The sequence below is a fragment of the Pseudomonas sp. FG-3G genome (genome assembly GCF_901007645.1).
In the GTDB taxonomy this organism is placed as follows: domain Bacteria; phylum Pseudomonadota; class Gammaproteobacteria; order Pseudomonadales; family Pseudomonadaceae; genus Aquipseudomonas; species Aquipseudomonas rhizophila.
The window spans coordinates 1-54,964 of the sequence record NZ_CAAKGZ010000002.1; the positions used below are offsets into that span (position 1 = coordinate 1).

Here is a 54,964-nt window from a genome sequence, read left to right on the forward strand (position 1 = left end):
CGCAGGTAGGGGTTTTGTTTTGCCCGCAGGAAAGACCATTTGTGTTTCTATGCAACGGTCTTGCGCATCGCTATCATGCGGGCCTCATTATCAGGTGCAGTTTGCATGCTCACGTTGCTTAAACTTCTGAAAGATGGCCGCTTCCACTCGGGGCAGGCGCTGGGTACTGCGCTGGGTATCAGTCGTAGTGCTGTATGGAAGCAGTTGCAGCACCTGGAGGCGGAGTTAGGGTTATCTGTTCATAAGGTTCGAGGTAGGGGTTATCAGCTGGCTAAGCCGCTGCTGCTTTTGGACTCGGCTGAGATTAGCGCCAAAGAGTCCTGTGAGTGGCCCATCCATATATTTGACTCCATTGATTCGACCAACGCTGAAGCGCTTCGCGCCATAGAGCGTGGAATGGGCGCGCCATTTATGATTTTGGCCGAGCGACAGACAGCCGGTCGTGGTCGTCGTGGTCGCAAGTGGGTGAGTCCGTTTGCCGACAATCTTTACCACAGTCTGGTGCTGCGAATTGATGGTGGCATGCGCCAAATTGAGGGGCTCAGCCTGGTTGTGGGGCTTGCGGTTATGCATGCCTTGCATGATATGGGGATCGCGGGGGCTGGGCTGAAGTGGCCTAACGATGTCCTGGTAGGTGATAAGAAAATCGCGGGCATCTTGCTTGAATTGGTGGGGGATCCAGCAGACGTTTGCCACGTTGTCCTCGGCGTAGGGATTAATGTGAATATGCGGTCGACCGATGAGGTCGATCAGCAATGGACGTCCATGTGCCTTGAGGCGGGCAGGGATTTTGATCGAAACGAGCTGGTTGGACGGTTGGCCGCGAAGTTTCAACATTACCTCAGGCTCCACCAGGTGTCGGGTTTCTCCGCGATCCAAGAGGAATGGGAGCGATACCATCTGTGGCAGGGGCGGAATGTTTCCCTTATTGCCGGTATCAACCAGGTTGACGGGGTTGTGATGGGCATTGATCGTCAGGGCGCGCTGCGTTTGAAGGTAGATGGCGTGGAAAAAATCTTTAGCGGTGGTGAGCTCAGTTTGAGGTTGCGTGATGATTCTTGAGCTCGATTGCGGCAATAGCTTTATCAAGTGGCGTGTCCTTGACTTCGATGGCGTAACGCCGGTCGAAGGAGGGGTGGTTGGTACCGATAGTGCCCTGCTGGCAAGCTTGAGTGACACCGATAAATTTCAGCTCAAGAAATGCCGTCTCGTTAGCGTGAGGACTCCGCAAGAGACGGATTCGCTGGTTGCTCTGCTAATTGATGTTTTTGGAGTGTCTGTCTCACGCGCTGTGCCTGTTCGGGAGTTGGCCGGTGTTAAGAACGGTTACAACGATTACGAGCGGCTAGGGCTCGATCGATGGTTGGCTTTGCTTGGGGGCTTCCATCTTGCCTCGGGAGCCTGCCTGGTGCTCGATTTCGGTACGGCCGTTACAGCGGATTTCGTGGCCGCGGATGGTGAGCATTTGGGGGGGTTCATTTGTCCTGGTATGCCTTTGATGCGTAATCAGTTGCGCACTCATACCCGACGGATTCGCTATGACGATACGGCTGCCGAGCGGGCTCACGAGAGCCTCGCCCCTGGTCGCGAGACTGTAGAGGCGGTGGAGCGCGGTTGCATGCTCATGCTCAGAGGATTTGTCCTGACTCAGCTTGAACTGGCTAAAGAATATTGGGGGAAAGACTTCGTAGTATTTCTCACGGGAGGAGATGCCAATTTGGTATCCGGTGTTGTGCCTGATGCCAAGGTAGTGCCTGATCTGGTTTTTGTTGGTTTGGCGATGGCCTGTCCTTTGTCTTGAGGTTCCTATGCGGTGGCTTTTTCTGCTGTTGGTGGTTTTGAATGTCTTTTATTACGTCTGGCATCAACAGGAGGCTCCGCTTCGGGCAAAAGATGTGACTCCGTTGAGTTTGTACCGGGGGTCGCAGCAGGATATTCATCTCTTGAGCGAAACGGCAGATGCGCTTGTAAGGCGGGATTCAGGCAAATCTGCTGGCCGAGGCGCATGTGTTTATCTTGGTGGCTTCATCCGGATTGAAATGGCGCGCCAGCTGGAGCAGCGACTCGCGGCATCCGGGATCGCGGCTCGCTCCATTGCGCAGGGCTCACCGAATCTGCCTGAGGGCGAAGGATTTTGGGTTCTGATTTCGCCAGATAGCGCGATGAAGGTGAATGAAATGCTGCTTCAAAACCTTTCTAAAGAATTCAATGAGTTAAAACATAAAATAATGCCCTGTGAGGGGGTTGCACCCGCAGGGTAGTTTGCATAGAATGGCGCCCGCTTCGCAGCGAAGGCCTTTAATGGCTAGCGCCACGAAGCGGCGTCAACGCAGCTAACCTCAGGTTTTTTATGAGAAAATGCTTGACAGAAGGCTGGCATGATATAGAATGCCGGCTCGCTTAGGAGGGGTTCCCGAGCGGCCAAAGGGATCAGACTGTAAATCTGACGTCTACGACTTCGAAGGTTCGAATCCTTCCCCCTCCACCAGTTTTAGCGTGAGCTGCAAGCTCCGCGGGTATAGTTTAGTGGTAGAACCTCAGCCTTCCAAGCTGATGATGCGGGTTCGATTCCCGCTACCCGCTCCAAGTTTGCAGGTTGTGCATAGTGTTTCGCTCTTGTAGCTCAGTTGGTAGAGCACACCCTTGGTAAGGGTGAGGTCAGCGGTTCAAATCCGCTCAAGAGCTCCATATAACAAGGCAGATATGAAAATATCTGCCTTTGTTTTAATGGTTTGTGTGACTTGCTAAATTCTTCTCCTAGGGGTGATTTCGATGGCTAAGGAAAAGTTCGAACGTAATAAGCCGCACGTCAACGTTGGTACCATCGGTCACGTCGACCACGGTAAAACCACGCTGACCGCTGCTCTGACCCGTGTCTGCTCCGAAGTTTTCGGTTCGGCCAAGGTTGACTTCGACAAGATCGACAGCGCCCCGGAAGAGAAAGCTCGCGGTATCACCATCAACACCGCTCACGTTGAATACGATTCGGCCGTGCGTCACTACGCACACGTTGACTGCCCAGGTCACGCCGACTACGTAAAAAACATGATCACTGGTGCTGCCCAGATGGACGGCGCGATCCTGGTTTGCTCGGCCGCTGATGGTCCGATGCCACAAACCCGTGAGCACATCCTGCTGTCCCGTCAGGTAGGCGTTCCGTACATCGTTGTCTTCCTGAACAAGGCTGACATGGTTGACGACGCTGAGCTGCTGGAACTGGTTGAGATGGAAGTGCGCGATCTGCTGAGCACTTACGACTTCCCGGGTGATGACACTCCAATCATCATCGGTTCGGCTCTGATGGCTCTGAACGGCCAAGACGACAACGAAATGGGTACCACCGCTGTCAAGCGTCTGGTAGAAACTCTGGACAGCTACATCCCAGAGCCAGAGCGTGCTATCGACAAGCCGTTCCTGATGCCAATCGAAGACGTATTCTCGATCTCCGGTCGCGGTACTGTTGTGACTGGTCGTGTTGAGCGTGGCATCGTCCGCATCCAGGAGGAAGTTGAGATCGTCGGTCTGCGCGACACTCAGAAAACTACCTGCACCGGCGTTGAAATGTTCCGCAAGCTGCTCGACGAAGGTCGTGCTGGCGAGAACTGCGGCGTACTGCTGCGCGGCACCAAGCGTGACGACGTTGAGCGTGGCCAGGTTCTGGTCAAGCCAGGCACCGTCAAGCCGCACACCAAGTTCACTGCAGAAGTTTACGTTCTGAGCAAGGAAGAAGGCGGCCGTCATACTCCGTTCTTCAAAGGCTACCGTCCACAGTTCTACTTCCGTACAACTGACGTGACCGGTAACTGCGAGCTGCCAGAAGGCGTTGAAATGGTAATGCCAGGTGACAACATTCAGATGACTGTCACTCTGATCAAGACCATCGCGATGGAAGACGGTCTGCGTTTCGCTATCCGTGAAGGCGGTCGTACCGTCGGCGCTGGTGTCGTAGCCAAAGTCATCGAGTAAACAGTTGTAATGTCTTTTTCGGGCCGGCATAATGGTCGGCCTGATTTTGTTTTAGGTCAGTAGCTCAATTGGCAGAGCGACGGTCTCCAAAACCGTAGGTTGGGGGTTCGATTCCCTCCTGACCTGCCAGATTCACTTGGTGTATCTGGCTTTCTTTTCACAGGATCTTCATAGATGACTCCTAAAGCTGAAGCTCAAGGCTCTCGCTTCGATCTGCTCAAGTGGCTAGTGGTAGTCGCTTTGGTGGTTGTTGGCGTTGTTGGCAATCAGTATTACTCTGCTTCGCCGATCCTGTACCGTGTACTTGCATTGCTTGCCATTGCCGCTGTTGCTGCCTTTGTGGGGCTGCAAACGGCTAAGGGTAAGTCTTTCTTTGTACTCGCTAAGGAAGCTCGCACCGAGATTCGTAAAGTCGTATGGCCGACTCGCCAAGAAACCACGCAGACCACGTTGATCGTTGTGGCTGTTGTTCTGGTAATGGCGTTGCTGTTGTGGGGGCTCGATTCCCTGCTCGGCTGGCTTGTTTCCTTGATTGTTGGCTAAGGGTGTCCCGTGGCTAAGCGTTGGTACGTTGTGCATGCTTACTCGGGTTACGAGAAGCATGTCATGCGCTCGCTGGTAGAGCGCGTAAAGCTGGCTGGCATGGAAGATGGCTTTGGCGAGATTCTGGTCCCCACTGAAGAAGTGGTTGAGATGCGTAATGGCCAGAAGCGCAAAAGTGAACGCAAGTTCTTTCCAGGTTACGTGCTGGTACAGATGGATATGAACGAAGGGACTTGGCACCTGGTCAAGGATACCCCTCGGGTGATGGGCTTCATTGGCGGTACCGCTGACAAGCCTGCACCGATTACAGATAAAGAGGCAGAAGCGATTCTGCGTCGCGTCGCTGATGGTAGCGATAAGCCGAAGCCAAAAACACTGTTTGAGCCAGGTGAAGTTGTTCGGGTCACTGACGGCCCATTCGCTGACTTTAATGGCACGGTTGAAGAAGTTAACTACGAAAAGAGCCGGATCCAAGTGGCAGTGCTCATTTTCGGTCGCTCTACTCCGGTAGAGCTAGAGTTCAGTCAGGTCGAAAAGGTCTGATTGAACAGGCATCCCAACCCCGCAGCCCTAGGCTGTGGGGTTTTGTCGTCACTGGGATAAACGCGCAAGTAACCGGGGAGCCTTTCGAGGCGCTAGAACCCGTAATTGGAGTGCCTCATGGCCAAGAAAATTACCGCTTACATCAAGCTGCAAGTGAAGGCCGCTCAGGCTAACCCAAGCCCACCTGTTGGTCCTGCCCTGGGTCAGCACGGCGTGAACATCATGGAATTCTGCAAGGCCTTCAACGCCCGTACTCAGGGTCTTGAGCCAGGTCTGCCAACTCCAGTGATCATCACTGTCTACAGCGACCGTAGCTTCACCTTCGAAACTAAAAGCACCCCTGCTTCGGTTCTGCTGAAGAAGGCTGCAGGTTTGACCAGCGGTTCCGCTCGTCCAAACACCGTTAAGGTTGGCACCGTTACCCGTGCCCAGCTGGAAGAAATCGCGAAAACCAAAAACGCGGATCTGACTGCAGCTGATATGGATGCAGCCGTGCGTACTATCGCCGGTTCTGCTCGTAGCATGGGCCTTAACGTGGAGGGTGTGTAATGGCTAAGCTGACCAAGCGTCAAAAGGCTATCGCCGGCAAAATCGAAGCAGGCAAGGCCTACAACTTTGTAGACGCCGCCGCTCTGCTGGCCGAGCTGTCGACTGTCAAGTTCAGCGAGTCGTTCGACGTTGCTGTAAACCTGGGTGTTGACCCGCGTAAATCCGACCAGGTCGTTCGTAGCGCTACCGTGCTGCCACACGGCACTGGCAAGACCGTTCGTGTAGCTGTTTTCACCCAGGGCCCAGCAGCTGAAGCTGCTCTGGCTGCTGGTGCTGACCGCGTAGGCATGGACGATCTGGCTGCTGAAATGAAAGGCGGCGACCTGAACTATGACGTAGTTATCGCATCCCCGGATGCCATGCGCGTTGTGGGTCAGTTGGGTCAGATCCTCGGTCCACGTGGTCTGATGCCTAACCCTAAAGTCGGCACCGTAACGCCAGACGTAGCTACCGCGGTTAAAAACGCCAAGGCTGGTCAGGTTCGTTATCGCACCGACAAGAACGGCATCATTCACACCTCCGTTGGCAAGATTGGCTTCGACGCCGTCAAGTTGAAGGAAAACGTAGAAGCCCTGATCGCTGATCTGAAGCGTATCAAGCCAGCTTCTTCGAAAGGCATCTACGTCAAGCGCGTTACCCTGAGCACCACTATGGGCCCAGGTCTGGTCATCGATCAGAGCTCGCTCGAAGCGTAAGACTCAGATTGGCGCAAGCGATTGCGCCAATCGAAAAATTGGGGTCCCTGCCTGGCGGGGGCTGTCCAAGACCGTAGGCGACGCAAGTCTTAAACCACAAGCCTACGCAGATGGTGCTCCCGGTTCCTTACCGAATCAGACACCAAAACGACATTCGGTTTCGACCGAATGAAACGGTAACAAGCAGGAGTTAAACCCGTGGCAATTAATCTCGAAGACAAGAAGGCCATCGTCGCTGAAGTCAACGAGGCTGCCAAAGTCGCTCTGTCCGCTGTCGTGGCTGATGCCCGTGGCGTAACAGTAGGCGCAATGACCGGACTCCGTAAAGAGGCCCGTGAAGCTGGTGTTTACGTACGTGTCGTACGTAACACCCTGCTCAAGCGCGCAGTTGCTGACACTGAATACAGTGTTCTCAACGACGTGTTCACCGGCCCGACCCTGATCGCGTTCTCCAAAGATCATCCAGGCGCTGCTGCCCGTTTGTTCAAGGAATTCGCCAAGGGTCAGGACAAGTTCGAGATCAAGGCAGCTGCGTTCGAGGGCAAGTTCCTCGCAGCTAATCAGATCGATGTACTGGCAACACTGCCGACCCGCGACGAAGCCATTTCGCAGCTGATGAGCGTGATTCAAGGCGCTACCAGCAAGCTGGCTCGTACTCTGGCTGCAGTTCGCGAGCAAAAAGAAGCTGCCGCAGCCTAAGGCTGAGCACTTCCTCTCGCGCTTTTTTGTTTATTTCGATGGCCGCGTAGGCCGTCCCCCAATTCAGGAAATACAGTAATGTCTATCTCCCAAGACGATATCCTCAACGCCGTAGCTGAAATGTCGGTTCTGCAGGTTGTTGAGCTGATCAAAGCTTTCGAAGAGAAATTCGGCGTTTCCGCTGCCGCTGCTTCCGCTGGTCCAGCTGCTGCTGCCGCCGTTGTTGAAGAGCAAACCGAATTCAACGTCATGCTGACCGAAGCTGGCGAGAAGAAAGTAAACGTGATCAAGGCAGTACGTGAACTGACCGGTCTGGGCCTGAAAGAAGCCAAGGCTGTAGTTGACGGCGCTCCTGCCATGGTTCTGGAAGCTGTTGCCAAAGACGCAGCTGACAAAGCCAAGGCCGCTCTGGAAGAAGCAGGCGCTAAAGTCGAGCTGAAGTAAGCATCGACTTTGCGTCTCCAGCCCGAGCGTTAAGCGACAGGCTGATGGCTGGTGGCTTTTGCCACCGGCCTTTTTCCGTTATTGGCAGCCGACTGGGTCGGTGCTTATAGCGCGCTGTATCCACCCGATGTGGTGGCGCAAACCATGGGGTTTGCACGATTTTCTGGCTGCTCCCGTCGGGAGGGGCCAAACAAGCAGGTGACCAAGCTGGGGAACGCTGATGGCTTACTCATATACTGAGAAAAAACGTATCCGCAAGGACTTTAGCAAGTTGCCGGACGTCATGGATGTGCCGTACCTCCTGGCCATCCAGCTGGATTCGTATCGTGAATTCTTGCAAGCGGGAGCGACTAAAGATCAGTTCCGCGACGTGGGCCTGCATGCGGCCTTCAAATCCGTTTTCCCGATCATCAGCTACTCCGGCAATGCTGCGCTGGAGTACGTCGGTTATCGCCTGGGCGAACCGGCATTTGATGTCAAAGAATGCGTATTGCGCGGTGTGACTTACGCCGTACCTTTGCGGGTAAAAGTGCGCCTGATCATTTTCGACAAAGAATCGTCGAACAAAGCGATCAAGGACATCAAAGAGCAAGAAGTCTACATGGGTGAAATCCCCCTGATGACTGAGAACGGTACCTTCGTAATCAACGGTACCGAGCGTGTAATCGTTTCCCAGCTGCACCGTTCTCCGGGCGTGTTCTTCGACCACGACCGTGGCAAGACGCACAGCTCCGGCAAACTGCTTTATTCCGCGCGCATCATTCCTTACCGCGGTTCGTGGCTGGACTTTGAGTTCGACCCGAAAGATTGCGTATTCGTGCGTATCGACCGTCGCCGCAAGCTGCCTGCATCGGTACTGCTGCGCGCGCTCGGCTATACCACTGAGGAAGTGCTGGACGCGTTCTACACCACCAACGTTTTCCATGTGCAGGGTGAGAATCTCAGCCTGGAACTGGTGCCTCAGCGCCTGCGCGGTGAAATCGCTGTCCTCGATATCCAGGATGACAAAGGCAAGGTTATTGTCGAGCAGGGTCGTCGTATCACCGCTCGCCACATCAACCAGCTGGAAAAAGCCGGGATCAAAGAGCTGCAGGTGCCGATCGACTACGTTCTGGGTCGCACCACGGCCAAGGTCATCGTGCATCCAGCTACCGGCGAAATCCTGGCAGAGTGCAACACCGAGCTGAACACCGAAATCCTGGCAAAAATCGCCAAGGCCCAGGTTGTTCGCATTGAAACTCTGTACACCAACGATATCGACTGCGGTCCGTTCATCTCCGACACGCTGAAGATCGACTCCACCGGCAACCAGCTGGAAGCCCTGGTCGAAATCTATCGCATGATGCGTCCTGGCGAGCCGCCAACCAAAGACGCAGCCGAGACCCTGTTCAACAACCTGTTCTTCAGTCCTGAGCGCTATGACCTGTCTGCGGTCGGCCGGATGAAGTTCAACCGTCGTATCGGTCGTACCGAAATCGAAGGTTCGGGCGTGCTGAACAAGGACGACATCGTTGCGGTGCTCAAGACCCTGGTCGACATCCGTAACGGCAAAGGCATCGTCGATGACATCGACCACCTGGGTAACCGTCGTGTCCGCTGCGTAGGCGAGATGGCCGAGAACCAGTTCCGTGTTGGCCTGGTGCGTGTAGAGCGCGCGGTCAAGGAACGTCTGTCGATGGCTGAAAGCGAAGGCCTGATGCCGCAGGATCTGATCAACGCCAAGCCAGTGGCTGCTGCGGTGAAGGAGTTCTTCGGTTCGAGCCAGCTGTCTCAGTTCATGGACCAGAACAACCCGCTGTCGGAGATTACCCACAAGCGTCGTGTATCTGCGCTCGGCCCGGGCGGTCTGACCCGTGAGCGCGCAGGCTTCGAAGTTCGTGACGTACACCCGACTCACTACGGTCGTGTATGCCCGATTGAAACGCCGGAAGGTCCGAACATCGGTCTGATCAACTCGCTGGCAGCCTATGCTCGCACCAACCAGTATGGCTTCCTCGAGAGCCCGTACCGTGTGGTGAAAGAAGGTCTGGTGACCGACGAGATCGTGTTCCTGTCCGCTATCGAAGAAGCCGATCACGTGATCGCTCAGGCTTCGGCGACCATGAACGAAAAAGGTCAGCTGATCGACGAACTGGTAGCTGTTCGTCACCTGAACGAGTTCACCGTCAAGGCGCCAGAAGACGTCACCTTGATGGACGTTTCGCCCAAGCAGGTTGTTTCGGTGGCGGCATCGTTGATTCCGTTCCTCGAGCACGACGACGCCAACCGTGCGTTGATGGGCTCGAACATGCAGCGTCAAGCTGTACCGACCCTGCGTGCCGACAAGCCGCTGGTAGGTACCGGCATGGAACGTAACGTTGCCCGTGACTCCGGCGTTTGCGTCGTGGCTCGTCGTGGTGGCGTGATCGATTCCGTCGATGCCAGCCGTATCGTGGTTCGTGTTGCCGATGACGAAGTTGAAACTGGCGAAGCCGGTGTCGACATCTACAACCTGACCAAATACACCCGCTCCAACCAGAACACCTGCATTAACCAGCGTCCGCTGGTGAGCAAGGGTGATCGGGTTCAGCGTAGCGACATCATGGCTGACGGCCCGTCCACCGATATGGGTGAACTGGCACTGGGCCAGAACATGCGCATCGCGTTCATGGCATGGAACGGCTTCAACTTCGAAGACTCCATCTGCCTGTCCGAGCGTGTTGTTCAGGAAGATCGCTTTACCACGATTCACATTCAGGAACTGACCTGTGTGGCTCGTGACACCAAGCTTGGCCCAGAGGAAATCACTGCGGACATCCCTAACGTGGGTGAAGCCGCACTGAACAAGCTGGACGAGGCCGGTATCGTTTACGTAGGTGCTGAAGTAGGCGCAGGCGACATCCTGGTTGGTAAGGTCACTCCGAAAGGCGAGACTCAACTGACTCCGGAAGAAAAACTGCTGCGTGCCATCTTCGGTGAAAAAGCCAGCGACGTTAAAGACACCTCCCTGCGTGTGCCTACCGGCACCAAGGGTACCGTCATCGACGTACAAGTCTTCACCCGCGACGGTGTAGAGCGTGACGCTCGTGCACTGTCTATCGAGAAGACTCAACTCGACGAGATCCGCAAGGACCTGAACGAAGAGTTCCGTATCGTTGAAGGCGCAACTTTCGAGCGTCTGCGTTCCGCTCTGGTCGGCCACAAAGCCGAAGGCGGCGCCGGCCTGAAGAAAGGTCAGGAAATCACCGACGAAGTTCTCGACGGTCTTGAGCATGGCCAGTGGTTCAAGCTGCGCATGGCTGAAGATGCTCTGAACGAGCAGCTCGAGAAGGCCCAGGCCTATATCGTTGATCGCCGCCGTCTGCTGGACGACAAGTTCGAAGACAAGAAGCGCAAACTGCAGCAAGGCGATGACCTGGCTCCAGGCGTGCTGAAAATCGTCAAGGTTTACCTGGCAATCCGTCGTCGCATCCAGCCGGGCGACAAGATGGCCGGTCGTCACGGTAACAAGGGTGTGGTCTCCGTGATCATGCCGGTTGAAGACATGCCGCACGATGCCAATGGCACCCCGGTCGACGTCGTCCTCAACCCGTTGGGCGTACCTTCGCGTATGAACGTTGGTCAGATCCTTGAAACCCACCTGGGCCTCGCGGCCAAGGGCTTGGGCGAGAAGATCAACCGTATGATCGAAGAGCAGCGCAAGGTTGCTGACCTGCGTAAGTTCCTGCACGAGATCTACAACGAGATCGGCGGACGCAACGAAGAGCTGGATACCTTCTCCGACCAGGAAATCCTGGATCTGGCGAAGAACCTGCGCGGCGGCGTTCCAATGGCAACTCCGGTGTTCGACGGTGCCAAGGAAAGCGAAATCAAGGCCATGCTGAAACTGGCAGACCTGCCGGAAAGCGGCCAGATGCAGCTGTTCGACGGCCGTACCGGCAACAAGTTCGAGCGCCCGGTTACCGTTGGCTACATGTACATGCTGAAGCTGAACCACTTGGTAGACGACAAGATGCACGCTCGTTCTACCGGTTCTTACAGCCTGGTTACCCAGCAGCCGCTGGGTGGTAAGGCGCAGTTCGGTGGTCAGCGTTTCGGGGAGATGGAGGTCTGGGCACTGGAAGCGTACGGTGCCGCATACACTCTGCAAGAAATGCTCACAGTGAAGTCGGACGATGTGAACGGCCGGACCAAGATGTACAAAAACATCGTGGACGGCGATCACCGTATGGAGCCGGGCATGCCCGAGTCTTTCAACGTGTTGATCAAGGAAATTCGTTCCCTCGGCATCGATATCGATCTGGAAACCGAATAACACGTGACGCGAATCGAGAGCGGGGCTGTTTTGCCCGCTCTCTGCTCCGCCAGGAGGAAAGGCCTTGAAAGACCTACTGAATTTGCTGAAAAACCAGGGTCAAGTCGAAGAGTTCGACGCCATCCGTATCGGATTGGCCTCGCCTGAGATGATCCGTTCGTGGTCGTTCGGTGAAGTTAAAAAGCCGGAAACCATCAACTACCGTACGTTCAAACCCGAGCGTGACGGCCTGTTCTGCGCCAAGATCTTTGGCCCGGTAAAGGATTACGAGTGCCTGTGCGGTAAGTACAAGCGCTTGAAGCACCGTGGTGTGATCTGCGAGAAGTGCGGCGTTGAAGTCGCGCTGGCAAAAGTTCGTCGTGAGCGCATGGCGCACATCGAACTGGCCTCGCCGGTTGCCCACATCTGGTTCCTGAAATCGCTGCCGTCCCGTATCGGCTTGCTGATGGACATGACCCTGCGTGATATCGAGCGCGTTCTCTACTTCGAGAGCTATGTCGTTATCGACCCGGGCATGACCACCCTTGAAAAAGGTCAGCTGCTCAACGACGAGCAGTACTTCGAAGCGCTGGAAGAGTTCGGCGACGATTTCGATGCCCGCATGGGTGCCGAAGCTGTCCGTGAGCTGCTGCACGCGATCGACCTGGAGCACGAGATTGGCCGTCTGCGTGAAGAAATTCCGCAAACCAACTCCGAAACCAAGATCAAGAAGCTGTCCAAGCGTCTGAAGTTGATGGAAGCCTTCCAGGGTTCCGGCAACCTGCCAGAGTGGATGGTGCTGACCGTTCTGCCGGTTCTGCCGCCAGACCTGCGTCCACTGGTTCCGCTCGATGGTGGTCGTTTCGCGACTTCCGACCTCAACGATCTGTATCGTCGAGTGATCAACCGTAACAACCGCTTGAAGCGCCTGCTTGATCTGTCCGCTCCGGACATCATCGTGCGCAACGAAAAGCGTATGTTGCAGGAAGCTGTCGACGCATTGCTCGACAACGGCCGTCGTGGTCGCGCTATCACCGGTTCCAACAAGCGTCCTCTGAAATCCCTGGCTGACATGATCAAGGGTAAGCAGGGTCGTTTCCGTCAGAACTTGCTCGGTAAGCGTGTTGACTACTCCGGTCGTTCGGTAATTACCGTAGGCCCGACCCTGCGTCTGCACCAGTGCGGTCTGCCTAAGAAAATGGCTCTGGAGCTGTTCAAGCCGTTCATTTTCGGCAAGCTGGAAATGCGTGGTCTCGCGACCACCATCAAAGCCGCCAAGAAGATGGTCGAGCGCGAGCTGCCAGAGGTTTGGGACGTTCTCGCCGAAGTGATTCGCGAACACCCAGTGCTGCTCAACCGTGCACCGACCCTTCACCGTCTGGGTATCCAGGCGTTTGAACCGGTACTGATCGAAGGTAAGGCCATCCAGCTGCACCCTCTGGTCTGTGCTGCGTACAACGCCGACTTCGACGGCGACCAAATGGCCGTGCATGTACCGCTGACGCTGGAAGCCCAGCTCGAAGCGCGTGCGCTGATGATGTCGACCAACAACATCCTGTCGCCAGCCAACGGTGAGCCAATCATCGTTCCGTCGCAGGACGTTGTATTGGGTCTGTACTACATGACTCGTGAAGCGATCAACGCCAAGGGCGAAGGTCGTGTGTTCGCGGATCTGCAGGAAGTTGACCGTGTGTTCCGTGCCGGCGAAGCCGCACTGCACGCCAAGGTCAAAGTGCGGATCAACGAAACCGTGAACGATCGTGATGGCGGCAGCGTGACCAACACCCGTATCGTCGACACCACCGTCGGCCGTGCGCTGTTGTTCCAGGTTGTGCCAAAAGGTCTGTCCTTCGACGTCGTCAACCTGCCGATGAAGAAAAAGGCGATCTCCAAGCTGATCAACCAGTGCTACCGCGTGGTTGGTCTGAAAGAGACCGTGATCTTCGCTGACCAGTTGATGTACACCGGTTTTGCCTATTCGACCATTTCCGGCGTTTCCATCGGTGTTAACGACTTCGTTATCCCGGACGAAAAAGCCCGCATCATCGGTGCTGCTACCGAAGAAGTGAAAGAGATCGAAAGTCAGTACGCCTCCGGCCTGGTAACCCAGGGCGAGAAGTACAACAAGGTGATCGACCTCTGGTCCAAGGCGAACGACGAAGTATCCAAGGCGATGATGGCCAACCTCTCGAAAGAGAAGGTCATCGACCGTCATGGCAACGAAGTCGACCAAGAGTCCTTCAACTCGATGTACATGATGGCCGACTCGGGCGCACGGGGTTCTGCTGCGCAGATCCGTCAGCTCGCCGGTATGCGTGGCCTGATGGCCAAGCCGGACGGTTCTATCATCGAGACCCCGATTACCGCGAACTTCCGTGAAGGTTTGAGCGTACTCCAGTACTTCATCTCCACTCACGGTGCTCGTAAGGGTCTTGCGGATACCGCGTTGAAAACGGCGAACTCCGGTTACCTGACTCGTCGTCTGGTAGACGTTGCGCAGGATCTGGTCGTGACCGAGATCGATTGCGGCACCGAACACGGCCTGGTAATGACTCCGCACATTGAAGGCGGTGACGTTGTAGAGCCGCTGGGTGAGCGCGTATTGGGTCGTGTCATCGCCCGTGACGTATTCAAGCCGGGTACCGAGGACGTAATCGTTCCTGCCGGCACCCTGGTTGACGAGAAGTGGGTCGAGTTCATCGAACTCAACAGCATCGACGAAGTGATCGTACGTTCGCCGATCAGCTGCGAAACCCGCTACGGCATCTGCGCCAAGTGCTACGGTCGCGACCTGGCTCGTGGTCACCAGGTGAACATCGGTGAAGCGGTCGGCGTTATCGCTGCCCAGTCCATCGGTGAGCCGGGTACCCAGCTGACGATGCGTACGTTCCACATCGGTGGTGCGGCCAGCCGAACCTCCGCAGCTGACAGCGTTCAGGTGAAGAATGGCGGTACTGTCCGTCTGCACAACCTCAAGCACGTAGAGCGCGTGGACGGTCACCTGGTGGCTGTATCCCGTTCCGGTGAGCTGGCGATCGCTGACGACTTCGGTCGCGAGCGCGAGCGCTACAAGCTGCCGTACGGTGCTGTGATTTCGGTCAAGGAAGGTGACAAGGTCGACGCTGGCGCTATCGTGGCCAAGTGGGATCCGCATACCCACCCGATCGTGACCGAAATGAAAGGTACCGTGACCTACGTGGGCATGGAAGAAGGCATCACGATCAAGCGTCAGACTGACGAATTGACCGGTATGACCAACATTGAAGTACTTGACGCGAAAGATCGTCCAGCTGCTGGCAAGGACATCCGTCCGGCCGTGAAGATGGTCGACGACAACGGCAAGGATCTGTTGCTGCCAGGCACTGACGTAATCGCTCAGTATTTCCTGCCAGCCAACGCCCTGGTCGGTGTTGCGGACGGTGCGCGGATCGCGATCGGTGATGTTATCGCTCGTATCCCGCAGGAAACTTCGAAAACCCGCGACATCACCGGTGGTCTGCCGCGTGTTGCCGACTTGTTCGAAGCCCGTCGTCCGAAAGAAGCCTCGATTCTGGCTGAAGTCAGCGGCACCATCGCGTTCGGTAAAGAGACCAAGGGCAAGCGCCGTCTGGTCATCACGCCGAACGACGGTAGCGATCCGTACGAAGAGCTGATTCCGAAGTGGCGTCACCTGAACGTCTTCGAAGGCGAACAGGTAAACCGCGGCGAAGTTATCTCCGACGGCCCGAGCGATCCACACGACATCCTGCGTCTGCTGGGTGTGAGTGCGCTGGCCAAGTACATCGTGAACGAGATCCAGGACGTTTACCGTCTGCAAGGCGTGAAGATCAATGACAAGCACATCGAGACCATCCTGCGTCAGATGCTGCGTAAAGTTGAGATCGCTGAATCCGGCGATTCGAGTTTCATCAAGGGCGACCAGATGGAGCTGACTCACGTACTGGTGGAAAACGAGCGCCTGGCGACGGAAGACAAGTTCGTCTCCAAGTTCACTCGCGTGCTGCTGGGTATCACCAAGGCGTCGTTGTCCACCGAATCGTTCATCTCGGCGGCTTCCTTCCAGGAAACCACCCGTGTACTGACCGAAGCGGCGGTAACCGGCAAGCGCGATTACCTGCGCGGCCTGAAAGAAAACGTGGTCGTGGGTCGTCTGATCCCGGCTGGTACCGGTTTGGCCTATCACAGCGAGCGCAAGCGTCGTCGTGATGCAGACAAGCCGTTGCGCGTAAGCGCCAGTGAAGTGGAAGCTGCACTGACCGAAGCACTGAACTCGAGCGGTAACTGAGTTCTGCGGTAATTAAGTGCCTGGCCCTGGTCATCCCGTTTGCTGGATCGAGACAAAATGTCGAGATCCGGCGGGCGGGGAGGTCGGGGCCTTGCCTTGACTGGGAACAAGATCCTCTTTAGACTCTTGATCCCCTAAATTTGGCGGGAATTCGTTCCTGCCATTTTGCTTTTCTTGTAAGACAATAGCGTCGCAAGACAACAGTGGAGCTAGTAGATGGCAACTATCAACCAGCTGGTACGTCAGCCGCGTAAGCGTATCGTCGAGAAATCCGACGTGCCTGCGCTGCAGAACTGCCCGCAACGTCGTGGCGTATGCACCCGTGTGTATACCACCACGCCGAAAAAACCTAACTCGGCACTGCGTAAAGTATGCCGTGTGCGTCTGACCAACGGTTTCGAGGTTTCCTCGTACATCGGTGGTGAAGGCCACAACCTGCAAGAGCACAGCGTGGTACTGATCCGCGGCGGTCGTGTAAAAGACTTGCCAGGTGTTCGTTACCACACCGTTCGCGGTTCTTTGGATACTTCCGGCGTTAAAGGTCGTAACCAGGGTCGTTCGAAGTACGGTACCAAGCGTCCGAAGTAATCGGCCGTTTTGCAGTTTTTCATTTTATTGAGTCGATAAGAGTAAGGTCGGGCACGCATTAGCTGTCCCGGGCTAACCTGAAGACCGTTTGAGGGCTTATCAATGCCAAGACGTCGCGTAGCAGCCAAACGTGAGATTCTGGACGATCCGAAATACGGAAGCCAGATTCTCGCCAAGTTCATGAACCACGTAATGGAAAGCGGCAAGAAAGCCGTTGCCGAGCGTATTGTTTATGGCGCACTGGACAAAGTTAAGGAACGCAAGAACAGCGATCCCCTGGAAATCTTCGAGAAAGCTCTCGACGCCATCGCTCCGCTGGTCGAAGTGAAGTCGCGCCGTGTAGGCGGTGCTACTTACCAGGTTCCGGTCGAAGTTCGTCCGTCCCGTCGTAACGCCCTGGCAATGCGCTGGTTGGTAGACTTCGCCCGCAAGCGCGGTGAGAAGTCCATGGCTCTGCGTTTGGCTGGCGAACTGTTGGACGCTGCTGAAGGTAAAGGTGCTGCAGTTAAGAAGCGTGAAGACGTGCACCGTATGGCTGAAGCCAACAAGGCTTTCTCGCACTACCGCTTCTAATTCTAGCGTCACTCAATTTGCGAGGGCTTTATGGCTCGTACTACACCGATTAATCGCTACCGTAACATCGGTATCGTTGCCCACGTGGATGCTGGTAAAACCACCACCACTGAGCGCGTCCTTTTTTACACTGGCAAAAGTCACAAGATGGGCGAGGTGCATGATGGCGCCGCGACCACCGACTGGATGGTGCAGGAGCAGGAGCGTGGTATTACCATTACTTCTGCTGCCATTACCGCCTTCTGGAAGGGTTCCGAGAAGCAGTATCCGCATGAGCATCGCTTCAACGTTATCGATACCCCGGGTCACGTGGACTTCACCATTGAAGTTGAGCGTTCCCTGCGTGTACTCGACGGCGCTGTGGTTGTGTTCTGCGGTACCTCGGGTGTTGAGCCTCAGTCGGAAACCGTATGGCGTCAGGCCAACAAATACGGTGTTCCACGTCTTGTTTACGTAAACAAGATGGACCGTGCTGGTGCCAACTTCCTGCGCGTGATCGGTCAGATCAAGCAGCGTCTGGGTCACACTCCGGTGCCGATCCAGCTGGCTATCGGTTCCGAAGACAACTTCCAGGGTCAGATCGATCTGATCAACATGCAAGCTGTCTACTGGAACGATTCTGACAAGGGTATGGTTCCTGTTCGCAAGGACATCCCGGCAGAGTTGCTGGAAGAAGCCGAGAAGTGGCGCGGCAACATGGTTGAGGCTGCGGCCGAAGCCAACGAAGAGCTGATGAACAAGTACCTTGAGGGTGAAGAACTCACCAACGAGGAAATCAAGGCCGCTCTGCGTCAGCGTACCATCGCTGGTGAGATCGTTCTGGCTGTTTGCGGTTCTTCCTTCAAGAACAAGGGTGTTCCCCTGGTTCTCGATGCTGTGATCGACTTCCTGCCTGCTCCAACCGACATTCCTGCTATCAAGGGTTCCAACCCTGATAACGAGGAAGAGGAAATGGAGCGTCATGCAAGCGACGACGAGCCTTTCGCGGCCCTGGCGTTCAAGATCGCTACCGACCCATTCGTGGGCACCTTGACCTTCGTTCGGGTTTACTCGGGCGTGTTGAACTCCGGCGACGGCGTGATCAACTCTGTTAAAGGCAAGAAAGAGCGTGTGGGTCGTATGGTGCAAATGCACGCAAACGCCCGCGAAGAGATCAAGGAAGTGCGCGCTGGCGACATCGCGGCCTTGATCGGCATGAAGGACGTCACCACCGGTGAAACCTTGTGCAACGCTGACAAGCCGATCATCCTGGTTCGCATGGACTTCCCGGAGCCGGTTATTTCGGTTGCCGTTGAGCCAAAAACCAAGGATGACCAGGAAAAAATGGGTATCGCTCTGGGCAAGCTTGCTCAGGAAGATCCATCTTTCCGCGTCAAGACTGATGAAGAGACCGGTCAAACGATCATCTCTGGCATGGGCGAGTTGCACCTGGACATCCTGGTTGACCGGATGCGCCGTGAGTTCAACGTCGAAGCCAACATCGGCAAGCCTCAGGTTTCCTATCGTGAGCGCATCACGAAGAACTGTGAAATCGAAGGCAAGTTCGTTCGCCAGTCCGGTGGTCGTGGCCAGTTCGGTCACTGCTGGATTCGTTTTGCGCCGGCTGACGAAGGTCAGGAAGGTCTGCAATTCGTGAACGAAGTCGTAGGTGGTGTGGTTCCTAAGGAATACATCCCGGCGATCCAGAAGGGTATCGAAGAGCAGATGAAGAACGGCGTTGTTGCCGGCTATCCGCTGATCGGCCTGAAGGCGACTGTGTTCGATGGTTCTTACCACGACGTCGACTCCAACGAGATGGCGTTCAAGGTGGCTGCTTCCATGGCGACCAAGCAACTGGCCCAGAAGGGCGGTGGTGAGTTGCTCGAGCCGATCATGGCGGTAGAGGTTGTTACGCCTGAAGACTACATGGGTGATGTCATGGGCGACCTTAACCGTCGTCGTGGCATGATTCTGGGTATGGAAGATACGGTTTCCGGCAAGGTCATTCGTGCCGAGGTTCCGTTGGGTGAAATGTTCGGTTACGCAACCGACGTTCGTTCCATGTCTCAGGGTCGCGCGAGCTACTCTATGGAATTCAAAAAATACAATACAGCTCCGTCGCATATCGTCGAAACTGTTACCAAAAAGCAAGGCTGATTCAGCCCTTTAAGCTAGGAGTTAATTGTCGTGGCTAAAGAAAAATTTGAACGGAACAAACCGCACGTCAACGTTGGCACCATCGGTCACGTCGACCACGGTAAAACCACGCTGACCGCTGCTCTGACCCGTGTCTGCTCCGAGGTTTTCGGTTCGGCCAAGGTTGACTTCGACAAGATCGACAGCGCCCCGGAAGAGAAAGCTCGCGGTATCACCATCAACACCGCTCACGTTGAATACGATTCGGCCGTGCGTCACTACGCACACGTTGACTGCCCAGGTCACGCCGACTACGTAAAAAACATGATCACTGGTGCTGCCCAGATGGACGGCGCGATCCTGGTTTGCTCGGCCGCTGATGGTCCGATGCCACAAACCCGTGAGCACATCCTGCTGTCCCGTCAGGTAGGCGTTCCGTACATCGTTGTCTTCCTGAACAAGGCTGACATGGTTGACGACGCTGAGCTGCTGGAACTGGTTGAGATGGAAGTGCGCGATCTGCTGAGCACTTACGACTTCCCGGGTGATGACACTCCAATCATCATCGGTTCGGCTCTGATGGCTCTGAACGGCCAAGACGACAACGAAATGGGTACCACCGCTGTCAAGCGTCTGGTAGAAACTCTGGACAGCTACATCCCAGAGCCAGAGCGTGCTATCGACAAGCCGTTCCTGATGCCAATCGAAGACGTATTCTCGATCTCCGGTCGCGGTACTGTTGTGACTGGTCGTGTTGAGCGTGGCATCGTCCGCATCCAGGAGGAAGTTGAGATCGTCGGTCTGCGCGACACTCAGAAAACTACCTGCACCGGCGTTGAAATGTTCCGCAAGCTGCTCGACGAAGGTCGTGCTGGCGAGAACTGCGGCGTACTGCTGCGCGGCACCAAGCGTGACGACGTTGAGCGTGGCCAGGTTCTGGTCAAGCCAGGCACCGTCAAGCCGCACACCAAGTTCACTGCAGAAGTTTACGTTCTGAGCAAGGAAGAAGGCGGCCGTCATACTCCGTTCTTCAAAGGCTACCGTCCACAGTTCTACTTCCGTACAACTGACGTGACCGGTAACTGCGAGCTGCCAGAAGGCGTTGAAATGGTAATGCCAGGTGACAACATCCAGATGACTGTCACTCTGATCAAGACCATCGCGATGGAAGACGGTCTGCGTTTCGCTATCCGTGAAGGCGGTCGTACCGTCGGCGCTGGCGTCGTAGCCAAAGTCATCGAGTAAGTCTCTTGTAGGCTCAGCTCGATGAGTTGAAGAGCCCCCGCCTAGCGGGGGCTTTTTTATTGGGTTGACACCTATCAGGGGCGTCTATAGAATTGCGCCTCCTTTTAACGGGCGTATTGCGCTCGGTGGGAATAGCAGCCGGAGTCTGAAATCCAATGCAAAATCAGCAAATCCGTATCAGGTTGAAGGCTTTTGACCATCGCCTGATCGACCAATCCACCCAGGAAATCGTGGAAACCGCGAAACGTACTGGTGCTCAAGTGCGTGGTCCAATTCCACTGCCTACCCGTAAAGAGCGGTTCACCGTTCTGGTCTCCCCGCACGTCAACAAAGACGCGCGTGACCAGTACGAGATCCGTACTCATAAGCGCGTTCTGGACATCGTCCAGCCAACGGATAAAACCGTTGATGCACTTATGAAGCTTGATCTTGCGGCCGGTGTGGAAGTACAGATCAGCCTCGGCTAAGACTCGGTCTTGGTCGTGTAACGCTCTGAAATGGGCGGCCATAGCGGGTGAAAGCCCCGTACACTCATGAGGTTTACAACATGACTATTGGTGTAGTCGGTCGTAAATGCGGTATGACCCGTATTTTCACCGAAGAAGGTGTCTCCATTCCGGTCACGGTCATTGAGATCGAGCCGAATCGCGTCACCCAGTTCAAAACTGAAGAGACCGATGGCTATCGTGCAGTGCAAGTCACTGTCGGCGAGCGTCGTGCTTCGCGTGTAACAGCTGCTCAAGCTGGCCACTTCGCCAAGGCGAACGTTGCCGCTGGTCGTACCGTAATGGAATTCCGCCTTGAAGAAGGCGAGTACCAGGCCGGCGATCTGATCAACGCTGAAATCTTCGCTGCTGGTCAACTGGTTGATGTAACCGGTCAGTCCAAGGGTAAAGGCTTCCAGGGTACGATCAAGCGTTGGAACTTCCGCGGGCAAGATAACACCCACGGTAACTCCGTATCCCACCGCGTTCCAGGCTCTATCGGCCAGTGCCAGACTCCTGGTCGTGTATTCAAGGGCAAAAAAATGTCCGGTCATATGGGCGCTGAGCGCGTGACCGTGCAGTCCCTCGAAGTAGTGCGCGTGGACGCTGAACGCAATCTGTTGTTGGTCAAGGGCGCTGTTCCTGGCGCTACTGGCGGCAACTTGGTTGTACGTCCAGCAGCCAAGGCTCGCGGTTAAGGGGAAGCTGACATGCAATTAAATGTAAATGACGCTCAAGCGATCGAAGTTTCCGAACTGACATTTGGCGGCGAATTCAACGAGACGCTGGTTCACCAAGCAGTCGTGGCCTACATGGCTGGCGGCCGTCAAGGTAGCAAGCAGCAAAAGACCCGTTCCGACGTTTCTGGTGGCGGTAAGCGCCCATGGCGTCAGAAAGGTACTGGCCGTGCTCGTGCCGGTACTATCCGTAGCCCAATCTGGCGTGGCGGCGGTACCACTTTTGCAGCTCGTCCTCAGGATCACTCCCAGAAGCTGAACAAGAAGATGTATCGCGCAGCAATGCGTTCCATCCTTGCTGAGCTGGTGCGTACTGATCGTCTGGTCGTGGTTCAGGACTTCGCTGTTGAAGCACCGAAAACCAAAGATCTGCTGAACAAGCTGAACGGCATGGGCCTGACTGACGTCCTGATCGTGTCTGACGCTGTTGATCAGAACCTGTACCTGGCTGCTCGCAACCTGCCACACGTTGATGTTCGTGACGTGCAAGGTTCCGATCCGGTCAGTCTGATCGCATACGACAAGGTGTTGATCACCGTGTCGGCCGTGAAGAAATTCGAGGAGCTGCTGGGATGAACCAGGAACGCGTATTTAAAGTTCTGCTTGGCCCGCACGTTTCCGAGAAGGCTACGGTTCTGGCAGACAAGAAAGGCCAGTTCGTTTTCAAGGTTGCTACCGACGCAACCAAGCTGGAAATCAAGAAGGCCGTCGAAAGCCTGTTCAGCGTGAAAGTAGAGCGCGTTACTACCCTGAACGTTCTGGGTAAGAGCAAGCGCACTGCTCGCGGTCTGGGCAAGCGTAATGACTGGAAGAAGGCAGTTATCTCCCTTCAGCCAGGCCAAGATCTCGATTTCAGCAGCAGTGCTGAGTAAGGAAGGGGTGCATCATGGCAATCGTTAAATGCAAACCGACTTCCCCTGGCCGCCGTTTTGTGGTCAAGGTGGTCAACCAGGAGCTGCATAAAGGCGCTCCTCACGCACCGCTGCTCGAGAAAAAATCGAAGTCTGGTGGTCGTAACAACAATGGCCGTATTACCACTCGTCACATCGGTGGTGGTCATAAGCAGCATTATCGTCTGGTCGACTTCCGTCGCAACGACAAGGATGGCATCGCTGCCACCGTCGAGCGTATCGAATACGATCCAAACCGTACTGCTCACATCGCTCTGCTGCTGTACGCAGATGGCGAGCGTCGCTACATCATCGCCCCTAAAGGCGTGAGTGCTGGCGACCAGCTGATCGCAGGTGCTTTGGCACCGATCAAGCCGGGCAACGCTCTGCAACTGCGTAACATTCCAGTTGGTAGCACCGTACACGGCATCGAATTGAAACCAGGTAAAGGCGCACAGATCGCTCGTTCCGCTGGTGCTTCGGCTCAGCTGATCGCTCGTGAAGGTGTCTACGTGACCCTGCGTCTGCGTTCTGGTGAGATGCGTAAAGTACTGGCTGAGTGCCGTGCGACCCTGGGCGAAGTCTCGAACTCCGAGCACAGCCTGCGTTCGTTGGGTAAAGCTGGTGCCAAGCGCTGGCGTGGCGTTCGCCCAACCGTTCGTGGTGTTGCCATGAACCCGGTTGACCACCCACATGGTGGTGGTGAAGGTCGTACCTCTGGTGGTCGTCATCCGGTATCGCCATGGGGCTTCCCGACTAAGGGCGCGAAGACTCGTGGTAATAAGCGTACCGACAAAATGATCGTCCGTCGTCGCAAGTAAATAGAGGGATACGACAGTGCCACGTTCTCTGAAAAAAGGTCCTTTTATTGATCTTCACCTACTGAAGAAGATCGAAGTGGCGGCGGAAAAGAACGATCGCAAACCAGTTAAGACCTGGTCGCGTCGTTCGATGATCCTGCCACAAATGGTCGGTCTGACCATCGCAGTACACAACGGTCGCCAACACGTCCCAGTTCTCGTTAACGAAGACATGGTCGGCCACAAACTGGGCGAGTTTGCCGGTACCCGCACATACCGTGGGCACGTGGCTGACAAGAAAGCCAAGCGTTAAGGGGTAAGGAAATGGAAGTAGCCGCTAAGTTGTCGGGCGCTCGAATCTCCGCCCAGAAAGCCCGCTTGGTCGCCGACCAGATCCGCGGGAAGAAGGTGGGCGAAGCGCTCAACCTGTTGGCTTTCAGCAGTAAGAAAGCCGCCGAGATCATGAAGAAAGTGCTGGAGTCGGCCGTAGCCAACGCCGAGCATAACGAAGGCGCAGATGTTGATGACCTGAAGGTCAGCACCGTTTTCGTCAACGAAGGGCGTTCGCTGAAGCGCATCATGCCACGTGCCAAAGGCCGTGCTGATCGCATCGTCAAGCGGTCTTGCCATATCACTGTCAAGGTTGCTGACAAGTAACGGAGTCGAAGAGATGGGTCAGAAAGTACATCCCATTGGCATTCGCCTGGGAATCGTCAAGGAGCACACCTCCGTCTGGTACGCAGACGGTCGGACTTATGCGGACTACTTGTTCGCTGATCTGAAGGTGCGTGAGTATCTCCAAGACAAACTAAAAAGCGCGTCCGTAAGCCGTATCGATATCCATCGTCCGGCGCAGACTGCACGCATCACCATCCACACTGCTCGTCCAGGTATCGTTATCGGGAAGAAAGGTGAAGATGTTGAGAAGCTGCGTCAGGACCTGACCAAGCAAATGGGTGTGCCTGTGCACATCAATATCGAAGAGATCCGCAAGCCGGAGCTCGACGGTATGCTGGTTGCGCAGAGCGTAGCTCAGCAGCTGGAGCGTCGTGTAATGTTCCGTCGCGCTATGAAGCGCGCTGTACAGAACGCAATGCGCATTGGTGCCAAAGGCATCAAAATCCAAGTGAGCGGTCGTCTCGGCGGTGCTGAAATCGCACGTACTGAATGGTATCGCGAAGGTCGTGTGCCACTGCACACCCTGCGTGCCGACATCGACTATGCCAACTACGAAGCTCACACCACCTACGGTGTGATCGGTGTAAAGGTTTGGATCTTCAAAGGCGAAGTAATTGGTGGTCGCCAAGAAGAGCTGAAGCCACAAGCACCAGCGCCTCGTAAAAAAGCTGCTAAGTAAGGGGTACGCCAAATGTTGCAACCAAAGCGTACGAAGTTCCGCAAGCAGATGACCGGTCACAACCGTGGCCTGGCATTGCGCGGTAGCAAAGTCAGCTTCGGCGAGTTCGCGCTGAAGTCTGTTGCTCGTGGTCGTCTCACCGCTCGTCAGATCGAGTCAGCGCGTCGTGCTCTGACCCGTCACGTAAAACGTGGCGGCAAGATCTGGATCCGTGTATTCCCGGACAAGCCTGTCACCAAGAAGCCACTCGAAGTTCGGATGGGTAAAGGTAAGGGTAACGTGGAGTACTGGGTTGCCCAGATTCAGCCAGGCAAAGTCCTGTATGAAATCGAGGGTGTTTCTGAAGAGCTGGCGCGTGAGGCTTTCGCCCTGGCTGCTGCAAAGCTGCCGCTCGCCACCTCCTTTGTTAAACGGACGGTGATGTGATGAAAGCGAATGAACTTCGTGAAAAATCAGCACAGCAGCTGAACGAGCAACTGCTCGGCCTGCTGCGCGACCAGTTCAATCTGCGTATGCAGAAAGCAACTGGCCAGTTGGGGCAGTCTCATCTGCTCTCGCAAGTTAAGCGTGACATCGCTCGCGTGAAAACTGTGCTCAACCAGCAGGCAGGTAAGTAATCATGGCTGAAGCCGAAAAAACTGTCCGTACGCTGACTGGCCGTGTTGTCAGCGACAAGATGGACAAAACCATCACCGTTCTGATCGAGCGTCGCGTTAAGCACCCGATCTACGGTAAATACGTTAAGCGTTCGACTAAGCTGCACGCGCACGACGAAACCAATCAGTGCCACATCGGCGACAAAGTCACTATTCGTGAAACTCGTCCGATGGCCAAGACCAAGTCTTGGGCGCTGGTTGATGTTCTCGAACGCGCTGTGGAAGTCTAAGGGCTAGGGGTCGGAGAAATTATATGATTCAGACTCAATCCATGCTCGATGTGGCCGATAACAGCGGCGCTCGCCGTGTTATGTGCATCAAGGTGCTGGGTGGCTCCCATCGTCGTTACGCTGGTATTGGTGACATCATCAAAGTTACCGTCAAGGAAGCAATTCCTCGCGGTAAGGTGAAAAAAGGCCAAGTGATGACTGCTGTTGTAGTCCGCACTCGCCACGGTGTTCGTCGCGCTGACGGCTCCATCATCCGCTTTGATGGCAACGCTGCTGTTCTGTTGAACAACAAGCAAGAGCCAATCGGCACCCGTATCTTTGGGCCAGTGACCCGTGAGCTTCGTACTGAGAAGTTCATGAAGATCGTCTCGCTCGCCCCAGAAGTGCTGTAAGGAGATCCGACATGCAAAAGATTCGTCGTGACGACGAGATCATCGTGATCGCCGGCAAGGACAAGGGTAAGCGCGGTAAGGTGCTGAAGGTTCTCGCTGACAACCGTCTGGTTGTTGGTGGCCTGAACCTGGTCAAGCGCCATACCAAGCCTAACCCGATGTCGGGCGTACAGGGCGGTATCGTCGAGAAAGAAGCGCCACTGCACGCTTCCAACGTCGCCATTTTCAACGGCGAAACCAACAAGGCTGACCGCGTTGGTTTCAAAGTAGAAGACGGTAAGAAAATTCGTGTCTTCAAGTCGACCCAAAAAGCGGTTGATGCTTGAACACTGCTAGGTAGAAGACCATGGCACGACTAAAAGAGATTTACCGGAAGGAAATCGCACCGAAGCTTAAGGAAGAACTTAAGCTTTCGAACGTGATGGAAGTTCCGCGCGTTACCAAAATCACCCTGAACATGGGTCTGGGCGAAGCGATCGGCGACAAAAAAGTCATCGAGCACGCTGTTGCTGACCTGGAAAAGATCACCGGTCAGAAAGTCGTTGTGACTTACGCTCGGAAATCCATCGCTGGCTTTAAAGTCCGTGAAGGTTGGCCGATCGGCGTCAAAGTGACCCTGCGCCGTGAGCGTATGTACGAGTTCCTGGATCGTCTGCTGTCGATCTCCCTGCCTCGGGTTCGCGACTTCCGCGGCCTGAATGCCAAGTCCTTCGATGGTCGTGGTAACTACAGCATGGGCGTTAAAGAGCAGATCATTTTCCCGGAAATCGATTACGACAAGATCGACGCTCTCCGCGGTCTGGACATTACCCTGACCACCACTGCTCGGACGGATGACGAAGGTCGCGCACTGCTGCGCGCTTTCAAATTCCCGTTCCGCAACTGATTGGAGTAGGAAAATGGCCAAGAAGAGCATGAAAAACCGTGAGCTGAAGCGTCAGCTCACCGTTGCCAAGTACGCCACCAAGCGTGCAGCGCTGAAAGCTATCATCGTTGATCTGAACGCAAGTCCAGAAGCGCGCTGGGAAGCTACCGTAGCACTGCAGAAGCAGCCACGTGACGCAAGCGCTTCGCGCATGCGTAACCGCTGCCGCCTGACTGGTCGTCCGCACGGCGTGTACCGCAAGTTCGGCCTCGGCCGTAACATGCTGCGTCAAGCTGCAATGCGTGGTGACGTTCCAGGTCTGGTTAAAGCCAGCTGGTAAGCACTGTCAATGTCTCGGTGTTCGGGGTCGCAAGATCCTGACCGCCGGTGACCTTGAACTTGAATCAAGCCCCTTTTGGGGCTTGATTCATTTGTGGGGTGTGTCTAGAATACCCGGCTCGCCTGAGCCCGTGCTTTTATCGCGCGGATGTACTCGGCGACACGTAGTAGCCGAAAGGCTAATTTTTTGTGTATTAGGAGCGTCTAGCCCATGAGTATGCAGGACCCGTTAGCGGACATGCTAACTCGTATCCGTAATGCCCAGATGGCTGAAAAGTCCGTCGTAAGCATGCCATCTTCTACTTTGAAGGTAGCTGTTGCCAAAGTCCTGAAGGACGAAGGTTACATTGCGGGTTATCAGATCAGCAGCGAAATCAAGCCACTGCTGTCCATCGAGCTGAAGTACTTCGAAGGCCGTCCGGTCATCGAGGAAGTGAAGCGCGTTAGCCGTCCAGGCCTGCGTCAGTACAAGTCCGTCGAGGATCTGCCAAAAGTTCGTGGCGGTCTCGGTGTGTCTATCGTCTCCACCAACAAGGGTGTGATGACGGATCGTGCTGCGCGCGCTGCCGGTGTCGGCGGCGAAGTTCTTTGCACTGTGTTCTAAGGGGGGATAAGCATGTCACGCGTCGCTAAGAACCCCGTTAAGCTGCCAGCCGGTGTCGAAGTCAAATTCGCAGGCCAACAGCTTTCGGTGAAGGGTGCCAAGGGCACTCTGCAACTGAACATCCATTCGTCCGTTGAGATTGTTGAAGAAGCTGGTGAGCTGCGTTTCGCTGCTCGCAATGGCGATCAACAGACTCGCGCAATGGCTGGTACCACTCGTGCGTTGGTAAACAACATGGTCCAAGGCGTAAGCCAAGGCTTCGAGCGCAAGCTCCAGCTGGTCGGTGTTGGTTACAAGGCGCAAGCAAAAGGCACAGTGCTGAACCTGGCTCTTGGCTTCTCGCACCCAGTGGATTATGAACTGCCGGAAGGCATCACCGCTGAGACTCCTAGCCAGACCGATATCCTGATCAAGGGCATCGACAAGCAGCTGGTAGGTCAAGTGGCCGCCGAGATCCGCGACTTCCGTCCACCAGAGCCGTACAAAGGCAAAGGTGTGCGCTACGCGGACGAAGTCGTCCGTCGTAAAGAAGCCAAGAAGAAGTAGGGCATAGCAAATGACCGACAAAAAAGTTACTCGACTGCGTCGCGCTCGCAAAGCACGCCTGAAAATGCACGAACTCGAAGTCGTGCGTCTCTGCGTGTTCCGCTCGTCGCAGCACATCTACGCCCAGGTCATTTCGGCCGACGGCAACAAAGTCCTGGCGAGTGCCTCGACTTTGGATAAAGAACTGCGTGATGGCGCCACTGGCAACATCGACGCGGCCACTAAGGTTGGCCAGCTGGTCGCTACGCGTGCTAAAGCCGCTGGCGTCTCGCAGGTGGCTTTCGACCGCTCTGGCTTCAAGTACCACGGCCGCGTCAAGGCGCTGGCTGATGCTGCTCGTGAAGCTGGGCTGGAGTTCTAAGTTATGTCAAATAACGACCAAAAGCGCGACGAAGGCTACATCGAGAAGCTGGTTCAAGTTAACCGCGTAGCCAAAACCGTTAAAGGCGGCCGTATCTTCACTTTCACCGCGTTGACCGTGGTTGGTGATGGTAAAGGGCGTGTTGGCTTCGGCCGTGGCAAGTCGCGTGAAGTGCCTGCTGCGATCCAGAAGGCAATGGAAGCTGCTCGCCGCAACATGATCCAGGTTGATCTGAACGGCACCACTCTGCAGTACGCAATGAAGTCCGCCCATGGCGCTTCGAAGGTGTACATGCAGCCTGCTTCTGAAGGTACCGGTATCATCGCTGGCGGCGCTATGCGTGCTGTCCTCGAGGTTGCTGGCGTTCAGAACGTTCTGGCCAAGTGCTACGGCTCGACTAACCCAGTAAACGTGGTTCACGCCACTTTCAAGGGTTTGAAAGCAATGCAGTCTCCTGAATCCATTGCCGCCAAGCGTGGCAAAAGCGTCAAGGAGATCTTCTGATCATGGCTACCGTAAAAGTTACGCTGATCAAAAGCATGACCGGCCGCATCCCTAACCACAAACTGTGCGTTAAGGGTTTGGGTCTGCGTCGCATCGGTCACACTGTAGAGGTCCTGGATACTCCCGAGAATCGCGGGATGATCAACAAGGCCTACTACATGCTGCGTGTAGAGGGTTAATCGATGAAACTCAATGATCTGAGTCCAGCGCCGGGTTCCCGTCGCGAAAAGCATCGTCCGGGCCGTGGTATCGGTAGTGGTTTGGGCAAGACCGGTGGCCGTGGCCACAAAGGTCAAACCTCCCGCTCCGGTGGCACCATTGCTCCAGGCTTTGAAGGCGGTCAACAGCCGCTGCATCGTCGCCTGCCGAAGTTCGGTTTCGTTTCCCTGAAGGCCATGGATCGCGCAGAAGTGCGTCTGTCCGAGCTGGCTAAAGTGGATGGCGACATCGTCACCGTGCAGTCCCTGAAGGATGCCAACGTGATCAACCAGAACGTACAGCGTGTGAAAATCATGCTGTCGGGCGAAGTTGCTCGCGCTGTCACCATCGGAAAGGGAATCGGCGCCACCAAAGGTGCGCGTGCGGCTATCGAAGCAGCTGGCGGCAAGTTCGAGGAATAAATGGCTAAGCAAGGTGCTCTCTCTGCGCTCGGCAAAGGCGGTATGTCTGAACTCTGGGCTCGTCTGCGTTTTCTGTTCCTGGCGATTATCGTCTACCGAATAGGCGCACACATCCCGGTTCCAGGTATCAACCCGGACCGACTCGCGGACCTGTTTCGACAGAATGAGGGGACCATTCTTAGCTTGTTCAACATGTTTTCCGGCGGTGCGCTGGAACGGATGAGTATCTTTGCTCTGGGGATCATGCCGTACATCTCGGCATCGATCATCATGCAACTGATGACCGCCGTCAGCCCACAGCTGGAACAGTTGAAGAAGGAAGGTGAAGCTGGCCGTCGCAAGATCAGCCAGTACACCCGCTACCTCACCGTCGTCCTTGCTCTTGTCCAGGCTGTTGGCATGTCCATCGGTCTGGCAGGGCAAGGCGTAGCGTTCACTGGTGACTTTGGCTTCCATTTCGTCGCGGTAACCACGTTTGTGGCGGGTGCGATGTTCATGATGTGGCTGGGTGAGCAGATTACTGAGCGCGGTGTTGGCAACGGTATCTCGATGTTGATTTTCGCAGGTATCGTCGCCGGTCTTCCGAGAGCGATCGGGCAGTCTTTCGAGTCTGCGCGTCAGGGTGACATCAACATTTTTGCCCTGGTTGCGATCGGTTTGCTGGCAGTAGCGATTATCGGTTTCGTGGTGTTCATTGAGCGTGGTCAGCGTCGTATTGCTGTTCACTACGCCAAGCGTCAGCAGGGCCGCAAGGTCTTTGCTGCGCAGACTAGCCACTTGCCGCTGAAGGTGAATATGGCCGGTGTTATCCCGGCTATTTTTGCGAGCAGCATTTTGCTGTTCCCGGCTTCGCTGGGTGCCTGGTTTGGTCAGTCTGAAGGTATGGGCTGGCTGCAGGACATCTCGCAGTCGATCGCTCCTGGTCAGCCGTTGAATATTCTGCTGTTTAGTGCAGGGATTATTTTCTTCTGCTTCTTCTATACGGCGTTGATGTTCAATCCGAAAGACGTAGCGGAAAACCTGAAGAAGTCCGGTGCCTTTATTCCGGGTATCCGTCCAGGCGAGCAGTCGGCGCGCTACATTGATGGCGTTTTGACTCGTTTGACCTTGTTCGGTGCTCTCTATATGACGGCCGTCTGCTTGCTTCCCCAGTTCCTGGTGGTTGCGGCAAACGTTCCGTTCTACCTTGGCGGGACCTCGTTGCTGATCGTGGTCGTGGTTGTGATGGACTTCATGTCCCAAGTACAATCGCACCTCGTTTCGCACCAGTACGAATCCCTGATGAAGAAAGCCAACCTGAAGGGCTACGGCAGCGGCATGTTGCGCTGAGTAGCGTCCATAAGGTTCGAGGAGTTGGTGATGAAAGTTCGTGCATCGGTGAAAAAGCTGTGCCGTAACTGCAAGATTATTCGCCGCGAAGGCGTTGTTCGGGTAATTTGCAGCGCGGAACCGCGTCACAAACAGCGCCAAGGCTGAGTGTGATTGTGCTTTAAGCCCGGCAGCTAGTGCGCTGCCGGGTTGATTATTTGTTATTACAGCGATATTATCTCGCGCCCTATTTCTTGGCTTCCGGGGCGTAGGTAGCTGTCAATTGGAGTCCCACTGAATGGCCCGTATTGCAGGCGTTAACATTCCAGATAACAAGCATACTGTTATCTCGCTGACCTACATCTATGGTGTTGGTCGCACTACTGCACAGAAAATTTGTGCAGTGTCTGGGGTAAACCCAGCGGCAAAGATCAAAGATCTGAGCGACGAGCAGATTGAACAGCTGCGTGGCGAAGTGGCGAAGTTCACCACTGAAGGTGACCTGCGTCGCGAAATCAACATGAAAATCAAGCGCTTGATGGACCTCGGTTGCTATCGCGGTCTGCGTCATCGTCGTGGTCTTCCAGTACGCGGTCAGCGTACCAAGACCAACGCGCGTACCCGTAAAGGTCCGCGTAAGCCGATCCGCAAGTAATCGCCCCAGCGAATCGACAGGAATTTAATCATGGCAAAACCTGCTGCTCGTCCTCGTAAAAAAGTTAAAAAGACAGTGGTTGATGGCATCGCCCACATCCATGCTTCTTTTAACAACACCATCGTGACCATTACCGACCGTCAAGGTAACGCTCTTTCCTGGGCAACCTCCGGTGGTTCGGGTTTCCGCGGTTCCCGCAAGTCCACCCCGTTCGCTGCTCAAGTAGCTGCTGAGCGTGCTGGTCAAGCTGCGCTGGAATACGGTCTGAAAAACCTCGACGTTAACGTCAAGGGTCCAGGTCCGGGTCGTGAATCCGCAGTCCGCGCTTTGAACGGCTGTGGCTACAAGATCGCCAGCATCACCGACGTGACGCCAATCCCGCACAACGGGTGCCGTCCGCCGAAGAAGCGCCGCGTGTAATCCAGGAGATTGTAAAGAATGGCTCGTTACATTGGTCCAAAATGCAAACTCGCTCGTCGCGAAGGCACCGATCTCTTTCTGAAGAGCGGCGTGCGCGCGATCGAATCGAAGTGCAACATTGAAGCAGCACCTGGTATCCACGGCCAACGCCGCGGTCGCCAGTCCGATTACGGCACCCAACTGCGTGAAAAGCAGAAGGTCCGTCGTATCTACGGCGTTCTCGAGCGTCAATTCAGCGGCTACTACAAAGAAGCAGCTGGCAAGAAGGGCGCAACCGGCGAAAACCTGTTGCAACTGCTCGAATGCCGTCTGGACAACGTTGTATACCGTATGGGTTTCGGTTCTACTCGTGCCGAATCCCGTCAGCTGGTATCGCACAAGTCGATCAGCGTTAACGGTCAGACCGTAAACGTTCCGTCCTACCAGGTTCGTGCTGGTGACGTGGTTGCTGTTCGCGAGAAAGCAAAGAACCAACTTCGCATTGTCCAAGCTCTCGATCTGTGTGCCCAACGTGGCCGCGTAGAATGGGTAGAAGTAGACACTGAGAAGAAGTCGGGCGTTTTCAAGAACGTTCCTGCTCGCAGTGATCTGTCCGCCGACATCAACGAAAGCCTGATTGTCGAGCTCTACTCCAAGTAAGGGCTAGAAAATAGGTGCATCCATGCAGATTTCGGTAAATGAGTTCCTGACACCCCGCCATATTGATGTGCAGGTTGTCAGTCCAACCCGCGCCAAGATCACACTCGAGCCTCTCGAGCGTGGTTTCGGCCACACCCTGGGCAACGCGCTGCGCCGCATCCTGTTGTCCTCAATGCCCGGCTGTGCAGTAGTCGAGGCCGAGATTGACGGTGTGCTCCATGAGTACAGCGCCATCGAAGGTGTACAGGAAGATGTAATTGAAATCCTGTTGAACCTTAAAGGTCTGGCTATCAAGCTGCACGGTCGTGACGAAGTTACGCTGACCTTGTCGAAGAAGGGTTCGGGGGTGGTTACCGCTGCCGATATTCAGCTGGATCATGATGTCGAGATCGTTAACCCCGATCACGTAATCGCTAACCTGGCGTCTAACGGCGCCCTGAACATGAAGCTCACCGTAGCTCGTGGTCGTGGTTATGAACCGGCAGACTCGCGTCAGAGCGATGAAGACGAAAGCCGCAGCATCGGTCGCTTGCAGCTCGACTCTTCGTTCAGCCCGGTTCGCCGTATCGCATACGTGGTGGAAAACGCCCGTGTCGAACAGCGTACCAACCTGGACAAGCTGGTTATTGATCTGGAAACCAACGGTACCCTGGATCCTGAAGAGGCCATTCGCCGCGCTGCAACCATCCTGCAACAGCAGTTGGCTGCGTTCGTCGACCTCAAGGGTGACAGTGAGCCAGTGGTTGTCGAGCAGGAAGACGAGATCGATCCGATCCTGCTTCGCCCGGTTGACGATCTGGAACTGACTGTACGTTCGGCTAACTGCCTTAAGGCGGAAAACATCTACTACATCGGCGACCTGATTCAGCGCACCGAAGTAGAGCTGTTGAAGACTCCGAACCTTGGCAAGAAATCCTTGACTGAAATCAAGGACGTTCTGGCCTCCCGCGGTCTGTCCCTCGGCATGCGCCTCGACAACTGGCCGCCTGCAAGTCTTAAGAAGGACGACAAGGCGACTGCCTGATCGTCGTAATCACCGAACGTTGTGTTTGGTAAGGAATGAACCATGCGTCATCGTAAAAGTGGTCGTCACCTGAGCCGCACCAGCTCGCACCGCAAGGCCATGTTCCAAAACATGGCGGTGTCGCTGTTCGAGCACGAGCTGATCAAAACTACACTGCCGAAAGCCAAAGAACTGCGCCGCGTTGCTGAGCCGCTGATCACTTTGGCCAAGACAGATAGCTTGGCTAACCGCCGTCTGGCTTTCGACCGTACTCGTTCGAAAGCTATCGTTGGTAAGCTCTTCAACGACCTGGGCAAGCGTTACGCTACCCGTGAGGGTGGCTACCTGCGCATCCTCAAGTGCGGTTTCCGCGCTGGCGACAACGCGCCTATGGCGTACGTCGAGTTGGTTGATCGTGCTACCAGCGGTGAAGCTGTATCCGCTGAGTAAGTCGGCAACATACAAAAAACCGGGCCTTGTGCCCGGTTTTTTGTGCCCGGTCAAAAAGTGGCAGTCACCTCTGTTGGCTGGCTTGCGCTTGGCAATGCGACAGCATTAGATAATGACTATCGATGTCCATGATTTAATGAATTTGGATACTGTCATTAACATGATCAATACTCCTTTCCAGCCGATTAGCCGGCAGTTTGAAGACCGACCTAGGAAGATTGAGCATGAGCCAGACCAAAACGCTTACGACCGCCAGCGGCGCTCCTGTCGCCGATAACCAGAACTCTCGCTCCGCTGGCCCGCGTGGCCCGCTGTTGCTCGACGACTTCCACCTTATCGAGAAGCTCGCTCACTTCAATCGCGAGAACATTCCCGAGCGCCGTGTACACGCTAAGGGATCGGGCGCTTACGGCACATTTACCGTAACCCGGGATATCACCCAGTACACCAGCGCCAAGCTGTTTGAGTCGGTCGGCAAACAGACCCCGACGTTCCTGCGTTTTTCCACCGTGGGTGGCGAGCGTGGCTCTGCCGATACTGAGCGCGATCCACGCGGTTTCGCCCTGAAGTTCTACACCGAGGAAGGGAACTGGGACATCGTGGGTAATAACACCCCTGTGTTCTTCATCCGCGATCCGCTGAAATTCCCCGATTTCATCCATACGCAGAAGCGCCTGCCCCAAAGCAATCTGAAAAGTGCCCAAATGATGTGGGATTTCTGGTCGCATTCGCCCGAGGCTTTGCACCAGGTCACCATTCTGTTCTCTGATCGTGGCATTCCCGATGGCTACCGTCACATGCACGGCTTCGGCAGCCACACCTATAGTCTGATCAGCGCCCAGGGTGAGCGTCACTGGGTGAAATGGCACTACAAGACCAAGCAAGGGATCAAGAACCTGACGCCGGCTGAAGCTGCACGCCTGGCGGGCACCGACCCGGATTACGCTCAGCGTGATCTGTTCAATGCGATCGAGCGTGGCGATTTCCCGAAGTGGAGCGTCTGCATCCAGATCATGACCGAGGCCCAAGCGGCGGCCCATTACGAGAACCCGTTCGACGTGACCAAGACCTGGTCGCAGAAGGAGTTTCCGTTGATCGAGGTCGGCGAGCTGGAACTCAACCGTAACCCGCTGAACTACTTCGCTGAAGTTGAGCAGGCGACGTTCGGGCCGAGCAATATGGTTCCAGGGGTGGGCCTTTCGCCGGACCGCATGCTGCAAGGTCGTGTATTCGCCTACGCTGATGCGCACCGCTACCGTGTGGGCACCAATCACCAGCAATTGCCAGTCAACGCCCCGCGCAGCCCGGTCAACACTTACCAGCGCGACGGAGCCATGGCGTTCGGCAGCAATGGCGGTGCAGCACCGAACTACGAGCCAAACAGCTACGTCGAGGCCCCCAAGCAGGCTCCGCGTTATGCTGAACCGGCCCTGGCGCTCGGTGGTTCGGCAGACCGTTACGATCACCGCGAAGATACCGACTACTACAGTCACGCCGGTGCGCTGTTCCGCTTGATGAATGATGCGCAGAAAGCGCTGCTGATCAGCAACATCGCGGGTGCGATGGCCGGTGTATCGGCGGATGTCGTCGATCGTCAGTTGCAGCACTTCTTCAAAGCGGATGTCGCTTACGGTGAAGGCATCGCGAAAGCGTTGGGCGTACAGCTTAACTAAGTCTAAACGAGAAGCAGAACCGCCCTCAATTGGGCGGTTTTTGCGTTATTTAACCGGCTTTTCTCGGATTTTCTTCGCTTTTATCGCGATAGGCGAGTGACCTTGCGGTCAGCTTGGTTCAAACTAGAGCCTTCAAAGCTTGTGGAGATGTAGGGCGATGCAAGGTCACCCAGACGTAATCGATTACCTCAACACGCTGCTGACAGGCGAACTGGCAGCCCGTGATCAATATTTCATCCACTCGCGGATGTACGAGGACTGGGGTTTTACCGAGCTCTACGAACGTATCAATCATGAGATGGAAGAAGAGGCACAGCACGCTGATGCGTTGATGCGCCGGATCCTGATGCTCGAAGGTACGCCACGCATGCGCCCGGATGATCTGGACATCGGCACCACGGTGCCAGACATGCTCGCGGCCGACCTGCGCCTGGAATACAAAGTCCGTGCCGCGCTGTGCAAGGGCATTGAGCTCTGCGAACAGCACAACGATTACGTGACCCGCGAGATCCTGCGCATCCAGCTCAACGACACCGAAGAAGACCATACCTACTGGCTCGAGAAGCAGCTGGGCCTGATCAAGTTGATAGGCCTGGAAAATTACCTGCAGTCGCAGTTCTGATTGCAGGGAAAGGGAACGCAGAGCGTCCCAAGCTGCATTCCCACCCGGAGCGTAGGAACGATCAAACAAAAAGCCCCTGTCATTGATGAGATGACAGGGGCTTTTTCGTGGCCGGGGAAAAATCAGTCCCGGTCACGCTCCAGCAGCGGCTTGAGGTAGTAGCCAGTGTGCGACTGCTTCATTTCGGCCACTTCCTCGGGCGTACCCACCGCGATGATCTGACCACCCTTGGAGCCACCTTCCGGCCCCAGGTCCACCAGCCAGTCCGCCGTCTTGATCACATCCAGGTTGTGCTCGATTACCACCACGGTGTTGCCATGGTCGCGAAGGCGATGCAGGACGTCGAGCAATTGCTGGATATCAGCGAAGTGCAAGCCCGTGGTCGGCTCGTCGAGGATGTACAGGGTCTTGCCGGTATCACGCTTGGACAGCTCGCGAGACAGCTTGACCCGCTGGGCCTCGCCGCCGGACAACGTCGTTGCCGATTGCCCAAGCTTGATGTACGACAGCCCCACATCCATCAGCGTCTGGAGCTTGCGCGCCAGGGCCGGCACCGCGTCGAAGAACACCCTGGCCTCTTCGATGGTCATCTCGAGGGTTTCGTGGATATTCTTGCCCTTGTACTTGATCTCCAGGGTTTCGCGGTTGTAGCGCTTGCTCTTGCACACGTCGCACGGCACATAGATGTCCGGCAAGAAGTGCATCTCGACCTTGATCAGGCCGTCGCCCTGGCAGGCTTCGCAGCGCCCGCCCTTGACGTTGAACGAGAAACGCCCCGGGCCATAGCCGCGTGAACGGGACTCCGGCACGCCGGCGAACAGCTCGCGGATCGGCGTGAACAGCCCAGTATAAGTCGCCGGGTTGGAGCGCGGTGTGCGGCCGATGGGGCTCTGGTCGATGTCGACGACCTTGTCCAGATGCTCCAGGCCCTTGATGCTGTCGTGGGCGGCGGCTTCCAGGGTCGTGGCGCCGTTCAGGGCGGTAGCGCTGAGAGGGAACAGGGTGTTGTTGATCAGCGTCGATTTGCCGGAGCCGGACACACCGGTCACGCAAGTCAGCAGCCCAATCGGGATGTCCAGGTCAACGTTGCGCAAGTTGTTGCCACGGGCGCCCTTGAGGCTCAGCGACAGCTTCTTGTTGCGCGGCGTACGCTTGGCCGGCACCTTGATCTTCACCCGGCCCGACAGGTATTTGCCGGTCAGGGAGTCGGGATGCGCCATGACTTCGGCGGCTGTGCCTTGGGCAACGATATGCCCGCCATGCACGCCCGCACCCGGACCGATGTCCACGACGTAATCCGCCAGGCGGATCGCATCCTCGTCGTGTTCGACCACGATCACCGTGTTGCCGATGTCTCGCAGGTGCTTGAGCGTCCCGAGCAGTCGGTCGTTGTCCCGCTGGTGCAGGCCAATGGACGGTTCATCGAGGATGTACATCACCCCCACCAGGCCGGCACCGATCTGGCTGGCCAGGCGAATACGCTGGGCTTCGCCGCCGGACAAGGTATCTGCGCTGCGATCGAGGGTCAGGTAGTCCAGGCCAACGTTCACCAGAAATTGCAGGCGCTCGCGGATTTCCTTGAGGATCTTGTCGGCAATTTCGCCCCGGCGGCCGGTGAGCTTCAAGCCGCCGAAGTAGTCGGTGGCGTCCCCAATTGGCAGGTTGGTCACCGCCGGCAGGGTTTTCTCGCCGACCCACACATGTCGCGCCTCCCGACGCAAGCGGGTACCGCGGCAATCGGGGCAGGGCTGGGTGCTGAGGAACTTGGCCAGTTCTTCGCGCACGCTGGCCGATTCGGTCTCGCGATAACGCCGCTCCAGGTTCGGCACGATGCCTTCGAACGGGTGGGAGCGTTTGACGATATCGCCACGGTCGTTCAGGTATTTGAAGTCGACACTTTGTGAGCCGCTGCCGTGCAGGATGAATTTCTGCTGGTCGGCGGGCAGTTCATTGAAGGGTTTGTCCAGGCTGAACTTGTAGTGGGCCGCCAGCGACCCGAGCATCTGGAAGTAGTAGACGTTACGCCGGTCCCAGCCGCGAATCGCGCCCTCGGCCAGGGTCAGTTCGCCATTGACCAGGCGCTTGGTGTCGAAGAACTGCTTGACCCCCAGGCCATCGCAGGTCGGGCACGCGCCGGCCGGGTTGTTGAAGGAGAACAGCTTGGGTTCCAGCTCGCTGATGGCGTGGCCGCAGATCGGGCAGGCGAAGCGCGCCGAGAAGATGATTTCCTCGCCGGGCTCGTCGTCCATCGGCGCTACCAGGGCGATGCCGTCGGCCAGTTTCAGCGCGGTCTCGAAGGATTCGGCCAGACGCTGTTGCAGGTCGGCCCGGACCTTGAAGCGGTCGACCACCACATCGATCGAGTGCTTTTTCTGTTTATCCAGCTTCGGCAGTTCGTCCAGCTCGCACAGCTTGCCGTTGACCCGTGCCCGAACGAAGCCTTGGGCGCGCAGTTCTTCGAAGACCATCAGGTGCTCGCCCTTGCGCTCGCGGATGACCGGCGCCAGCAGCATCAACTTGCTGCCTTCGGGCTGAGCCAGCACCAGGTCGACCATCTGGCTGACGGTCTGGGCTTCCAGCGGGATGTCGTGGTCGGGACACCGGGGAATACCGACCCGCGCATACAGCAGGCGCAGGTAGTCGTAGATCTCGGTGATGGTGCCGACGGTTGAACGAGGGTTGTGGGAAGTCGACTTCTGTTCGATGGAAATCGCCGGCGACAGGCCTTCGATGGTGTCGACGTCGGGTTTTTCCATCATCGACAGGAACTGCCGGGCGTAGGCCGACAGCGATTCGACATAGCGCCGCTGGCCTTCAGCGTACAGGGTGTCGAAGGCCAGGGATGATTTGCCGGATCCGGACAGGCCGGTGATGACGATCAGCTTGTCCCGTGGCAGGGTCAGGTCGATGTTCTTCAGGTTGTGGGTACGGGCCCCACGAATCAGGATCTTGTCCAAAGTGGCCTCGCTCGGCGGGCGTCGAAAACGTAGGAGTATACGGGCAAATACTGGATGGATGCACACTATTGAAAGTGAGTTTGCAGTCATACATGAAGACTGCGCGGCAAACGGTCGCGATATACCCCCTCAATCGATGGGACTGGTAGAATCGCCGCCGGTTCACACGAGGTTTTTCCATGCACGATCCCCACAGCGAACGCATGAGCAGCGGCGAGACACGCGCAGCAAGCGGTCTGGCTCTTGTGTTCGCCTTCCGTATGCTGGGCATGTTCATGGTGTTGCCGGTGCTGGCGACCTATGGGATGGATCTGGCAGGCGCGACCCCGGCCCTCATCGGGTTGGCGATTGGCGCGTACGGCCTGACCCAGGCGATTTTCCAGATCCCGTTCGGGGTCATTTCCGACCGCATAGGCCGGCGTCCCGTCATCTACCTGGGCTTGATTGTCTTCGCCCTGGGCAGTGTGCTGGCGGCCAATGCCGATTCGATCTGGGGCGTGATCGCCGGGCGCATCCTGCAAGGCGCCGGGGCGATTTCCGCAGCCGTCATGGCTTTGCTGTCGGACCTGACCCGCGAACAGCATCGGACCAAGGCCATGGCCATGATCGGCATGACGATCGGTCTGTCGTTCGCCGTCGCCATGGTCGTCGGGCCGTTGCTGACCCGCGCCTTTGGCTTGTCGGGGTTGTTTCTGGTCACGGGGGGCATGGCGCTGGTGGGCATCCTGATCGTGGCGTTCATGGTGCCGCGCTCCACCGGGCCGTTGCAGCACCGCGAATCAGGGGTGGCTCGCCAGGCGCTGATGCCGACGCTCAAGCACCCGGACCTGCTGCGTCTGGACCTGGGCATCTTCGTGCTCCACGCCATGTTGATGTCCAGCTTCGTTGCCTTGCCGCTGGCGCTGGTGGAGAAGGCCGGCCTGCCCAAGGAGCAGCACTGGTGGGTTTACCTGACTGCGCTGCTGATTTCGTTTTTCGCCATGATTCCGTTCATCATCTACGGCGAGAAGCGACGCAAAATGAAACGAGTTTTGCTCGGCGCCGTCGTGACGCTGATGCTCACTGAGCTATTCTTCTGGCAGTTCGGCGACAGCCTGCGGGCCCTGGTGATCGGCACAGTGGTGTTCTTCACCGCGTTCAATCTGCTGGAGGCGTCGCTGCCGTCGCTGATCAGCAAGGTTTCACCGGCGGGTGGCAAGGGCACGGCGATGGGGGTTTACTCCACCAGCCAGTTCCTCGGTTCGGCGTTGGGCGGGATCCTCGGCGGCTGGTTGTTCCAGCATGGCGGTTTGTCGGTTGTGTTCCTGGGATGCGCCGCGCTGGCTGCACTTTGGCTGGTCTTTGCTGTTACCATGCGCGAACCTCCGTATGTGACGAGCCTGCGCTTGCCGTTGTCGCCCGAAGCCATCCGCGAAGCAGGCCTGACCGAGCGCCTTAAGGCCGTCGTTGGAGTAACCGATGCAGTGGTGGTCGCCGACGAAGCGGCCGTTTATATCAAACTGGACACCGAATTATTGGATCGCGCGACGCTCGAGCGCCTGGTGAACAACCCGGCCCCGACCACGTGCGAAGCCTAGGAGAACGTTATGGCCCGTGGGGTTAACAAAGTCATATTGGTCGGTACTTGCGGCCAGGATCCCGAAGTTCGCTACCTGCCCAATGGCAATGCTGTGACCAACCTGAGTCTGGCGACCAGCGAACAGTGGACCGACAAGCAGACCGGCCAGAAGGTCGAGAAGACCGAATGGCACCGCGTGTCGATGTTCGGCAAGGTGGCCGAAATCGCCGGCGAATACCTGCGCAAGGGTTCGCAGGTGTACATCGAAGGCAAGCTGCAGACCCGCGAGTGGGAAAAAGACGGCATCAAGCGCTACACCACCGAAATCGTGGTCGACATGCAAGGCACCATGCAACTGCTGGGCGGTCGTCCACAGGGTGACCAGCAGCAAGGTGGCAACAACTACCAGCAGGCTGCTCCACGCCAGCAGGCGCCTCGCCCTCAGTCGGCGCCTCAGCCACAGCGTGAGCGCCCAGCGGCTCCGCAACAGGCCGCGCCGCAACCGGCTCCGGATTTCGACAGCTTTGATGACGATATTCCGTTCTAAAGCCGCTGGAAGCTCCAGGCAGCGAGCTTCAAGCTAAAAACAAAACCGCGCTTCGGTTTACGAGGCGCGGTTTTTTTTAGCCTTGAATTTGCCGCTTGGGGCATCACTCAGTGGCGGGCAGCCAAAAACTGTTCAGTGCTCACCACATCCGCATAGGCAAAACCCAGGGCCGACATGAAGGCCGCATGCACTTGAGCCGCCGGGACGACGAGCCCATTGAATTCCAGATCGCGGCTGGCACAAGCATCGTGAATCACCGTGACCTCATAGCCCATGTCCGCCGCCGCTCGGGCGACCCCGTCGATGCACATGTGGCTCATGCTGCCGACGATCACCAGATGTTTAATGTCGTGGCGGTCAAGGATGGCTTGCAATTGGGTTTCGCGGAACGAGTTGACGAAGTGCTTGAGCACCACCGGTTCGTCGGTGCGGTTGAGCACTTTGGGATGCAGTTGCGCACCTTCAGAGCCTGGGGTGAAGAACGGTGCGGAATCGGAGGTGAATTCGTGACGGATGTGCACCACCTGATCCGCTGCCTGGCGAAAGGCTTCGATCAATCTGGCGGCGTTATCGGCGGCCGCTTCGGCACCGACCAATGGCCATTTTCCCTGGGGGAAGTAGTCGTTCTGGATATCGACTACGATGAGCGCTTGCTTGGACATGAGGCTTCCTCGATCAGTGGGGTCTGAAGCCAGTATTGGCTCATGCCACCGGTTTCAGAATGGGCCGTAACGACAATAAGCGAGGGAAAACTGACAATGACGCAGCAAAGGGCAGTCGCTGAGCTCGGGGTGCTCATCTACCCCGGCGCGCAACTGGCGGCGGTGCATGGCTTGACCGATCTGTTCGCCGTGGCGCAGCGGATTGCCGACGAGCAAGCCAGTTCTCAGTTGCCGCGCCTGCGGGTCAGTCATTGGCGAGCGCAGGAGGGAGAAATACCGACCCGGGTGTTCGAGAGTTTCGCCGGTCCTCAGGGCAGGCTGGTTGCGCTGCTGATTCCACCGTCCATCGCCGGTTTCAGTGAGGGGCTGGTGTCGCAGGCGCTGATGACCTGGTTGCGAGCGCGGCATGCCGACGGCACGGTGCTGGGTGGGGTGTGTGTCGGTTCGATTCTGTTGGCCGAAAGCGGCCTGCTCGATGGGCGCAGCGCCACGACCCACTGGACCTCGGCCAAGACCTTTGCCGCGCGTTATCCGAAGATCAAGCTCGACGCTGATAAACCCATCGTCGACGATGGCGACCTGATTACCACGGCCGGGCTGATGGCCTGGTCAGAGCTGGGGCTACGACTGGTGGACCGCCTGCTCGGCCCCAGCATCGCCACGCGCACGGCGCAGTTTCTGGTGATCGAACACAGCGACAGCGCCAGCCAATGTGGCAGTAACTTTGCGCCCATCCTCGGACATGGTGACGCGGCCATTCTCAAGGTCCAGCACTGGTTGCAAGGCAGCGGCGCAGTGGACGTTTCCCTCGGCGCCATGGCCGAACAGGCCGGGCTGGAGGAACGCACCTTCCTGCGCAGGTTTCGCGCCGCCACCGGGCTCAAACCTACCGAATACTGCCAGCACCTGCGCGTCGGCAAGGCGCGGGAAATGCTGGAGTTCACCAATGGCACCATCGACCACATTGCCTGGACGGTGGGTTATCAGGATCCGGGGGCTTTTCGTACGACGTTCAAGAAAATTACCGGGTTGGCGCCCAGTGATTATCGGGCGAGGTTTGGGGTCAGCCCGATGAATGCGCCAAAGTAGTCATCGATCTCCTCGCCACCGTCGCAGTCGTCGTGCAATTTGCCGGATGTCCTCAGGGTGTCGTGCAGAATGAAACAGGCCCGGTGCTATCAATCATCCCTCAGACGCCCGTTTCGTTGCTCGTCCTGGCTCGCAACACCGTTGGCCTGATCTCTGCACCCCTTTATCTAAAGCCATCGAGCGCAGTTAAAAGGGCACCGCATGACGACGGTCAATCGTAACAAACTGGTAGTGGACCATTCGATCAACCCCCACGCGCCGCTTCATGAAGTCGAAACCAATCGGGCGCTGGCCCGTTGGCTGGCGCAGATTCTCGGCCTTGAATACGGCGGCAGCTATGATCAAGAGCAGCATGCTGGCCATGATCTGTACTTGCTGCCCACGCAAACCGTCATAGGTGCCGAAGCAGCCCTGCGCTTGGGCGTCAAAGGGCCAGAGGATCTATGGGGCGGTTACGTCGAGCATGATTTTATCTGCACCAAGGCGATCACCCACGGTCTGCTGAACAGGCACGCGGTCGCGCCCTTGGGCTGGTCACCGCTGTTTGCCAAGTTGACCCGGGGGGCGGTGCTCGATGGCGTGACGGTATTTGCGCTCCAGGACGCGCGCCAGGCGGCCGAGCACCTGCTGTACACCGGAGCGATCCGCTTCAAGCCTATCCATGCCTGTGCCGGACGCGATCAGCGGGTGATCAAGAGTCTGGCGCAATTCGATGAAATCGCCGCCGGCCCCGAGGCTCAAGCGCTGTTTCGCGACGGTGTGGTGCTTGAGCAGAACCTCGAACAGGTCAAGACCCAAAGCGTCGGCCAGAGCTTCATCAACGGCAAGGTCTTGAGCTACTGCGGTGTGCAACATCTGACGCGGGACAGTGAAGGGCTGGAGGTTTACGGCGGCTCGGACCTGTTGGCGGTGCAGGGCGGCTATATTGAATTGCTCAAGCTTGAGCTGCCCGACGATGTGCGTGAGGCGGTGCGGTTGGCGCAGGTGTTTGACGATGCCGCCAATCAGGCCTTTCCAACGTTCTTTGCCTCGCGGCGCAACTACGACATCGCCCAGGGCATTGACGTCAGTGGTCAGCCTCGCGGTGGTGTGCTGGAGCAGTCATGGCGCATGGGCGGGGCCAGCAGTGCTGAGCTCGCGGCGTTGCAGGCGTTCATTGAGGATCCTACGTCCAGCGCGGTCCGTGTGTCCTCGGTGGAGACCTACACTGACCAGCCGCTGCCCCCTGGGGCCAGGGAGGTCTATCGCGGCCCGGCGCACAATGGTGACTTTCTTCTTAAATACGTAACGGTTCATTCCTATGACGGCTAGAAGCGAAACCATTCAGATCGAGATCGACGACGAATACATGAACGGCACCTTTCTGAGCCCTAAATCGAAGGTTCCAGGGGTGTTGTTCGTCCACGGTTGGGGCGGTAGCCAGGAGCGTGACCTGGAGCGCGCCAAAGGCATTGCCGGCCTGGGCTGCGTCTGCCTGACCTTTGACTTGCGCGGGCACACCGGCGGGGCGGGCATTCCGTTATCCCGGGTAACCCGGGAAGATAACCTGCGGGATTTGCTCACCGCCTATGACCGGCTGCTCGCCCATCCAGCCTTGGACACCTCGGCGATCGCCGTGGTGGGCACCAGCTACGGCGGTTACCTGGCGGCGATCCTGACGTTGCTGCGGCCAGTGCGCTGGCTGGCTTTACGAGTGCCGGCGCTGTATCGCGACGAGCAATGGCACACGCCCAAGCGTGACCTGGACAAGACTGACCTGCTGGATTATCGCAGTACCCTGGTGCACGCCGACACCAACCGCGCCTTGCACGCATGCTCGCAGTTCACCGGTGATGTGTTGCTGGTGGAGTCGGAGACCGACGACCATGTGCCCCACGCGACGATCATGAGCTACCGAGCGGCGTGCCAGCAGACCCATTCGCTGACGCACCGGATCATCGACGGCGCCGACCATGCCTTGAGCGACCCAGTGTCCCAACAGGCCTACACCTCAATCCTGGTGGACTGGATCACCGAGATGGTAGTGGGTGAGCGGTTGAGCATTATTCAGGCGCGGTGATTGCGTTGTGTTCATGCGGCCCTTATCGCGAGCAGGCTCGCTCCCACAGGAGATCTTTGGTGGACAGGAATCCTATGTTCGCCGCAGATCAATTGTGGGAGCGAGCCTGCTCGCGAAGAGGCCCGCTCAGACAACCCATAACTCAGAACCTTGTCACTTAGGCCCCGGCTTGACCCGCAATGCCTTGGCCTTCGCCTCGATCACCAGGTACATCACCACCGTGATCAACAATGGCAAGATGAAGTAGATCGCTCGATAGGCAATCAGCCCCGCCAACAGGCCTCCGCGAGAAACCTCGTGCTGCAGCAGGGCAATGAACACCGCCTCCAGCACCCCCAATCCCGCCGGAATGTGCGTGATGACCCCGGCAATGCTGCTGATCATCAGCACCCCGAGCACCACCGGATAATCCAGCTTGCCCGGCAGCAGGGTGAAGATCACCGCCGCCATCAGCGACCAGTTCAACGCCCCCAGCGCCAGTTGCAGCCCCGCCATGCGCAGCGACGGCAGGTTGATTTCCATGCCGCGGATGGTCCAGGCCCGACGTTTGGAAAACCGACAGGCCACCAGATAACCGGCACTGATGCACAGCAGCAGCACGCCCACGCCTTGCAGCGCAGTGCTGCTCAGTTTCCAGCCCGGAGGCATCGTCACCAGGCCGCTGCTGAACACCACCCCGGCCAGCGTCATGTAGCCGAACCAGTTGGTGGCCAGGCTCAGGCCGAGGATCTTGGCGATGTTCCCATTGCTCACCCCCAGCCGTGAATACAGCCGGTAGCGCATGGCGATGCCGCCGACCCAGGCACTGAGGTTCAGATTGAAGGCGTAGCTGATCACTCCCACCGGCAATATCTGCCGCCAGCCCAGTTTCTGCCGTATGTAGGTGCGGCCGATCAGGTCGTAGCAAGCGTAAGTGATGAAACTGGTAACGGTGAGCGCAGCGGCAATGAGCAACGTGCGCAGTTTGAAGTCCGCCAGGGTCGCGAACACTTCGGCCCAGTCAATGCGCCGAGCCAGGGCAGTGAACAACACGATCAGCAGCAGGAAGAAGGCCAGGGTCAGTGGGCGTTTCCAGCGGCTCCAGCGTGATTTGGGTTTGCTGTGTTCGGCCGCGTGGGCATCAGATGCGTGGGCATCACTTGGCGCCGTGTGCGCGTCAGAGTGGTTCATGGGGTTCGCTCCGAACCGCCGTGGGCGGCGAAAAAGGTTTCAGGCGCGGCTTATGGGCTGGCAGCCAGCCGGCCCAGGCCGGAAAGTGGCGCAGGAAGTGAAACACCATGAAGCCGATGGTCATGCGCCACAGCAGGCCCCGAGGGGCAGGGTTGGCCGGCATGACGGTGCAATGGTTGCGGCTCAGATCATCGAGGCGCTCGAACAATTCACGGTTGAAGGCCCGGTCGCGGATCAGCACATTGGCTTCCAGGTTCAGGGACAGGCTCAGGGGGTCGAGGTTACTTGAGCCCACCGTGCTCCAGTCCTCATCCACCAAGGCGACTTTGCCGTGCAACGGCCGTTCGCAATACTCGTAGATCACCACGCCGGCCTTGAGCAGATAGTTGTACAGCATCCGCGCCGCGAGCTTGGCGATCATCATGTCCGGCTGGCCCTGCAGGATCAGTCGTACTTCCACGCCACGCCGCGCGGCATTGCGGATCTCGCGCAGCAGCCGGAAACCGGGGAAGAAATAGGCATTGGCAATGACCACGCGTCGCTGGGCGCTGCGCAATACTTGCAGGTACACCTCTTCGATGTCGGTCTGATGCTCATGGTTGTCGCGATAGACCAGCCGCACCTGACCATCATGATCGTTGAAGGCCAACTCGTTGCGGCGGCTGCGGCGGCGTTGCCACCAATATTTGGCCCGGCTGGGCCGACCGCTCTGCAACAGCGCGAAGTGATGGATATCCACCACCGCCGGTCCTTTGACCTCCACGGAATAATCCTGCTTGGCCTCGGGACCGAAGTCGCCCAGATGGTCTGCGGAAAAATTGATCCCGCCGATAAACGCGATCACACCGTCCACCACGACGATCTTGCGGTGCAGGCGCCGGAACCAGTTGGTGCGGATGCCCAGGTGCCGGGGTGCGGGATCGAATATCTGCAAACGCACCCCGGCGTCGCTCAATGTCGCCAGAAATTCCGGGGTCAGCTCGCCGCAGCCAAAACCGTCCAGGCTGACGGTGATGCGCACGCCACGTCCGGCCGCGTCCACCAACAGGTCCCGGAGTTCGATACCGACTTTGTCCTCGAACAGAATGAAGGTCTCAAGGAGGATTTCCTTTTCGGCCCGGCGTATGGCCTCAAAGACCCTGGGAAAATATTCCTCGCCGTTCTCCAAAAGCGTGACCCGGTTATTGCCGTGCCAACCGTACTCGATGTCCACCAGCGCCGGATTGCGCTCGGTCGGCGGAACCTCTACCTGTTCCACCGTCGCCTTGTTCATAGTCGCGCTCATAATTCGATCTCCACCGAAAGCGGTGCATGGTCGGAAAGGTGCGACCAGGGGCGTACGTTCAATACCTTGGGATGACGGGCCTTGAGGTTGCGCACGTAGATGCGGTCCAGACGCAGGACCGGCAGGCGCGCCGGAAAGCTGCGGGCCGGCTTGCCCCATTGCTCGGCGAACACCTCCCGCAGGCCGCTGGGTTCAAGCAGCTCGCTGGCTTTGCCGCGCCAGTCATTGAAATCCCCGGCGACAATCACCGGCGCCTCGGGCGGCAGTTCGCTCAAACGCTGGCAAAGCAATTTCAATTGCTCGACACGATGCCCCTCGCGCAACCCCAGGTGCACGCAGATGGCGTGGATTTCCCGCTCATCGCCGCCCGGCAGACGCAGCACGCTGTGGAGCATGCCGCGGCTTTCATGGCCGCTGATAGACACGTCCAGGTTGTCGTGGCGAATGATCTGGAATTTGGACAGCAATGCGTTGCCATGGTCCCCCGCCGGGTACACCGCGTTGCGCCCGTAGGCGAACTGTGGCCAGAGGCTATCGGCGAGGAATTCGTATTGCGGCATGCTCGGCCAGTTGGAATAGCGCTGCGGGTGGTGTTCGTGGGTGCCGTGGACTTCCTGCAAGAACACCACGTCGGCGGACACACTGCGCACCGCCTCGCGCAGTTCCGGGAGGATGAAGCGCCGGTTCAGGGCGGTGAAACCTTTATGGGTGTTGACCGTCAGGACGGTGAAGCGATTGATCCGGTCGAGGTCTTGCGTCCGTTCCTGGGTTGGATCGCGGGTCGTTTCGGTGAACTCCGGGATGCTCATGGCAATACCCCCTCGGCCGGGCGCTCGCCGGGCGTGGTGGCCAGGTCCTTGTCCAGGTCGAAGTGCTCCAACAAGTGACGCGCGTCATAGGGCGCACGGACTTTGATGTCATTGTCGAAATAGCAGAACACCTCCCGGCTCTTGCGGGCGCGGGGTTTCTTTTTCGGGTCGATCAAATGGGCATCGCGCGGTTGTGTGCCGTGGCTCCAGGCCTCGATCCGCTCGCCCCAGCGTTTCAAGGCCGCATCGGTGTAGCCGCTGGCGTATAGCTCCTCGGCTCCGTGCAGGCGCAAGTACACGAAGTCGCTGGTAACGTCTTCGCGATACGGCCATTTTCCCGCGGTGTCAGCGATCACCAGTGCCACGTCGTAGCGTTTGAGCAAGGTGATGAAGTGTGGATCGATAAAGCTTTCATGACGGATCTCCACCGCGTGACGCAGCGGCCGCTTCTTGTCGGCCTGGGTGCTGGCGTGGCCGTTCAGGCGCGGTTCGTGCTCCCGGGCCAGGGCGGCGGCATCTTCGGTGTTGTGGGGCAGTTGCTTGAGAAAGTCTTCGAACAACTCGGGATCGAATTTGAAACTGGGAGGAAACTGCCAGAGGATCGCGCCGAGTTTCTCCTTGAGCTCCAGCACGCCGGAAGCGAAGAAATTGGCCAACGGCTTGTGAATGTCCCGAAGACGTCTGATGTGGGTGATGAAACGCGGCGCCTTGACGCTGAAGACGAAGCCGGGCGGGGTCTCGGCGTACCACTGGGCATACCGTTCGGGGCGTTGCAGGGCGTAGAACGATCCATTGATTTCGATGCTGTTGACCGCTCGCGAGGCGAATTGCAATTCCCGTTTCTGGGTCAGCCCCTTGGGGTAGAAATCCCCCCGCCAAGGCGTATAACGCCAACCGGAAATGCCAATGTGGATCGCCGTCATGTGTCCCTCCCGTGCCAATGACCTCGTACCGCCTGTGTCTTTTGATGACTGTCGCGCGGGGTAGAAAGTTTCGATGGAGTTACCGACGGTGAGGGCAGGTGAAGTCCTGCAGTCTTGTTCGCTGTGTTTCAGTAGTTGCTGAATGGGCCCCCAGCGCAGATCAAATGTGGGAGCGAGCCTGCTCGCGATGAGGTCCGTCCAGACACCCTCAACTTCTCTGGATCAGCTTGTTCCTTACCTCAGTCATGCCCTGCGCATCCAGCTCCAGCCACACATGCTGTTTGCCCGCGATCTGCGCTGCCGCCGGCAGGCCATCGCGATACACCAGCCGATTGCTCGCCAGCGCCGGTACTTTCGCTCCCGGCAACAAGGTGCCGGCCAGGTTCAGCGGGTCGACACCGCACACCGCGACCAGGGCGCCGTCGCTGGTGCGGCGGCGCACTTCCCGCAGCAATGGAATGGCTTCGGGCAGGGCGAATTGCTCGCCCGCCAGGCCGCTGACAAAACGTCCGCCACGAATCTCTCCCCGCGCCTCCAGGCGATGAAACGTGCGCAGTAACTCGCGCCAGCTCGGCAACCAATCCGCCTCCCGCTCCAACAGGCGCCAGAACACCACGCCATAACGGCGCAGCAAGGTCATGGCGATGTGTTCGAGGGTGTCGGGTGGTATCGCCGCTGGCCGGTTTCCTTCCTCGGGCTCTGGTGTGCTACGGCGTAACAAGGCCCAGCGCCCGGCATCGTCCATGCCGCCAACGAATGCCCCGCGCCCGCGCCGACTGCTGCGCGCCTGGCGCTTACTGGCAGGGGTGATCAACGCGCGCAACCCGGCGAAGCTGTCGGCATTTACCAGCCCGGCGCCTACCAGTTCCTGTAGCGCGATTTCCAGTTCGCTGCGCAGCAAGTGCGCCTCGTGCAACAACTCATCGAAAAACAGCGCGCCGTGTTCGCTGAGGGCCTTATGGACTTTTTGCGTCTTGGGTGACAGCTCGCTGGGAGGGGTCTGTTCAGTCAGGCTGCTCCAGAGGGCGACCTGATTGCGCGGCAGCAACACAATCGGCGTGCTGCGCAAGGCGCTGGAAGATTGCTTCTGACGAGCGCTCAGGCGCGTCCACACCAGCTTGCCGCTGCGGCACAGCTCATCGAGCCAACTCGGGGAATAGTCCTTGATCCGCGCCGGCAACAGGTCGCTGTCCCACGCCGAGGCGGCGGCCGGATAGCCTTCGAACTGGCTGATGATCGACGGCAGCACCGCGTTGCCCCGGCCTTGGGTGGACGGCGACAGATGCTGCCAGTCGAACAGGAACCGCATGAAATCCTGCAACATCACCGGCTCGATTTCCCGGCGCAGGCGCTTGACGGTGTAGCGGTGGATACGCGCCAGCAAATGCCGCTCGCACCATTCTTCCTGTCCGCTGCCGGGGGTGAATCGGCCACGCAGCACGTAGCCTTGCTGTTCCAGTTGCGCCAGGGCCTGGGTGATGGGCGGGGGCGTGAGCCCCAGCGGGTAGGCGATGGCCTCCAGCGGCAGTGGACCAAAGGCGCTGAGCCGCGCGCGCAGTACCTCCACCATGGCCTCATCGCGGTCCCAGGGTTCATCGAAACCCGCCAGCGGCGTCAGCGGCGGTCGCCATTGAGCCTGTGGATAAATGGCTTGCAGACACGTCAGCCGTTCCAGCGCCACCCACACACCTCGTTCGGCACTGATCTGTACATGACTGGCGCGGCCGCGCTCGGCCAGGGCCTGCAGCCAGTCCAGCCACGACGGCTGAGCACTTGCCTCGCTGTCGGCGATGCAGGCCAGGCTCATCAGTGCTTCGTGCATTTCATCGAGGTTGGTGGGGGCCGGCCAGGCTTCGTCCCGTACCGCCTGGATGGCGTCGGCGTCGAGTGCACCGAGGTCGTCGGTAGACTGCGGGTCGCTCCAGCGCCGGTTGATCACCGCTTGAGTGCGGCGTTCTTCCAGCGGGGCGTCGTCGAGAAAGGTGTAGGGCCGGGCGCTGAGGATTTCCGCCGCCAGGGGCGAGGGCGCCGGCAGATCGCGGCTGATCAGACGAACCTCGCCGGCTTCCATGCGCCGCAACAGCGTCAGCCAGCCTTCGCTGTCCATGGCTTCGTGCAGGCAGTCGTCGAGGGTCTGTTCCACCAGTGGGTGATTGGGAATTTCCCGTTCGCCGGCGAGGTTCTCCAGGCAGGCGATCTGGTCCGGGAATACGCTGGCGATCAGGTCTTCGCTTTTCATGCGCTGGATCTGCGGAGCGACTTTGCGTCCGCCCGAATAGCGCGGCAAGGCCAGGGCGACACTGGCATTCCAGCGCCAGCGCACGCCGAACAGCGGCGCATCCAGCACTGCCTGGATCAATATCTGTTCGGCACTATGGCTATTGAGATAGCGCCAGACCTCGTCCAGCTCGAAGCTGTGGCTGGTGGACAGCGACAGCACAATGGCGTCTTCGCTGGCGGCGGCCTGCAATTCGAAATTGAAGGTGCGGCAGAAACGCTTGCGCAGGGCCAGGCCCCAGGCGCGGTTGATGCGGCTGCCGAACGGCGTATGGATGATCAGTTGCGTGCCGCCGGACTCGTCGAAAAACCGCTCCATCACCAGTGTGTCCTGGGACGGCAGGGCGCCGAAGGCCAGGCGTGCCGGGGCCAGGTAGTCCACCAATTGTTCGGCACTGGCCAGGTTCAGTTGCAAGGTGCCGGTCAGCCAGTCGAGGGCCGGTTGCAAGTTGCCCGGCGTGGCACCGAGCAGTTGGTCCAGTTGGGCTTGCAGACGGGCTACCGCCAGAGACAACTCGGCGCTGCGGCCAGGGGCTTCGCCAAGCCAGAACGGAATGGTCGGCGGCTGGCCCTGGGCGTCCTCGACCCGCACCCGACCGGTCTCCACGCGAATGATGCGGTAAGAGGTATTGCCCAGTTGGAACACGTCGCCGGCAATGCTCTCCACGGCGAAGTCTTCGTTGACGCTGCCGATGTTCAATCCTTGGGGTTCGAGCAGCACGCTGTAGTCGGCGTTGTCCGGGATAGTGCCGCCGCTGGTCACGGCGGTCAGCTTGCTGCCCCGGCGCCCGCGCAGGGTGCGGGTGACGGCGTCGCGATGCAGGTACGCACTGCGCACGCCCTGACGACCATTGAGGCCCTCGGCGAGCATGTGCAGCAGCGCCTGATAGTGGCCGTCGTCCAGCTCGGCATAGGGCGCGGCGCGGCGAAAGGTTTCCAGCAGCGCCTGTTCCGGCCATTCCTGGCAACTGACCTCGGCGACGATCTGCTGGGCCAGCACATCCAGTGGCGCCTTGGGGATGTGCAGAATGTCCAGCTCGCCACGGCGCACGCAATCGAGCAGGGCGACGCATTCGATCAAGTCGTCGCGGGTGGTGGCGAACAGGCGTCCCTTGGGCGTGCCGCCAACCTGATGGCCCGAGCGGCCGACCCGTTGCAAAAACGCCGAGATCGACCGCGGCGAGGCGATCTGACACACCAGGTCGACGTCGCCGATATCGATGCCCAGTTCCAGGGACGCGGTGGCGATCAACACCTGCAACTCGCCGCGCTTGAGCCGTTGTTCGGCGTCGAGGCGAAACTCCTTGGCCAGGCTGCCGTGGTGGGCGGCCACGGCGTGCTTGCCCAGGCGTTCGCTCAAATGACGGCTCAGGCGTTCGGCCAGTCGCCGGGTGTTGACGAAAATCAGGGTGGTGCGGTGTTCCCGGGCCAGTTCGGCGAGGCGGTTGTAGACCAGTTCCCAGACATCATTGGCCATCACCGCCGAAAGCGGCACCGGCGGCACCTCGATGTCCAGGTCCCGGGGGCGGGCGTGGCCGATGTCGACGATTTCACAGCTGCGCCCCTGGCCAACGAGAAAACGCGACACCGCTTCGATGGGTTTTTGCGTGGCGGACAGACCGATGCGCATCAACGGTTCGGCGCACAGCGCTTGCAAACGCTCCAGGCTCAAGGCCAGGTGACTGCCGCGTTTGCTGGCGGCGATGGCGTGGATCTCGTCGACAATGACGGTGCGGGTGCTGGCGAGCATTTGCCGGCCGGAATCGGAGCCGAGTAGCACGTAAAGCGATTCGGGAGTGGTCACCAGAATGTGCGGCGCGGTCTTGCGCATCGCTGTGCGGTCTTTTTGTGGCGTGTCTCCGGTGCGCACGGCGGTGGTGATGTGCAACGGCGGCAGGCCCATCTGCCGCAATTGTTCGGTAATGCCGGCCAGCGGGTTTTGCAGGTTGATCTGGATGTCGTTGCTCAATGCCTTGAGCGGTGAGACGTAGACCACCAGGGTCTGGTCCGGCAGACCGCCTTGTTCCAGGCCTCGGTGTACCAGGTCATCCAGTACGGCAAGAAATGCTGTGAGGGTCTTGCCCGATCCCGTGGGCGCAGCCACCAGGGTCGAACGGCGCTGCCCGATCAACGGCCACGCCCGGGCCTGAGCGGCCGTGACCGCCGGGAATGTCTGGCTGAACCAGGCGCGAACGGCGGGATGAAAGCCTGCCATGGCGTGGTCGGCTGGGAAGGGCAGATTCATGTGGGCAGTTATGCGGGTGGGATGGGGAAGATGCAAGTACCTCTGAGCGATGCCTGGCCTGGGAGGGCCTCATCGCGAGCAGGCTCGCTCCCACATTCGACCGCATTCTTTCTGAAGAGACTCGCTCCATTGTGGGAGCGAGCCTGCTCGCGATAGAGCCTGTGAACCTTACACAAATACCGGATCTGCACTTTACGGATGACGGTTGCGCACTAAACCCGCAAAATGCAACGATTCCGACAACGCCTGCGGGCGTTGTCGACCCAATTCTTTTGCCAACAGACCGGGCCTGCTGACTTTATGCGAATGCGCCTTATGTTACTGGGCGGCGGAAATGCCCTTGGGCAGGCGCTGATTCGCCTCGGTGCGGAAGAAGACATCGGTTTTCTTGCCCCCCGCCCCCCCGAAGACGGCTGGGATGCCGCGAGCCTGACGCAGCTGCTGGACGACACTCGACCGGACGCCTTGATCAACCTGGCGTACTACTTCGACTGGTTCCAGGCTGAGACCGTCAGCGAGCAGCGCCTGGCCAGCCAGGAGCGCGCTGTCGAGCGGCTGGCCGAGCTGTGCCAGCATCACAACATCATTTTGCTGCAACCGTCGAGCTATCGCGTGTTTGATGGATCCCGCGCTACGGCCTACAGCGAAAAGGACGAACCCGTGCCCTTGGGTCTGCGCGGTCAGGCCTTGTGGCGGATCGAGCAGAGCG

Annotated in this window: 59 protein-coding genes and 4 tRNA genes (1 of these 63 cut by a window edge); 56 read left to right on the forward strand and 7 right to left on the reverse strand. The window is 57.8% G+C overall.

Annotation, left to right across the window (positions count from 1 at the left end; translation table 11 throughout):
• Nucleotides 1-105 precede the first annotated feature (105 nt).
• From birA to bfr, 50 genes are all read left to right on the forward strand, one after another.
• Nucleotides 106-1,062: a bifunctional biotin--[acetyl-CoA-carboxylase] ligase/biotin operon repressor BirA gene (gene birA / locus PSEUDOMOFG3G_RS01035; protein WP_047230554.1), complete on the forward strand. Its 957-nt coding sequence runs from the start codon at nt 106-108 to the stop codon at nt 1,060-1,062.
• Nucleotides 1,052-1,801, forward strand: coding sequence for a pantothenate kinase (locus PSEUDOMOFG3G_RS01040; protein WP_139049046.1), 750 nt, complete (start codon nt 1,052-1,054; stop codon nt 1,799-1,801). Before birA ends, PSEUDOMOFG3G_RS01040 begins: the two co-directional genes overlap by 11 nt.
• 7 nt (nt 1,802-1,808) lie before the next feature.
• Complete coding sequence (locus tag PSEUDOMOFG3G_RS01045) at nt 1,809-2,261, forward strand: hypothetical protein (RefSeq protein WP_139049047.1); 453 nt, start codon at nt 1,809-1,811, stop codon at nt 2,259-2,261.
• 142 nt (nt 2,262-2,403) lie between these two features.
• Nucleotides 2,404-2,488 (forward strand) — tRNA-Tyr (locus PSEUDOMOFG3G_RS01050).
• Nucleotides 2,489-2,512: 24 nt separating this feature from the next.
• A tRNA-Gly gene (locus tag PSEUDOMOFG3G_RS01055) sits at nt 2,513-2,586 on the forward strand.
• Nucleotides 2,587-2,612: 26 nt separating this feature from the next.
• Nucleotides 2,613-2,688 (forward strand) — tRNA-Thr (locus PSEUDOMOFG3G_RS01060).
• Between the two features lie 84 nt (nt 2,689-2,772).
• Nucleotides 2,773-3,966, forward strand: coding sequence for an elongation factor Tu (gene tuf, locus PSEUDOMOFG3G_RS01065; RefSeq protein WP_139049048.1), 1,194 nt, complete (start codon nt 2,773-2,775; stop codon nt 3,964-3,966).
• Between the two features lie 53 nt (nt 3,967-4,019).
• Nucleotides 4,020-4,095 (forward strand) — tRNA-Trp (locus tag PSEUDOMOFG3G_RS01070).
• Nucleotides 4,096-4,140: 45 nt separating this feature from the next.
• On the forward strand, nt 4,141-4,509 hold the full coding sequence (gene secE / locus PSEUDOMOFG3G_RS01075; protein ID WP_003186101.1) for a preprotein translocase subunit SecE: 369 nt from the start codon (nt 4,141-4,143) through the stop codon (nt 4,507-4,509).
• Between the two features lie 9 nt (nt 4,510-4,518).
• Nucleotides 4,519-5,052 carry a transcription termination/antitermination protein NusG gene (gene nusG, locus PSEUDOMOFG3G_RS01080; protein ID WP_003186097.1) on the forward strand — a complete coding sequence of 178 codons (534 nt, stop codon included), beginning with the start codon at nt 4,519-4,521 and terminating at the stop codon, nt 5,050-5,052.
• 117 nt (nt 5,053-5,169) lie between these two features.
• Nucleotides 5,170-5,601 carry a 50S ribosomal protein L11 gene (gene rplK, locus PSEUDOMOFG3G_RS01085; protein WP_003176435.1) on the forward strand — a complete coding sequence of 144 codons (432 nt, stop codon included), beginning with the start codon at nt 5,170-5,172 and terminating at the stop codon, nt 5,599-5,601.
• Entirely contained in the window at nt 5,601-6,296 is a 696-nt protein-coding gene (gene rplA, locus PSEUDOMOFG3G_RS01090) for a 50S ribosomal protein L1 (protein WP_139049049.1), read from the forward strand. The genes rplK and rplA overlap by 1 nt, the downstream gene beginning before the upstream one ends.
• A 198-nt stretch (nt 6,297-6,494) precedes the next feature.
• On the forward strand, nt 6,495-6,995 hold the full coding sequence (gene rplJ / locus PSEUDOMOFG3G_RS01095; RefSeq protein WP_047230484.1) for a 50S ribosomal protein L10: 501 nt from the start codon (nt 6,495-6,497) through the stop codon (nt 6,993-6,995).
• Nucleotides 6,996-7,073: 78 nt separating this feature from the next.
• On the forward strand, nt 7,074-7,439 hold the full coding sequence (gene rplL, locus PSEUDOMOFG3G_RS01100) for a 50S ribosomal protein L7/L12 (RefSeq protein ID WP_027617682.1): 366 nt from the start codon (nt 7,074-7,076) through the stop codon (nt 7,437-7,439).
• A 220-nt stretch (nt 7,440-7,659) separates the two neighbouring features.
• A complete protein-coding gene (gene rpoB / locus PSEUDOMOFG3G_RS01105) occupies nt 7,660-11,733 on the forward strand; it encodes a DNA-directed RNA polymerase subunit beta (protein ID WP_047230483.1) in 4,074 nt (1,357 codons plus the stop codon).
• Nucleotides 11,734-11,797: 64 nt separating this feature from the next.
• Nucleotides 11,798-15,997 carry a DNA-directed RNA polymerase subunit beta' gene (rpoC, locus tag PSEUDOMOFG3G_RS01110; protein ID WP_047230482.1) on the forward strand — a complete coding sequence of 1,400 codons (4,200 nt, stop codon included), beginning with the start codon at nt 11,798-11,800 and terminating at the stop codon, nt 15,995-15,997.
• A gap of 216 nt (nt 15,998-16,213) precedes the next feature.
• Nucleotides 16,214-16,585, forward strand: coding sequence for a 30S ribosomal protein S12 (gene rpsL, locus PSEUDOMOFG3G_RS01115; RefSeq protein WP_003186084.1), 372 nt, complete (start codon nt 16,214-16,216; stop codon nt 16,583-16,585).
• Nucleotides 16,586-16,687: 102 nt separating this feature from the next.
• Nucleotides 16,688-17,158, forward strand: coding sequence for a 30S ribosomal protein S7 (rpsG, locus tag PSEUDOMOFG3G_RS01120; RefSeq protein ID WP_003186074.1), 471 nt, complete (start codon nt 16,688-16,690; stop codon nt 17,156-17,158).
• Between the two features lie 30 nt (nt 17,159-17,188).
• Nucleotides 17,189-19,294, forward strand: a complete 2,106-nt coding sequence (fusA, locus tag PSEUDOMOFG3G_RS01125) for an elongation factor G (protein ID WP_047230481.1) — start codon at nt 17,189-17,191, stop codon at nt 19,292-19,294.
• Between the two features lie 30 nt (nt 19,295-19,324).
• Nucleotides 19,325-20,518, forward strand: coding sequence for an elongation factor Tu (gene tuf / locus PSEUDOMOFG3G_RS01130; protein ID WP_139049048.1), 1,194 nt, complete (start codon nt 19,325-19,327; stop codon nt 20,516-20,518).
• 155 nt (nt 20,519-20,673) lie between these two features.
• Nucleotides 20,674-20,985 carry a 30S ribosomal protein S10 gene (gene rpsJ, locus PSEUDOMOFG3G_RS01135; protein ID WP_003186070.1) on the forward strand — a complete coding sequence of 104 codons (312 nt, stop codon included), beginning with the start codon at nt 20,674-20,676 and terminating at the stop codon, nt 20,983-20,985.
• A gap of 80 nt (nt 20,986-21,065) precedes the next feature.
• Nucleotides 21,066-21,701 carry a 50S ribosomal protein L3 gene (gene rplC / locus PSEUDOMOFG3G_RS01140; protein ID WP_003186059.1) on the forward strand — a complete coding sequence of 212 codons (636 nt, stop codon included), beginning with the start codon at nt 21,066-21,068 and terminating at the stop codon, nt 21,699-21,701.
• A gap of 12 nt (nt 21,702-21,713) precedes the next feature.
• Nucleotides 21,714-22,316, forward strand: coding sequence for a 50S ribosomal protein L4 (gene rplD, locus PSEUDOMOFG3G_RS01145; protein WP_003186057.1), 603 nt, complete (start codon nt 21,714-21,716; stop codon nt 22,314-22,316).
• Complete coding sequence (gene rplW / locus PSEUDOMOFG3G_RS01150; protein ID WP_002555488.1) at nt 22,313-22,612, forward strand: 50S ribosomal protein L23; 300 nt, start codon at nt 22,313-22,315, stop codon at nt 22,610-22,612. The genes rplD and rplW overlap by 4 nt, the downstream gene beginning before the upstream one ends.
• 14 nt (nt 22,613-22,626) lie before the next feature.
• Nucleotides 22,627-23,451 carry a 50S ribosomal protein L2 gene (rplB, locus tag PSEUDOMOFG3G_RS01155; RefSeq protein WP_003186055.1) on the forward strand — a complete coding sequence of 275 codons (825 nt, stop codon included), beginning with the start codon at nt 22,627-22,629 and terminating at the stop codon, nt 23,449-23,451.
• A gap of 16 nt (nt 23,452-23,467) precedes the next feature.
• Entirely contained in the window at nt 23,468-23,743 is a 276-nt protein-coding gene (gene rpsS / locus PSEUDOMOFG3G_RS01160; RefSeq protein WP_002555486.1) for a 30S ribosomal protein S19, read from the forward strand.
• 11 nt (nt 23,744-23,754) lie between these two features.
• Nucleotides 23,755-24,087, forward strand: a complete 333-nt coding sequence (gene rplV, locus PSEUDOMOFG3G_RS01165) for a 50S ribosomal protein L22 (RefSeq protein ID WP_003103908.1) — start codon at nt 23,755-23,757, stop codon at nt 24,085-24,087.
• 13 nt (nt 24,088-24,100) lie between these two features.
• Nucleotides 24,101-24,787: a 30S ribosomal protein S3 gene (gene rpsC / locus PSEUDOMOFG3G_RS01170; protein ID WP_003176422.1), complete on the forward strand. Its 687-nt coding sequence runs from the start codon at nt 24,101-24,103 to the stop codon at nt 24,785-24,787.
• Between the two features lie 12 nt (nt 24,788-24,799).
• A complete protein-coding gene (rplP, locus tag PSEUDOMOFG3G_RS01175) occupies nt 24,800-25,213 on the forward strand; it encodes a 50S ribosomal protein L16 (RefSeq protein ID WP_003186052.1) in 414 nt (137 codons plus the stop codon).
• Entirely contained in the window at nt 25,213-25,404 is a 192-nt protein-coding gene (gene rpmC, locus PSEUDOMOFG3G_RS01180; protein WP_002555481.1) for a 50S ribosomal protein L29, read from the forward strand. The genes rplP and rpmC overlap by 1 nt, the downstream gene beginning before the upstream one ends.
• Before the next feature lie 2 nt (nt 25,405-25,406).
• On the forward strand, nt 25,407-25,673 hold the full coding sequence (rpsQ, locus tag PSEUDOMOFG3G_RS01185) for a 30S ribosomal protein S17 (RefSeq protein ID WP_003194644.1): 267 nt from the start codon (nt 25,407-25,409) through the stop codon (nt 25,671-25,673).
• A gap of 23 nt (nt 25,674-25,696) precedes the next feature.
• Nucleotides 25,697-26,065, forward strand: coding sequence for a 50S ribosomal protein L14 (gene rplN / locus PSEUDOMOFG3G_RS01190; RefSeq protein WP_002555479.1), 369 nt, complete (start codon nt 25,697-25,699; stop codon nt 26,063-26,065).
• 11 nt (nt 26,066-26,076) lie between these two features.
• Nucleotides 26,077-26,391, forward strand: coding sequence for a 50S ribosomal protein L24 (gene rplX, locus PSEUDOMOFG3G_RS01195; protein WP_003186046.1), 315 nt, complete (start codon nt 26,077-26,079; stop codon nt 26,389-26,391).
• Nucleotides 26,392-26,411: 20 nt separating this feature from the next.
• Nucleotides 26,412-26,951, forward strand: coding sequence for a 50S ribosomal protein L5 (gene rplE / locus PSEUDOMOFG3G_RS01200; protein WP_003186044.1), 540 nt, complete (start codon nt 26,412-26,414; stop codon nt 26,949-26,951).
• A gap of 13 nt (nt 26,952-26,964) precedes the next feature.
• Nucleotides 26,965-27,270 (forward strand): 30S ribosomal protein S14, encoded by a 306-nt coding sequence (gene rpsN, locus PSEUDOMOFG3G_RS01205; RefSeq protein WP_003186042.1) that lies wholly within the window; start codon nt 26,965-26,967, stop codon nt 27,268-27,270.
• Nucleotides 27,271-27,480: 210 nt separating this feature from the next.
• Entirely contained in the window at nt 27,481-27,873 is a 393-nt protein-coding gene (rpsH, locus tag PSEUDOMOFG3G_RS01210) for a 30S ribosomal protein S8 (RefSeq protein WP_017848802.1), read from the forward strand.
• A gap of 12 nt (nt 27,874-27,885) precedes the next feature.
• Nucleotides 27,886-28,419: a 50S ribosomal protein L6 gene (gene rplF, locus PSEUDOMOFG3G_RS01215; RefSeq protein ID WP_003186039.1), complete on the forward strand. Its 534-nt coding sequence runs from the start codon at nt 27,886-27,888 to the stop codon at nt 28,417-28,419.
• A gap of 10 nt (nt 28,420-28,429) precedes the next feature.
• Nucleotides 28,430-28,780, forward strand: a complete 351-nt coding sequence (gene rplR / locus PSEUDOMOFG3G_RS01220; RefSeq protein ID WP_003186037.1) for a 50S ribosomal protein L18 — start codon at nt 28,430-28,432, stop codon at nt 28,778-28,780.
• Nucleotides 28,781-28,783: 3 nt separating this feature from the next.
• Nucleotides 28,784-29,284, forward strand: coding sequence for a 30S ribosomal protein S5 (rpsE, locus tag PSEUDOMOFG3G_RS01225; RefSeq protein WP_003186035.1), 501 nt, complete (start codon nt 28,784-28,786; stop codon nt 29,282-29,284).
• Nucleotides 29,285-29,286: 2 nt separating this feature from the next.
• On the forward strand, nt 29,287-29,463 hold the full coding sequence (gene rpmD, locus PSEUDOMOFG3G_RS01230) for a 50S ribosomal protein L30 (protein WP_003186033.1): 177 nt from the start codon (nt 29,287-29,289) through the stop codon (nt 29,461-29,463).
• 3 nt (nt 29,464-29,466) lie between these two features.
• The gene (gene rplO, locus PSEUDOMOFG3G_RS01235; RefSeq protein ID WP_003186032.1) at nt 29,467-29,904 is read left to right on the forward strand and encodes a 50S ribosomal protein L15; all 438 of its coding nucleotides are present in this window, start codon (nt 29,467-29,469) and stop codon (nt 29,902-29,904) included.
• Nucleotides 29,905-31,233, forward strand: a complete 1,329-nt coding sequence (gene secY / locus PSEUDOMOFG3G_RS01240; RefSeq protein ID WP_047229771.1) for a preprotein translocase subunit SecY — start codon at nt 29,905-29,907, stop codon at nt 31,231-31,233.
• A 30-nt stretch (nt 31,234-31,263) separates the two neighbouring features.
• Nucleotides 31,264-31,380 (forward strand): 50S ribosomal protein L36, encoded by a 117-nt coding sequence (gene rpmJ / locus PSEUDOMOFG3G_RS01245; protein ID WP_002555468.1) that lies wholly within the window; start codon nt 31,264-31,266, stop codon nt 31,378-31,380.
• A gap of 130 nt (nt 31,381-31,510) precedes the next feature.
• The gene (rpsM, locus tag PSEUDOMOFG3G_RS01250) at nt 31,511-31,867 is read left to right on the forward strand and encodes a 30S ribosomal protein S13 (protein WP_047229770.1); all 357 of its coding nucleotides are present in this window, start codon (nt 31,511-31,513) and stop codon (nt 31,865-31,867) included.
• A gap of 30 nt (nt 31,868-31,897) precedes the next feature.
• Entirely contained in the window at nt 31,898-32,287 is a 390-nt protein-coding gene (gene rpsK, locus PSEUDOMOFG3G_RS01255) for a 30S ribosomal protein S11 (protein WP_002555466.1), read from the forward strand.
• Nucleotides 32,288-32,305: 18 nt separating this feature from the next.
• Entirely contained in the window at nt 32,306-32,926 is a 621-nt protein-coding gene (gene rpsD, locus PSEUDOMOFG3G_RS01260) for a 30S ribosomal protein S4 (protein ID WP_003176404.1), read from the forward strand.
• A gap of 22 nt (nt 32,927-32,948) precedes the next feature.
• Nucleotides 32,949-33,950 (forward strand): DNA-directed RNA polymerase subunit alpha, encoded by a 1,002-nt coding sequence (locus PSEUDOMOFG3G_RS01265; protein ID WP_003186012.1) that lies wholly within the window; start codon nt 32,949-32,951, stop codon nt 33,948-33,950.
• Nucleotides 33,951-33,992: 42 nt separating this feature from the next.
• Nucleotides 33,993-34,379, forward strand: a complete 387-nt coding sequence (rplQ, locus tag PSEUDOMOFG3G_RS01270) for a 50S ribosomal protein L17 (RefSeq protein WP_003186009.1) — start codon at nt 33,993-33,995, stop codon at nt 34,377-34,379.
• A 224-nt stretch (nt 34,380-34,603) separates the two neighbouring features.
• Nucleotides 34,604-36,052: a catalase gene (locus PSEUDOMOFG3G_RS01275; RefSeq protein WP_092394855.1), complete on the forward strand. Its 1,449-nt coding sequence runs from the start codon at nt 34,604-34,606 to the stop codon at nt 36,050-36,052.
• A 157-nt stretch (nt 36,053-36,209) separates the two neighbouring features.
• Nucleotides 36,210-36,674: a bacterioferritin gene (gene bfr / locus PSEUDOMOFG3G_RS01280; protein ID WP_025215751.1), complete on the forward strand. Its 465-nt coding sequence runs from the start codon at nt 36,210-36,212 to the stop codon at nt 36,672-36,674.
• A gap of 122 nt (nt 36,675-36,796) precedes the next feature.
• Here bfr and uvrA read toward each other — a convergent pair whose 3' ends face one another.
• A complete protein-coding gene (gene uvrA / locus PSEUDOMOFG3G_RS01285) occupies nt 36,797-39,631 on the reverse strand; it encodes an excinuclease ABC subunit UvrA (RefSeq protein WP_092394852.1) in 2,835 nt (944 codons plus the stop codon).
• A gap of 179 nt (nt 39,632-39,810) precedes the next feature.
• On the opposite strand from uvrA, the gene PSEUDOMOFG3G_RS01290 reads away from it, so the two are divergent.
• Together PSEUDOMOFG3G_RS01290 and PSEUDOMOFG3G_RS01295 are read left to right on the forward strand one after the other, a co-directional pair.
• The gene (locus PSEUDOMOFG3G_RS01290; protein ID WP_076383444.1) at nt 39,811-41,208 is read left to right on the forward strand and encodes an MFS transporter; all 1,398 of its coding nucleotides are present in this window, start codon (nt 39,811-39,813) and stop codon (nt 41,206-41,208) included.
• A gap of 9 nt (nt 41,209-41,217) precedes the next feature.
• Complete coding sequence (locus PSEUDOMOFG3G_RS01295; RefSeq protein WP_047229766.1) at nt 41,218-41,736, forward strand: single-stranded DNA-binding protein; 519 nt, start codon at nt 41,218-41,220, stop codon at nt 41,734-41,736.
• Between the two features lie 107 nt (nt 41,737-41,843).
• On the opposite strand, the gene PSEUDOMOFG3G_RS01300 is transcribed toward PSEUDOMOFG3G_RS01295, so the two are convergent.
• On the reverse strand, nt 41,844-42,398 hold the full coding sequence (locus tag PSEUDOMOFG3G_RS01300) for a cysteine hydrolase family protein (protein WP_139049050.1): 555 nt from the start codon (nt 42,396-42,398) through the stop codon (nt 41,844-41,846).
• Nucleotides 42,399-42,494: 96 nt separating this feature from the next.
• Between PSEUDOMOFG3G_RS01300 and PSEUDOMOFG3G_RS01305 the strand changes: the two genes are divergently transcribed.
• The 3 genes from PSEUDOMOFG3G_RS01305 (at nt 42,495) to PSEUDOMOFG3G_RS01315 (ending at nt 45,546) form a co-directional block, all read left to right on the forward strand.
• Entirely contained in the window at nt 42,495-43,487 is a 993-nt protein-coding gene (locus tag PSEUDOMOFG3G_RS01305) for a GlxA family transcriptional regulator (protein ID WP_139049051.1), read from the forward strand.
• Between the two features lie 201 nt (nt 43,488-43,688).
• The gene (locus PSEUDOMOFG3G_RS01310; RefSeq protein WP_139049052.1) at nt 43,689-44,798 is read left to right on the forward strand and encodes a DUF3182 family protein; all 1,110 of its coding nucleotides are present in this window, start codon (nt 43,689-43,691) and stop codon (nt 44,796-44,798) included.
• The gene (locus tag PSEUDOMOFG3G_RS01315; protein ID WP_047229762.1) at nt 44,788-45,546 is read left to right on the forward strand and encodes a S9 family peptidase; all 759 of its coding nucleotides are present in this window, start codon (nt 44,788-44,790) and stop codon (nt 45,544-45,546) included. Before PSEUDOMOFG3G_RS01310 ends, PSEUDOMOFG3G_RS01315 begins: the two co-directional genes overlap by 11 nt.
• Nucleotides 45,547-45,699: 153 nt before the next feature.
• On the opposite strand, the gene PSEUDOMOFG3G_RS01320 is transcribed toward PSEUDOMOFG3G_RS01315, so the two are convergent.
• From PSEUDOMOFG3G_RS01320 to PSEUDOMOFG3G_RS01340, 5 genes are all read right to left on the reverse strand, one after another.
• The gene (locus PSEUDOMOFG3G_RS01320; RefSeq protein ID WP_047229761.1) at nt 45,700-46,716 is read right to left on the reverse strand and encodes a lysylphosphatidylglycerol synthase domain-containing protein; all 1,017 of its coding nucleotides are present in this window, start codon (nt 46,714-46,716) and stop codon (nt 45,700-45,702) included.
• Entirely contained in the window at nt 46,703-48,001 is a 1,299-nt protein-coding gene (clsB, locus tag PSEUDOMOFG3G_RS01325; protein ID WP_047229760.1) for a cardiolipin synthase ClsB, read from the reverse strand. Before clsB ends, PSEUDOMOFG3G_RS01320 begins: the two co-directional genes overlap by 14 nt.
• Nucleotides 47,998-48,810 carry an endonuclease/exonuclease/phosphatase family protein gene (locus PSEUDOMOFG3G_RS01330; RefSeq protein ID WP_076383448.1) on the reverse strand — a complete coding sequence of 271 codons (813 nt, stop codon included), beginning with the start codon at nt 48,808-48,810 and terminating at the stop codon, nt 47,998-48,000. Before PSEUDOMOFG3G_RS01330 ends, clsB begins: the two co-directional genes overlap by 4 nt.
• A complete protein-coding gene (locus PSEUDOMOFG3G_RS01335; RefSeq protein WP_047229758.1) occupies nt 48,807-49,733 on the reverse strand; it encodes a DUF72 domain-containing protein in 927 nt (308 codons plus the stop codon). The genes PSEUDOMOFG3G_RS01330 and PSEUDOMOFG3G_RS01335 overlap by 4 nt, the downstream gene beginning before the upstream one ends.
• A gap of 208 nt (nt 49,734-49,941) precedes the next feature.
• Nucleotides 49,942-54,255 (reverse strand): DEAD/DEAH box helicase, encoded by a 4,314-nt coding sequence (locus PSEUDOMOFG3G_RS01340; RefSeq protein ID WP_139049053.1) that lies wholly within the window; start codon nt 54,253-54,255, stop codon nt 49,942-49,944.
• Between the two features lie 300 nt (nt 54,256-54,555).
• On the opposite strand from PSEUDOMOFG3G_RS01340, the gene PSEUDOMOFG3G_RS01345 reads away from it, so the two are divergent.
• A protein-coding gene (locus PSEUDOMOFG3G_RS01345) for a sugar nucleotide-binding protein (RefSeq protein ID WP_076386543.1) crosses the window boundary here: on the forward strand, nt 54,556-54,964 show its beginning. Its footprint extends 476 nt past the window's final position; only the first 409 of its 885 coding nucleotides appear in the window; it begins with the start codon at nt 54,556-54,558; its stop codon lies off the right edge, out of view.

Bases quoted from the DNA above. Each gene is read 5' to 3' on its own strand.
- birA (WP_047230554.1), top strand. From the start codon at position 106: ATGCTCACGTTGCTTAAACTTCTGAAAGATGGCCGCTTCCACTCGGGG.
- PSEUDOMOFG3G_RS01040 (WP_139049046.1), top strand. From the start codon at position 1,052: ATGATTCTTGAGCTCGATTGCGGCAATAGCTTTATCAAGTGGCGTGTC.
- PSEUDOMOFG3G_RS01045 (WP_139049047.1), top strand. From the start codon at position 1,809: ATGCGGTGGCTTTTTCTGCTGTTGGTGGTTTTGAATGTCTTTTATTAC.
- tuf (WP_139049048.1), top strand. From the start codon at position 2,773: ATGGCTAAGGAAAAGTTCGAACGTAATAAGCCGCACGTCAACGTTGGT.
- secE (WP_003186101.1), top strand. From the start codon at position 4,141: ATGACTCCTAAAGCTGAAGCTCAAGGCTCTCGCTTCGATCTGCTCAAG.
- rplK (WP_003176435.1), top strand. From the start codon at position 5,170: ATGGCCAAGAAAATTACCGCTTACATCAAGCTGCAAGTGAAGGCCGCT.
- rplA (WP_139049049.1), top strand. From the start codon at position 5,601: ATGGCTAAGCTGACCAAGCGTCAAAAGGCTATCGCCGGCAAAATCGAA.
- rplL (WP_027617682.1), top strand. From the start codon at position 7,074: ATGTCTATCTCCCAAGACGATATCCTCAACGCCGTAGCTGAAATGTCG.
- rpoB (WP_047230483.1), top strand. From the start codon at position 7,660: ATGGCTTACTCATATACTGAGAAAAAACGTATCCGCAAGGACTTTAGC.
- rpsL (WP_003186084.1), top strand. From the start codon at position 16,214: ATGGCAACTATCAACCAGCTGGTACGTCAGCCGCGTAAGCGTATCGTC.
- rpsG (WP_003186074.1), top strand. From the start codon at position 16,688: ATGCCAAGACGTCGCGTAGCAGCCAAACGTGAGATTCTGGACGATCCG.
- fusA (WP_047230481.1), top strand. From the start codon at position 17,189: ATGGCTCGTACTACACCGATTAATCGCTACCGTAACATCGGTATCGTT.
- rpsJ (WP_003186070.1), top strand. From the start codon at position 20,674: ATGCAAAATCAGCAAATCCGTATCAGGTTGAAGGCTTTTGACCATCGC.
- rplC (WP_003186059.1), top strand. From the start codon at position 21,066: ATGACTATTGGTGTAGTCGGTCGTAAATGCGGTATGACCCGTATTTTC.
- rplD (WP_003186057.1), top strand. From the start codon at position 21,714: ATGCAATTAAATGTAAATGACGCTCAAGCGATCGAAGTTTCCGAACTG.
- rplW (WP_002555488.1), top strand. From the start codon at position 22,313: ATGAACCAGGAACGCGTATTTAAAGTTCTGCTTGGCCCGCACGTTTCC.
- rplB (WP_003186055.1), top strand. From the start codon at position 22,627: ATGGCAATCGTTAAATGCAAACCGACTTCCCCTGGCCGCCGTTTTGTG.
- rplV (WP_003103908.1), top strand. From the start codon at position 23,755: ATGGAAGTAGCCGCTAAGTTGTCGGGCGCTCGAATCTCCGCCCAGAAA.
- rpsC (WP_003176422.1), top strand. From the start codon at position 24,101: ATGGGTCAGAAAGTACATCCCATTGGCATTCGCCTGGGAATCGTCAAG.
- rplP (WP_003186052.1), top strand. From the start codon at position 24,800: ATGTTGCAACCAAAGCGTACGAAGTTCCGCAAGCAGATGACCGGTCAC.
- rpmC (WP_002555481.1), top strand. From the start codon at position 25,213: ATGAAAGCGAATGAACTTCGTGAAAAATCAGCACAGCAGCTGAACGAG.
- rpsQ (WP_003194644.1), top strand. From the start codon at position 25,407: ATGGCTGAAGCCGAAAAAACTGTCCGTACGCTGACTGGCCGTGTTGTC.
- rplN (WP_002555479.1), top strand. From the start codon at position 25,697: ATGATTCAGACTCAATCCATGCTCGATGTGGCCGATAACAGCGGCGCT.
- rplX (WP_003186046.1), top strand. From the start codon at position 26,077: ATGCAAAAGATTCGTCGTGACGACGAGATCATCGTGATCGCCGGCAAG.
- rplE (WP_003186044.1), top strand. From the start codon at position 26,412: ATGGCACGACTAAAAGAGATTTACCGGAAGGAAATCGCACCGAAGCTT.
- rpsN (WP_003186042.1), top strand. From the start codon at position 26,965: ATGGCCAAGAAGAGCATGAAAAACCGTGAGCTGAAGCGTCAGCTCACC.
- rpsH (WP_017848802.1), top strand. From the start codon at position 27,481: ATGAGTATGCAGGACCCGTTAGCGGACATGCTAACTCGTATCCGTAAT.
- rplF (WP_003186039.1), top strand. From the start codon at position 27,886: ATGTCACGCGTCGCTAAGAACCCCGTTAAGCTGCCAGCCGGTGTCGAA.
- rplR (WP_003186037.1), top strand. From the start codon at position 28,430: ATGACCGACAAAAAAGTTACTCGACTGCGTCGCGCTCGCAAAGCACGC.
- rpsE (WP_003186035.1), top strand. From the start codon at position 28,784: ATGTCAAATAACGACCAAAAGCGCGACGAAGGCTACATCGAGAAGCTG.
- rpmD (WP_003186033.1), top strand. From the start codon at position 29,287: ATGGCTACCGTAAAAGTTACGCTGATCAAAAGCATGACCGGCCGCATC.
- rplO (WP_003186032.1), top strand. From the start codon at position 29,467: ATGAAACTCAATGATCTGAGTCCAGCGCCGGGTTCCCGTCGCGAAAAG.
- secY (WP_047229771.1), top strand. From the start codon at position 29,905: ATGGCTAAGCAAGGTGCTCTCTCTGCGCTCGGCAAAGGCGGTATGTCT.
- rpmJ (WP_002555468.1), top strand. From the start codon at position 31,264: ATGAAAGTTCGTGCATCGGTGAAAAAGCTGTGCCGTAACTGCAAGATT.
- rpsM (WP_047229770.1), top strand. From the start codon at position 31,511: ATGGCCCGTATTGCAGGCGTTAACATTCCAGATAACAAGCATACTGTT.
- rpsK (WP_002555466.1), top strand. From the start codon at position 31,898: ATGGCAAAACCTGCTGCTCGTCCTCGTAAAAAAGTTAAAAAGACAGTG.
- rpsD (WP_003176404.1), top strand. From the start codon at position 32,306: ATGGCTCGTTACATTGGTCCAAAATGCAAACTCGCTCGTCGCGAAGGC.
- PSEUDOMOFG3G_RS01265 (WP_003186012.1), top strand. From the start codon at position 32,949: ATGCAGATTTCGGTAAATGAGTTCCTGACACCCCGCCATATTGATGTG.
- rplQ (WP_003186009.1), top strand. From the start codon at position 33,993: ATGCGTCATCGTAAAAGTGGTCGTCACCTGAGCCGCACCAGCTCGCAC.
- PSEUDOMOFG3G_RS01275 (WP_092394855.1), top strand. From the start codon at position 34,604: ATGAGCCAGACCAAAACGCTTACGACCGCCAGCGGCGCTCCTGTCGCC.
- bfr (WP_025215751.1), top strand. From the start codon at position 36,210: ATGCAAGGTCACCCAGACGTAATCGATTACCTCAACACGCTGCTGACA.
- PSEUDOMOFG3G_RS01290 (WP_076383444.1), top strand. From the start codon at position 39,811: ATGCACGATCCCCACAGCGAACGCATGAGCAGCGGCGAGACACGCGCA.
- PSEUDOMOFG3G_RS01295 (WP_047229766.1), top strand. From the start codon at position 41,218: ATGGCCCGTGGGGTTAACAAAGTCATATTGGTCGGTACTTGCGGCCAG.
- PSEUDOMOFG3G_RS01300 (WP_139049050.1), bottom strand. From the start codon at position 42,398: ATGTCCAAGCAAGCGCTCATCGTAGTCGATATCCAGAACGACTACTTC.
- PSEUDOMOFG3G_RS01305 (WP_139049051.1), top strand. From the start codon at position 42,495: ATGACGCAGCAAAGGGCAGTCGCTGAGCTCGGGGTGCTCATCTACCCC.
- PSEUDOMOFG3G_RS01310 (WP_139049052.1), top strand. From the start codon at position 43,689: ATGACGACGGTCAATCGTAACAAACTGGTAGTGGACCATTCGATCAAC.
- PSEUDOMOFG3G_RS01315 (WP_047229762.1), top strand. From the start codon at position 44,788: ATGACGGCTAGAAGCGAAACCATTCAGATCGAGATCGACGACGAATAC.
- PSEUDOMOFG3G_RS01320 (WP_047229761.1), bottom strand. From the start codon at position 46,716: ATGAACCACTCTGACGCGCACACGGCGCCAAGTGATGCCCACGCATCT.
- clsB (WP_047229760.1), bottom strand. From the start codon at position 48,001: ATGAGCGCGACTATGAACAAGGCGACGGTGGAACAGGTAGAGGTTCCG.
- PSEUDOMOFG3G_RS01330 (WP_076383448.1), bottom strand. From the start codon at position 48,810: ATGAGCATCCCGGAGTTCACCGAAACGACCCGCGATCCAACCCAGGAA.
- PSEUDOMOFG3G_RS01335 (WP_047229758.1), bottom strand. From the start codon at position 49,733: ATGACGGCGATCCACATTGGCATTTCCGGTTGGCGTTATACGCCTTGG.
- PSEUDOMOFG3G_RS01340 (WP_139049053.1), bottom strand. From the start codon at position 54,255: ATGAATCTGCCCTTCCCAGCCGACCACGCCATGGCAGGCTTTCATCCC.